55 protein-coding genes, 1 other RNA gene and 2 pseudogenes (1 of these 58 cut by a window edge) are annotated in these 57,127 nt (G+C 62.2%); 24 read left to right on the forward strand and 34 right to left on the reverse strand.

Features of this window, described 5'->3' with window-relative positions; all coding sequences use genetic code 11:
- Positions 1-112 (forward strand): annotated as a pseudogene (locus RQH62_RS19135) (IS630 family transposase); the annotation flags it as partial.
- Here RQH62_RS19135 and RQH62_RS19140 read toward each other — a convergent pair.
- Complete coding sequence (locus RQH62_RS19140) at positions 84-302, reverse strand: transposase (RefSeq protein WP_311270257.1); 219 nt, start codon at positions 300-302, stop codon at positions 84-86. The pseudogene RQH62_RS19135 and the gene RQH62_RS19140 overlap by 29 nt on opposite strands.
- An 863-nt stretch (positions 303-1,165) precedes the next feature.
- On the opposite strand from RQH62_RS19140, the gene RQH62_RS19145 reads away from it, so the two are divergent.
- The 3 genes from RQH62_RS19145 (at position 1,166) to RQH62_RS19155 (ending at position 2,927) form a co-directional block, all read left to right on the forward strand.
- Positions 1,166-1,771 (forward strand): recombinase family protein, encoded by a 606-nt coding sequence (locus tag RQH62_RS19145; protein ID WP_311270258.1) that lies wholly within the window; start codon positions 1,166-1,168, stop codon positions 1,769-1,771.
- Between the two features lie 163 nt (positions 1,772-1,934).
- Entirely contained in the window at positions 1,935-2,414 is a 480-nt protein-coding gene (locus tag RQH62_RS19150) for a MucR family transcriptional regulator (protein ID WP_311270259.1), read from the forward strand.
- A 336-nt stretch (positions 2,415-2,750) separates the two neighbouring features.
- Complete coding sequence (locus RQH62_RS19155; RefSeq protein ID WP_311270260.1) at positions 2,751-2,927, forward strand: hypothetical protein; 177 nt, start codon at positions 2,751-2,753, stop codon at positions 2,925-2,927.
- Between the two features lie 291 nt (positions 2,928-3,218).
- On the opposite strand, the gene RQH62_RS19160 is transcribed toward RQH62_RS19155, so the two are convergent.
- On the reverse strand, positions 3,219-3,608 hold the full coding sequence (locus RQH62_RS19160) for a response regulator (protein ID WP_311270261.1): 390 nt from the start codon (positions 3,606-3,608) through the stop codon (positions 3,219-3,221).
- A 189-nt stretch (positions 3,609-3,797) separates the two neighbouring features.
- On the opposite strand from RQH62_RS19160, the gene RQH62_RS19165 reads away from it, so the two are divergent.
- Entirely contained in the window at positions 3,798-3,968 is a 171-nt protein-coding gene (locus tag RQH62_RS19165) for a hypothetical protein (protein WP_311270262.1), read from the forward strand.
- A gap of 690 nt (positions 3,969-4,658) precedes the next feature.
- On the opposite strand, the gene RQH62_RS19170 is transcribed toward RQH62_RS19165, so the two are convergent.
- Positions 4,659-5,003 (reverse strand): hypothetical protein, encoded by a 345-nt coding sequence (locus tag RQH62_RS19170; RefSeq protein WP_311270263.1) that lies wholly within the window; start codon positions 5,001-5,003, stop codon positions 4,659-4,661.
- A gap of 413 nt (positions 5,004-5,416) precedes the next feature.
- On the opposite strand from RQH62_RS19170, the gene RQH62_RS19175 reads away from it, so the two are divergent.
- From RQH62_RS19175 to RQH62_RS19190, 4 genes are read left to right on the forward strand one after another with little or no spacing between them, the layout of a single operon-like run.
- On the forward strand, positions 5,417-5,809 hold the full coding sequence (locus tag RQH62_RS19175; protein ID WP_311270264.1) for a hypothetical protein: 393 nt from the start codon (positions 5,417-5,419) through the stop codon (positions 5,807-5,809).
- Positions 5,810-5,816: 7 nt separating this feature from the next.
- Complete coding sequence (locus RQH62_RS19180; protein ID WP_311270265.1) at positions 5,817-6,329, forward strand: hypothetical protein; 513 nt, start codon at positions 5,817-5,819, stop codon at positions 6,327-6,329.
- A gap of 14 nt (positions 6,330-6,343) precedes the next feature.
- Positions 6,344-6,688 (forward strand): hypothetical protein, encoded by a 345-nt coding sequence (locus RQH62_RS19185; protein ID WP_311270266.1) that lies wholly within the window; start codon positions 6,344-6,346, stop codon positions 6,686-6,688.
- Positions 6,685-7,005: a hypothetical protein gene (locus tag RQH62_RS19190; RefSeq protein ID WP_311270267.1), complete on the forward strand. Its 321-nt coding sequence runs from the start codon at positions 6,685-6,687 to the stop codon at positions 7,003-7,005. The genes RQH62_RS19185 and RQH62_RS19190 overlap by 4 nt, the downstream gene beginning before the upstream one ends.
- Positions 7,006-7,043: 38 nt before the next feature.
- On the opposite strand, the gene RQH62_RS19195 is transcribed toward RQH62_RS19190, so the two are convergent.
- Positions 7,044-8,372: a hypothetical protein gene (locus RQH62_RS19195; protein WP_311270268.1), complete on the reverse strand. Its 1,329-nt coding sequence runs from the start codon at positions 8,370-8,372 to the stop codon at positions 7,044-7,046.
- 724 nt (positions 8,373-9,096) lie between these two features.
- On the opposite strand from RQH62_RS19195, the gene RQH62_RS19200 reads away from it, so the two are divergent.
- The gene (locus tag RQH62_RS19200; RefSeq protein ID WP_311270269.1) at positions 9,097-9,456 is read left to right on the forward strand and encodes a hypothetical protein; all 360 of its coding nucleotides are present in this window, start codon (positions 9,097-9,099) and stop codon (positions 9,454-9,456) included.
- Positions 9,457-9,735: 279 nt separating this feature from the next.
- Here RQH62_RS19200 and RQH62_RS19205 read toward each other — a convergent pair whose 3' ends face one another.
- From RQH62_RS19205 to RQH62_RS19270, 14 genes are all read right to left on the reverse strand, one after another.
- The gene (locus RQH62_RS19205; RefSeq protein WP_311270270.1) at positions 9,736-11,415 is read right to left on the reverse strand and encodes a site-specific integrase; all 1,680 of its coding nucleotides are present in this window, start codon (positions 11,413-11,415) and stop codon (positions 9,736-9,738) included.
- 208 nt (positions 11,416-11,623) lie between these two features.
- Positions 11,624-12,364: an A24 family peptidase gene (locus tag RQH62_RS19210; protein WP_311270271.1), complete on the reverse strand. Its 741-nt coding sequence runs from the start codon at positions 12,362-12,364 to the stop codon at positions 11,624-11,626.
- On the reverse strand, positions 12,361-13,083 hold the full coding sequence (gene gspN, locus RQH62_RS19215) for a type II secretion system protein N (protein WP_311270272.1): 723 nt from the start codon (positions 13,081-13,083) through the stop codon (positions 12,361-12,363). Before gspN ends, RQH62_RS19210 begins: the two co-directional genes overlap by 4 nt.
- Positions 13,080-13,568 carry a type II secretion system protein M gene (locus tag RQH62_RS19220; RefSeq protein ID WP_311270273.1) on the reverse strand — a complete coding sequence of 163 codons (489 nt, stop codon included), beginning with the start codon at positions 13,566-13,568 and terminating at the stop codon, positions 13,080-13,082. Before RQH62_RS19220 ends, gspN begins: the two co-directional genes overlap by 4 nt.
- Entirely contained in the window at positions 13,565-14,683 is a 1,119-nt protein-coding gene (gene gspL / locus RQH62_RS19225; RefSeq protein ID WP_311270274.1) for a type II secretion system protein GspL, read from the reverse strand. Before gspL ends, RQH62_RS19220 begins: the two co-directional genes overlap by 4 nt.
- Complete coding sequence (gene gspK / locus RQH62_RS19230) at positions 14,680-15,669, reverse strand: type II secretion system minor pseudopilin GspK (protein WP_311270275.1); 990 nt, start codon at positions 15,667-15,669, stop codon at positions 14,680-14,682. Before gspK ends, gspL begins: the two co-directional genes overlap by 4 nt.
- Positions 15,662-16,378 carry a type II secretion system minor pseudopilin GspJ gene (gene gspJ / locus RQH62_RS19235; RefSeq protein WP_311270276.1) on the reverse strand — a complete coding sequence of 239 codons (717 nt, stop codon included), beginning with the start codon at positions 16,376-16,378 and terminating at the stop codon, positions 15,662-15,664. The genes gspK and gspJ overlap by 8 nt, the downstream gene beginning before the upstream one ends.
- On the reverse strand, positions 16,375-16,740 hold the full coding sequence (gspI, locus tag RQH62_RS19240; RefSeq protein WP_311270277.1) for a type II secretion system minor pseudopilin GspI: 366 nt from the start codon (positions 16,738-16,740) through the stop codon (positions 16,375-16,377). The genes gspJ and gspI overlap by 4 nt, the downstream gene beginning before the upstream one ends.
- A gap of 61 nt (positions 16,741-16,801) precedes the next feature.
- Positions 16,802-17,266, reverse strand: a complete 465-nt coding sequence (locus RQH62_RS19245) for a GspH/FimT family pseudopilin (protein WP_311270278.1) — start codon at positions 17,264-17,266, stop codon at positions 16,802-16,804.
- A complete protein-coding gene (gene gspG / locus RQH62_RS19250; protein WP_311270279.1) occupies positions 17,238-17,726 on the reverse strand; it encodes a type II secretion system major pseudopilin GspG in 489 nt (162 codons plus the stop codon). Before gspG ends, RQH62_RS19245 begins: the two co-directional genes overlap by 29 nt.
- Before the next feature lie 10 nt (positions 17,727-17,736).
- A complete protein-coding gene (gene gspF / locus RQH62_RS19255) occupies positions 17,737-18,954 on the reverse strand; it encodes a type II secretion system inner membrane protein GspF (RefSeq protein ID WP_311270280.1) in 1,218 nt (405 codons plus the stop codon).
- Entirely contained in the window at positions 18,947-20,491 is a 1,545-nt protein-coding gene (gene gspE / locus RQH62_RS19260) for a type II secretion system ATPase GspE (RefSeq protein WP_311270281.1), read from the reverse strand. Before gspE ends, gspF begins: the two co-directional genes overlap by 8 nt.
- A complete protein-coding gene (gene gspD, locus RQH62_RS19265; protein WP_311270282.1) occupies positions 20,488-22,710 on the reverse strand; it encodes a type II secretion system secretin GspD in 2,223 nt (740 codons plus the stop codon). The genes gspE and gspD overlap by 4 nt, the downstream gene beginning before the upstream one ends.
- A complete protein-coding gene (locus RQH62_RS19270; protein WP_311270283.1) occupies positions 22,707-23,564 on the reverse strand; it encodes a type II secretion system protein N in 858 nt (285 codons plus the stop codon). Before RQH62_RS19270 ends, gspD begins: the two co-directional genes overlap by 4 nt.
- Before the next feature lie 185 nt (positions 23,565-23,749).
- Here RQH62_RS19270 and RQH62_RS19275 point away from each other — a divergent pair, with 185 nt between their 5' ends.
- The gene (locus tag RQH62_RS19275; RefSeq protein ID WP_311270284.1) at positions 23,750-24,403 is read left to right on the forward strand and encodes a 2OG-Fe(II) oxygenase; all 654 of its coding nucleotides are present in this window, start codon (positions 23,750-23,752) and stop codon (positions 24,401-24,403) included.
- Between the two features lie 3 nt (positions 24,404-24,406).
- Here the strand turns inward: RQH62_RS19275 and RQH62_RS19280 are convergent, their stop codons facing one another.
- Complete coding sequence (locus RQH62_RS19280; protein WP_311270285.1) at positions 24,407-25,828, reverse strand: CHAD domain-containing protein; 1,422 nt, start codon at positions 25,826-25,828, stop codon at positions 24,407-24,409.
- A gap of 245 nt (positions 25,829-26,073) precedes the next feature.
- Here RQH62_RS19280 and RQH62_RS19285 point away from each other — a divergent pair, with 245 nt between their 5' ends.
- Both RQH62_RS19285 and RQH62_RS19290 read left to right on the forward strand, forming a co-directional pair.
- A complete protein-coding gene (locus RQH62_RS19285) occupies positions 26,074-27,666 on the forward strand; it encodes a hypothetical protein (protein ID WP_311270286.1) in 1,593 nt (530 codons plus the stop codon).
- A gap of 105 nt (positions 27,667-27,771) precedes the next feature.
- Positions 27,772-30,462 carry a TonB-dependent receptor domain-containing protein gene (locus RQH62_RS19290; protein WP_311270287.1) on the forward strand — a complete coding sequence of 897 codons (2,691 nt, stop codon included), beginning with the start codon at positions 27,772-27,774 and terminating at the stop codon, positions 30,460-30,462.
- 123 nt (positions 30,463-30,585) lie between these two features.
- Here the strand turns inward: RQH62_RS19290 and RQH62_RS19295 are convergent, their stop codons facing one another.
- Together RQH62_RS19295 and ssrA are read right to left on the reverse strand one after the other, a co-directional pair.
- Entirely contained in the window at positions 30,586-30,969 is a 384-nt protein-coding gene (locus RQH62_RS19295) for a tetratricopeptide repeat protein (RefSeq protein WP_311270288.1), read from the reverse strand.
- A gap of 296 nt (positions 30,970-31,265) precedes the next feature.
- Positions 31,266-31,620, reverse strand: a transfer-messenger RNA (tmRNA) gene (ssrA, locus tag RQH62_RS19300).
- Positions 31,621-31,668: 48 nt separating this feature from the next.
- Between ssrA and RQH62_RS19305 the strand changes: the two genes are divergently transcribed.
- From RQH62_RS19305 to lexA, 8 genes are all read left to right on the forward strand, one after another.
- A complete protein-coding gene (locus RQH62_RS19305) occupies positions 31,669-32,445 on the forward strand; it encodes an NRDE family protein (protein ID WP_311270289.1) in 777 nt (258 codons plus the stop codon).
- Positions 32,446-32,638: 193 nt separating this feature from the next.
- Entirely contained in the window at positions 32,639-33,058 is a 420-nt protein-coding gene (locus tag RQH62_RS19310; RefSeq protein WP_311270290.1) for a hypothetical protein, read from the forward strand.
- Between the two features lie 65 nt (positions 33,059-33,123).
- Positions 33,124-33,714, forward strand: coding sequence for an aminodeoxychorismate/anthranilate synthase component II (locus RQH62_RS19315; RefSeq protein WP_311270291.1), 591 nt, complete (start codon positions 33,124-33,126; stop codon positions 33,712-33,714).
- A 158-nt stretch (positions 33,715-33,872) separates the two neighbouring features.
- Complete coding sequence (trpD, locus tag RQH62_RS19320; RefSeq protein ID WP_311270292.1) at positions 33,873-34,865, forward strand: anthranilate phosphoribosyltransferase; 993 nt, start codon at positions 33,873-33,875, stop codon at positions 34,863-34,865.
- The gene (gene trpC, locus RQH62_RS19325) at positions 34,862-35,653 is read left to right on the forward strand and encodes an indole-3-glycerol phosphate synthase TrpC (protein ID WP_311270293.1); all 792 of its coding nucleotides are present in this window, start codon (positions 34,862-34,864) and stop codon (positions 35,651-35,653) included. Before trpD ends, trpC begins: the two co-directional genes overlap by 4 nt.
- Positions 35,650-36,123 (forward strand): cyclic pyranopterin monophosphate synthase MoaC, encoded by a 474-nt coding sequence (moaC, locus tag RQH62_RS19330; RefSeq protein ID WP_311270294.1) that lies wholly within the window; start codon positions 35,650-35,652, stop codon positions 36,121-36,123. Before trpC ends, moaC begins: the two co-directional genes overlap by 4 nt.
- A complete protein-coding gene (glp, locus tag RQH62_RS19335) occupies positions 36,120-37,298 on the forward strand; it encodes a gephyrin-like molybdotransferase Glp (protein WP_311270295.1) in 1,179 nt (392 codons plus the stop codon). The genes moaC and glp overlap by 4 nt, the downstream gene beginning before the upstream one ends.
- Positions 37,299-37,367: 69 nt before the next feature.
- The gene (gene lexA, locus RQH62_RS19340) at positions 37,368-38,048 is read left to right on the forward strand and encodes a transcriptional repressor LexA (protein WP_311270296.1); all 681 of its coding nucleotides are present in this window, start codon (positions 37,368-37,370) and stop codon (positions 38,046-38,048) included.
- Here the strand turns inward: lexA and RQH62_RS19345 are convergent.
- Positions 38,045-40,180, reverse strand: a complete 2,136-nt coding sequence (locus tag RQH62_RS19345; RefSeq protein WP_311270297.1) for a ComEC/Rec2 family competence protein — start codon at positions 40,178-40,180, stop codon at positions 38,045-38,047. The genes lexA and RQH62_RS19345 overlap by 4 nt on opposite strands.
- Positions 40,181-40,229: 49 nt before the next feature.
- Between RQH62_RS19345 and gltX the strand changes: the two genes are divergently transcribed.
- Positions 40,230-41,672 carry a glutamate--tRNA ligase gene (gene gltX, locus RQH62_RS19350; protein WP_311270298.1) on the forward strand — a complete coding sequence of 481 codons (1,443 nt, stop codon included), beginning with the start codon at positions 40,230-40,232 and terminating at the stop codon, positions 41,670-41,672.
- Between the two features lie 20 nt (positions 41,673-41,692).
- Entirely contained in the window at positions 41,693-42,979 is a 1,287-nt protein-coding gene (gene gltA / locus RQH62_RS19355) for a citrate synthase (RefSeq protein ID WP_311270299.1), read from the forward strand.
- Between the two features lie 62 nt (positions 42,980-43,041).
- Here the strand turns inward: gltA and RQH62_RS19360 are convergent, their stop codons facing one another.
- The 4 genes from RQH62_RS19360 to RQH62_RS19375 all read right to left on the reverse strand — a co-directional run bounded on the left by RQH62_RS19360 (position 43,042) and on the right by RQH62_RS19375 (position 47,110).
- Positions 43,042-44,418, reverse strand: coding sequence for a HAMP domain-containing sensor histidine kinase (locus RQH62_RS19360; protein ID WP_311270300.1), 1,377 nt, complete (start codon positions 44,416-44,418; stop codon positions 43,042-43,044).
- Positions 44,415-45,497, reverse strand: coding sequence for a DUF2336 domain-containing protein (locus RQH62_RS19365; protein ID WP_311270301.1), 1,083 nt, complete (start codon positions 45,495-45,497; stop codon positions 44,415-44,417). The genes RQH62_RS19360 and RQH62_RS19365 overlap by 4 nt, the downstream gene beginning before the upstream one ends.
- A gap of 56 nt (positions 45,498-45,553) precedes the next feature.
- Positions 45,554-46,720 (reverse strand): hypothetical protein, encoded by a 1,167-nt coding sequence (locus RQH62_RS19370; protein WP_311270302.1) that lies wholly within the window; start codon positions 46,718-46,720, stop codon positions 45,554-45,556.
- Between the two features lie 87 nt (positions 46,721-46,807).
- Entirely contained in the window at positions 46,808-47,110 is a 303-nt protein-coding gene (locus RQH62_RS19375; RefSeq protein ID WP_311270303.1) for an Hpt domain-containing protein, read from the reverse strand.
- Between the two features lie 79 nt (positions 47,111-47,189).
- On the opposite strand from RQH62_RS19375, the gene RQH62_RS19380 reads away from it, so the two are divergent.
- Entirely contained in the window at positions 47,190-49,862 is a 2,673-nt protein-coding gene (locus tag RQH62_RS19380) for a hypothetical protein (RefSeq protein WP_311270304.1), read from the forward strand.
- Positions 49,863-49,893: 31 nt separating this feature from the next.
- Here the strand turns inward: RQH62_RS19380 and aac(6') are convergent.
- The 8 genes and pseudogenes from aac(6') to nuoL form a co-directional block, all read right to left on the reverse strand.
- Positions 49,894-50,344: pseudogene (gene aac(6'), locus RQH62_RS24965) on the reverse strand (aminoglycoside 6'-N-acetyltransferase).
- Positions 50,341-50,610: a DUF1467 family protein gene (locus RQH62_RS19390; protein ID WP_184265079.1), complete on the reverse strand. Its 270-nt coding sequence runs from the start codon at positions 50,608-50,610 to the stop codon at positions 50,341-50,343. The pseudogene aac(6') and the gene RQH62_RS19390 overlap by 4 nt, the downstream one beginning before the upstream one ends.
- Before the next feature lie 9 nt (positions 50,611-50,619).
- Complete coding sequence (locus RQH62_RS19395) at positions 50,620-52,257, reverse strand: ribonuclease J (protein ID WP_311270305.1); 1,638 nt, start codon at positions 52,255-52,257, stop codon at positions 50,620-50,622.
- Positions 52,257-53,036: a type III pantothenate kinase gene (locus RQH62_RS19400; protein WP_311270306.1), complete on the reverse strand. Its 780-nt coding sequence runs from the start codon at positions 53,034-53,036 to the stop codon at positions 52,257-52,259. The genes RQH62_RS19395 and RQH62_RS19400 overlap by 1 nt, the downstream gene beginning before the upstream one ends.
- A gap of 10 nt (positions 53,037-53,046) precedes the next feature.
- Positions 53,047-53,748 carry a biotin--[acetyl-CoA-carboxylase] ligase gene (locus tag RQH62_RS19405; protein ID WP_311270340.1) on the reverse strand — a complete coding sequence of 234 codons (702 nt, stop codon included), beginning with the start codon at positions 53,746-53,748 and terminating at the stop codon, positions 53,047-53,049.
- Between the two features lie 2 nt (positions 53,749-53,750).
- Positions 53,751-55,187: an NADH-quinone oxidoreductase subunit NuoN gene (gene nuoN, locus RQH62_RS19410; protein WP_311270307.1), complete on the reverse strand. Its 1,437-nt coding sequence runs from the start codon at positions 55,185-55,187 to the stop codon at positions 53,751-53,753.
- On the reverse strand, positions 55,187-56,734 hold the full coding sequence (locus RQH62_RS19415) for an NADH-quinone oxidoreductase subunit M (protein WP_311270308.1): 1,548 nt from the start codon (positions 56,732-56,734) through the stop codon (positions 55,187-55,189). Before RQH62_RS19415 ends, nuoN begins: the two co-directional genes overlap by 1 nt.
- Positions 56,734-57,127: the 3' portion of an NADH-quinone oxidoreductase subunit L gene (gene nuoL, locus RQH62_RS19420; RefSeq protein WP_311270309.1), read on the reverse strand. It continues 1,694 nt past the right edge of the window; the window shows 394 of its 2,088 coding nt (coding positions 1,695-2,088); the start codon falls outside the window, past its right edge; it ends in the stop codon at positions 56,734-56,736. The genes RQH62_RS19415 and nuoL overlap by 1 nt, the downstream gene beginning before the upstream one ends.

Genomic DNA, 57,127 nt, shown 5'->3' on the forward strand with positions numbered 1-57,127 from the left:
GGAAGAAAGAACCGTCAGCGGACTGTGGGGCCTGATCGGCAAACTCGTCGATATCTTCCAGCCAATGGAATGTGCCAACTACTTCAGTTCGTGCGGGTATGATCTGGAATGATCGAAAAACGCTCTAATACAAACGGATTACTCCTATCGTAGGCATTGGGTGAAGGCCGCAGATCAGCACGGCGGGCAATCTCCGCCACATTCGCACCGGGCGCCGAAACTGCCGCGACCAACTCGCGCTTCTGCTGATCGGTCCATACGCCCCGCCGCTCCGGCCCCGAAATTACTGTGATCTGGCTCATCGCACCATCCTTAGTATCGGTGCAAACACCGGCGCTTGCACCGGTGCCATCTCGAAATATCAGCCCATCACCGCAAGGCGGCCCTCACCGTAGCGATACCTCCTATCGCGGGAGGCGCAGCGTGAGGCCAGAGTTGGGGCCGGGTGGTAGGCCAAGCGCTGGCTCGACTCCTTGGGTGCTTCGAAGGTCATTCAGTATATCACCGGGATTGACCATCTGACCAATCTTTGCCTGAGAGGCTGCGCGAGGTTCGGCGACCTGCTTCGCCCTATAAACTTCAAGCAACGCAATGTCCTCAGCCATCGCTCGGCGGCACAAACCGCGAGCGAAATATCTATTAAACTCGCCTTCTCCTAATGTTTCATGAGCGGTGTAAGGAACTGCCACAGTGCTAAAGCCACCCTTGGGCTTTCTTCTCTCAACGTGCGACTTAAGATAATTGTTTTGTCGAAGCGTTGTTGCAAGAGTATCATCGTTCCCTTGGTTCGCAGCAGCCTTAAGAATGTCTATCCAGCATTCTACACCGCGATCGTTCAGGTAATTGCTTACGTATACACTTCCTCTTTCAACATCGAAATCAATTTTTCGATCATGAACCGTCGTGTTGCCTCATCGAGGTTTTCATAAGCTAAGCCCATGCTCAACTCCTAATGCCCAATTCCAACTGATGCCTCAGACCAGCATGGATCATTTCGGCACCGTGACAAATTAGCGCGATCAAGGTTGAAGGCACCACACAAAGGTTGTTAGATTCGTTCGCTATCTCGGACGCTGACAATATCGAAATCGTTCCTATTCGTTACACGCGACAAAGGTGTAACGTATAATAGCCCTTGCAGCACTTCCGATGCGATGTTATTAAGATGCACGTATTAGATACAGGAAGTGATGAGATGAGCCGTACCTTTGCCTACTGCCGGGTTTCGACCAGCGATCAGACTACCGACAATCAGGTGCAGGAGATAGTATCGGCGGGCTTTAACGTCGAACCGAAGCGCGTCGTTACAGAGACGGTATCGGGATCGGTCGCTGCTATGGAGCGCAAGGGCTTCGCTAAGCTGGTGGATCGACTGGAAGCAGGCGACATACTGATAGTGACCAAGCTGGACCGTCTAGGTAGAAATGCGATGGACCTACGCGCTACGGTCGAACGGCTGGCCGATGAAGGTGTCCGCGTACATTGCCTTGCCCTTGGAGGCGTGGATCTCACCAGTGCAGCAGGGAAGATGACCATGGCTGTCATTGCCGCTGTAGCTGAGTTTGAACGCGACCTGTTGATAGAGCGGACACAGGCAGGGCTTAGCAGGGCCAAGGCGGCAGGTAAGGTTCTAGGGCGCCCGCAAGCCCTAACAGATGACCAGCAGCGGCTTATTAAAGAGAAGCGGGCGCAAGGCGTATCGCTAGGGGCATTGGCAAAAGAATATGCTGTAAGTCGTGCGGCGATTCAAAGGGTAGAGAAGCGGGTATGATGATCGGGTAAGAATATATGGTAGGTCGAAGTCTTAGAAAATCGGCCTACTAACCATGCCAGACCATTCACAGTTTTATGCCTGAATATAATGATCCTCACAGGGGGATGATTTAAGATCAGATGCCGCTATAAGTGCGATACCAATCATATAAGGATCGCAGATGGACGCCCCTGATAACAACAATGCCAATGAACTGCTGGTTACGCTGACCGCCGATATCGTCGCCGCCCATGTTTCTAATAACAGCGTCGGGGTCAATGACGTCGCCACCCTGATCGCTAACGTCCACAGCGCCCTGACTGGTCTTTCCGCACCTGCTGCGGCTCCTGTAGAGAAGCAAGAGCCTGCTGTGTCGGTTCGGTCGTCGGTGAAGCCGGATTTTATCATCTGCCTTGAAGACGGTAAAAAGCTTAAGATGCTCAAGCGCCATCTGATGACGCATTATCAGATGACCCCTGATGAATATCGGGCAAAATGGGGCTTGGCCGCTGATTACCCTATGACTGCCCCTAGCTATGCGCAGCAGCGCAAGGAACTGGCGGTTAAGAGTGGCCTTGGTCGTAAGCCAGGACAAGGCAGAAAGGCTGCTGCTGCAAAGGCACCGGCAAAGAAAGCTTCTGCGAAGCCGGCTGTAGATTAACAATTAAGAAATTGCCCCGGCAACGGGGGTATGCTGCCGGGGCTTATCGAAGGGTCAAATCGAACAACCTTCGGGGGGGGGTAGGTTGTCCGACATGCTGTTGAACCATGTTTCGCAATGGCAGTTCCAAGAAAATGATCGTTACCGGCTTTATAACCGTAAAAAGACGTTGCGATGGCGGAACCAAGCATCTCTTCGAACGTCTGGCTTGAAGTCCCTTTATGAGATTTCCTTACCCCGCCCGGATACGGCGGGGTAATTTTTTACGAGTTGAACTTGTCTTTCGCTAAACGTGGAGCAAAAATGAGCTTCCCTTTGGCTGTAAGGAGGTTTGCTATGCACGATCACCTTAAGGCTGCTGCGATTGCTGCTGCCATGTCAGATGACGAGTTGCATGAAGCCTATAGGCGGATTGATAGCAGTGTAGAACTGCCTAGCGAAGAGCAGGCAGTTTTGGACGAATTGCAAAGGAGAGGCTTGATTGCAAATGAAACGGCAAAAACAACAGTATGACCGTGACCGGTCCAGCGTCTTTCTAAAGATCGAAGCCTTTGCTCTTGCACTGCTTATGATAGGTGCGGCAGCGAGCGGCATTTACGGGATGCTGTGACCGCATCTATCATATGTACGGCCCGCGCATAAAGAAAGCCCCGCCATTCGGGTCGGAACGGCAGGGCAAGTTTTCTTCAATCGCGGGAACGGCATATGCCATCCAGATCGCTCTACGATTTAGCAGCGCACTGGTTCCATGATTGAAGCCTGCGGCCACTGTATGCTTCTAAACCCGCTGCTTAAGGCCAAGCCTCATACCCGCGCCATATCGTAGATCGAGCGAATCTGTTTCGATAGGCTGACGGGATCGAAGGGCTTAGCGATATAACCATGAAGCCCAGAGCGCTTGTACGCCGCTACTTCGGCATCACGAACAGAGGCCGTAATGAGCGCGCCGATGATATTATCCATGCCCGGCAGCAGGCGGACCCGTTCGAAGAACTCGATGCCGCTCATGTAGGGCAGGCGGAGATTTACCAGAGCGAAATCAAATATGAGTCCGTCCGTCTCTATGGCACCCAGTGCTTCAACGCCGCTGCCGTAGGTTGTCATGATTATATCTGGATCAAGTTCAACCGCCTTACGAACGATCAGCCTTATATCCGCTTCATCCTCAACGAAGAGTAGCTTGATCGTCGCCATGGCAGTGCAGTCCTCCATGATTAACCTAATCATGCGTTAAGGTAATACACCTGTAATTTGTTCCGCTTTTCCGACCCGCATTGCCTGCAGGAGGCACTTTACCCGCTCCCATGCGTATAACCCATTTTAATGCCTTGCATTAAGATCGGGGATACTAGTCGGCATTCTGCGGTAGCCGAAAGGAAGCATATGGCGAAACCACCAGAATATGGTGAGTACCTGCGCAAGGCAGCGGAAGCCCAACATGCCGCCGAGAATGCAGAGCGGGCGGGTGATGATCCATCCCTGATCGCTGAACTCCTTCAACGGGCCGCATATTATCGGGAGTTGGCGCAGACGAAGGGCAAGGCGCGTTCATAGGGCCGTCTATTAACCACCCAAAGCCAGCCTTTACCATCCGGCATCTCCCAAATGGATCATGTCGTCACCTAGGACGTTGATGTTGCATTCATAGGAGCAAAGATGCCAATGCCGCACCATATTGAAAAGACGCCTAAAACTGCCACCCGGTCGCTGGGGATATATATGATCGTGGCCTTTGTCCTCGCGATGGCACTGGCGGCAGCGTGGGTGGTGATGCACGGATAGAATGCTGATGCCGCGCCTCTGTAACGCTCATCGCGGTCCCGATAGGACTAAGTGAGCCTTCGGAGGCCAGAGCAAAAAAATTAACCCCCGCCCATTTCTGAGCAGGGGTCAGGAATGAATGTCTCTGGTAAGAAGAGCCATTCGGGTCGCGCCGTCTCCCTACGCGAATAGGTCGCAGCCCCATAACCGTATTAGCGCTACAAGAATGACATTTGCTGTTAGATTTGAAGCAGGCGAGCGCGAATAAGGTCAGCAATCAGTCGCGACCGCCACCTGCATTAAGACTATCGCTCAATAAATGCCGTTTAAAGGCCCGTAGAGGCATCATACAGCGCAAAAACATAAATCCAGGTCAATGACTGCCATATTAATATAACGGCTCTGTACGAGCTTTAAATCGCCTATATCCAGATAAGAACTTTGTAGACATCCGCTCTAACAGCGGATTACTACCATCTCTCCTTAGTTTAATCTACCTTCTATTTCTATCCCGGCGAACAGGGGCATTGGTTCCGGGTCGGACGGTTCAACTACATTTGCATCGTAGGGCGAGACTGCCGCCCACTCTATCCCTCGCCAGTCAATAAACGCTGCCCCCTGTTCAAACCGGACGAACCCAGCGCCATCGCGGGCTATATCGAATTGGCAGCGCATGGCCCGATCTAGCGTGCCGACCAGCAGGGTGCCTTCGCTGGTCCCTATCATGAACCGTTCGTCGTAATCGAAGGGGACGCGCAGTACCGTTTCGACGTCTCCTGATACCCGGATGCGACAAGACTCCGGGATTGCTTCGATCTTTATGCCCATGTCGTTCGCGCCCTTTCCTACAAGCACAGTGAGAACATATAGCGAACATATAAACGGAGCATCGGGAGAGTCGCAATGGAGAATATCGATAGCGCCACCCTAATGGGCATAGCCGCGATCTTGAACGCAGTAGCGGCGATCATCGGGGCCGTTCGGGGTTGGAGGCGGTAGAACGCTGATAAACTGAGACATAGACTCCCGGCCGTGCATCGCATACGAGCAGAACTGCCTTTTCGACTTTGATCGGAAGAGAAGGCCCGCAATCGGCGGCGAACACAGGCTCTCGGCCAATACGGTCGGGCGGCCTGCGGAATATAATACCTTCGGGAAATACGCGGGAGGCGTGTTCCTGTGTTCGCGTCGATCAACCGTCCCGGCTGGCGGGGTGGTGCGGAGGGGCACAGGATGAACACATGCGTTCGAGCTTTGTTGTAGCCGCTGCATTGACGATGGCTTGTTCCGGTCATGCACTGGCTAGACCGATGACGCTTGCAGAGCAGCGAGCAGTAGAGGCCGCTGTTAAGCAGAGGCTAAAAGACCCGGAATCTGCCCGGTTTCGGCACCCTAAGATCAATGTTCCCGCAGATGAGGCAGGGGTCTTCTACTGCGGGTTCGTCAATTCCAAAAACAGTTATGGCGGGTACGCTGGGGATGCTGAGTTCGCTGTAGGGTTCGCGACTGAGATTAAGAACGGCAAGCCGGACACGTTGGCGAATGTCATCGAAATTGGTGATGCTGACCCTGCCAGTGAGGACTCGCAGGTGATGAGGAAGCTCTGCGCGCAATTCCCTAACCTGCATTCGTGAGGTCAGGATGAAAACTATCATACTTGCGGCAGGGGCGACGATCCTTCCGTTAGGGCTGTCCGCCTGCTCTAGCCCAGCCCCACAGCCAAAGCAGGAAGATGCCCGACCGTCCGAAGCGGACCTTGCGAAGGCCGATGCTGATCTAGGCGTCAAGGCGGTAAAGGCGGAACCTGTAGCACCTATCGACGCCAAGACCGGCATATCGGTGTGCAGGGCTGGCATCGCGGAACTATTCGGTCATTCCCCAAAGATCATGAAGGCCGTGCCACAAGGCGGCGGTATCGTTCGTATCTCCTACAAGCGCCCGGACGACGGCAAGCTGTTCAAGAACGACTGCCAGCTACAGGGCGACCGTATCATGTGGCGCGGGGTCGATATCAGCCCCGGTTCCGGCCCCGGTCGCTGGCGGACTCATCCTGACGACGAGATTCTAACGTTCAAGGTCAAGGGTAAGTCGGTCGAACTGACCACAACCTATTCGGACGGCTCTAGCGCCGCCGAAACGCAACCCTTGCTATGACCGGAGTTGCAATCATGACAACCGCAATATGGATAATGGCAGGTGTGGCCCTATCTTCTCCCGCTGCCGCCCAAGTCACTTTCATGGATAAGCAGAAGGTCTTCGCAGACTGCATGACCACACGGTTTCCGCGTGTCGCTCCAACCTTTCAGGAGGCGATGGCAGAACGCGACGTTTGCAACCGCGTGGTGGATGAAAGGTTTGCAGGGATGCTCGAAGCCCCGAGAACACCGGCCCCTGTCGCGTCTGGTAGGCACGATTATGAAATTGAAGCCTTCCTGTTGCAGGAGCGGCTAAACCGGGAGTTGGAGGCTGTAGACCGCGAATACCGGCTGCGTCGTTCGGGGCTTCTGCCATGATCCGCCTGCCCGTGCTTGCTTTCACCATGGCAAGCGTTGCACTGACAGCGCCCGCCATAGCAGCCCCGACCATCAACGTCCCGGCAGATGGAAAGAAGCATAAGATCGCCTACAATGGGGAATCCTACAAGGTCCGCATTACCGGTAACAAGATATCCGTTTACCACATACCTACTATGATGGGCCGCAAGCGTGGTGCAATTATCCGAGATTGGAACAGGGAAGTAGCCCGCGCTGCAACGGGCTGCGACCTTCGTGATGAGTTTGTCGATCCGGGTAGTCTTACCTTGGAGGCTGATCTGGTGTGCCCTGAATGATTGAAGGGTAGACTAGCCGTCGCTTTGCAGGGCGATTGTTAGTCTTTCACCTTCAACATGGGCAGGCATCCGGTATGCTCTTGGAAGCAAGACGATAGAACTTCCCTTGCTATTTCAATGTCTTTTGTCGGCACAATGATGCTATCGTGGACCGGAAGAGCCGGAACGTCATAATCATAAGCTAGGATTTCGATAGTATCGAGAATAATAGAGCTTTCGATGTATTGTAGGCTATCCCAGCGATACGGGCTGCTATCCCAATCTGCTAACAGAGGAATGGCTTCAAAGACTGCTGCCTTAACCTCTTCGATGGGGTATTGGTTGAGGTCGATCTTCTTCTTTTTCCATAATGCCACCTTGGTCTTATCGGCCCAATCGCCATTTGTGGTCTTCCGGCCCATCAGCATGGCCGCATATGCTTTGGCCACATCACGCGGGAAGCGCGTGAGGCTGTACGGGTCAACGGCCGGGTCTATCGGCTGGCCCATCAGTGCGCAGAACATACGAGTATGGCATGAGGTAATATCAAGCTCAGAGGTGGACCAGCCATTGATCTTGATATCTGCCCTGCTCTTCTCCGACATGCTCTGATAGCCGCCGCCTTCGGAGCAGATGCGTCCGCCCTTGTCGAAATAGAAGTCATTGGCGTCACCGTTGGCGAATGCCCTATAGAACGCATGGTGGTTATCGGGCGTGATGACCTGTTTCGACCAATAGAGGTTCAGTCTGTTTATCCTTCCGGCTTCAAGCAGGAGTCCAGGATGATGTGGATCGACCTTGATATAGACCTTTGGGGTCTTCTTATCGCCTTTCCATGTCCGCGCTCTTGCCACCCTAACCGGGTTCCATATCGCAGCCGGACGAGAATGCTTTGCAAAGTGCATCGATCTGTTAGCCGGTGTAATGCCATAGCCTAGGGCAAATTCTAGCAGCTTGGGCGTAGGCTGAATCGTCGTCACCTTTCCTACCCCATCATTGGCAACCCGCCACCATATCCCGGTATCGACGGCGATGTAGCCCGCCCTCTCCATCTTGGCCCTGATGCCATTGAAGGCTTTATAGCCCACAGGTAGGTGGGAAAAGCTGTTAGGCGACATATATCGTCCACAAGGCTTTGACGGGCTGTAGGAATGGCCTTTCAATAGGTCGCGAGCCATAGCAGCCAATGCAGCACATGCCTTCTCGGTTGGCTTTCGCTTATTCCCAACGCTCTGATAAAGGTCCAAGGCTAAGGCTTGGGTCATGGCTTCCGCCTGTTCAGAAGAGCAATGCCAGTTGAGCTTCATATGGTAGAAGCCAACCTCTTCCTCTTCTAATTCAACTTCTATATCTAATGCTTCTTGTTCAATCTGTGTATTAATCAACATAACCTATATCTATATCTTATAACTAAAAAGGGAGGGGAAAGGAGGGGCATTAGAGTAACCTTTTTGATTACATATAAATGGGCATTGGTATGCCCGCCCTAACCATGCTTGAAATGAGAAGGGTATCTACTCATTCATCAAGTGAGGAAGATGCGATGAGCATGGGGGCGCTACAGAGACGCACAGAGGCTTTGCCGGTTGATCGGGAGCCTGATCCTCATCGGAGGGGAAGTTGTCGTTACAGGGGATCGGAGGAGGCTCGACCTCATCCATAAAGGGAAACTGTAGCTGTAGATTTTTCATGCTTAATCCTCATTTCTGAATGAATGAGGAAGCCCTAATAGGCACGAATCGCAGCTATGCAACAGCCAGTAGGTCAGCTATTAAAGATCATACTAGCCATCGATCTTAGACAGGTTGTAGACTGACCTTGATGGGTATCGAAGTTTTCATTAAATCTGAGATTATTTATTCAAGTTAAGCCAAGTTTGGCGTATATTTAGGAGTAGCGTTGATATCCGGGTTAAGTTGGACACGATGGTCGTCAAGTGTATTGCTAATTTAACACACGCCGATGATAGCAGGCCCGTAATCGCTGGCTTAAGATATCCGATAGGTCGGTTGGAACGGCTGGTGAATCAGCAATCCAGCTATCAAATCCCAAAGCTCACCCGGCTATGAACAATCGGTAGGCTGGTCGGTTAGGGTGGCAGGAGAGAATGCCATGGATGCCACCTACACAGTAACGCCGGATAAGAGCCGGAACCTTGCCCGCGTTAAGATGGCGGGCTTCTTCGATCAGAAGGAGGTTCAGGAGTTCGCCGCCACATACAGGCAGGTTCTAGCCCATCTAAAGGCGCCCGGTCATCTGACGCTGGTAGATATCGTCGGCATGAAAATTCAGGCACAGGATATCGTAGGGAGCTTTGCGGCCCTCCTTGCCTCCCCCGATGTTCGGTCAAAGAAGCTGGCTTTCGTTTGCAGTTCGTCGCTGTCCCGGTTGCAGGCGCAGCGGTTGACGGATCGGCAAGGGGTAGAGTTCTTTGACCGGGTAGATGATGCGGAGGCTTGGCTGTTCGATTGATGGTGGTTCGGGGGGTGGAATGAGCAGGTGCGCCCGATTTACAGCGCACCGCTCATTGCCTTTATGGGGTAGGTATCGCCGATATACATGTCGGGGCGGTAAAACCGATGAAGGCTATGAGATATCCTCGATTTAAGGGTTTGGGATGTCGGTCGGGATGCCGTTGTGGACATGCACCAATACAATGGCCGTTATTTTGGCCGCAGAGGGGTCGTGAAGCACGATTCAGGAATTTAGCTTGCTTAACAGCCGAACGCGCAAAACCCTCTCAAATGCCCCCTATGACGCTGGAATCAGATGGCTAAAATCGACACCCTCGAATTGAGCGCGCTCTATGATTTCCGACAACCGCGACACAGTGCCTTGACGCAACTTTCCATAGCCCGAAGTGATTGTCTTCTGGCTGTGTCCGAGGACCACTCCAATATCCAGATCGAAGTAGCCCGCCATTCGCAACTGATCTGCTAAACCATGGCGAAATGAGTGCGAGCCAAATCCGTCCCCAGCAGCCTTCAACCCGATACGTTCCAGATACACCCGCCAGAACCGCGACGCTTTACCGGCCTGCCCTCGCTCATTCTTCGATAATTCAGGAAACAGGCGATGGTCGCCATCGGATGCCGCACGATCCCTTTGCATCTGCACGTAGTTCACAAACCCGATGGCCTTTAGCGTCGAGTGGATCGGCGCAACCCGGTTTTTACCCGACTTGGTGGCCTGCCCCTTTGTAGGTTCGTTCTTAATATCTATGACGTCAATGCCAGTCTCTTCGCGAACGTCTTCCAGCCTCAGTTGAGCAATCTCACCAAGTCGAGCGCCGGTGAACAGGCAAACCAAAGGTAGCCAGAAACGCCAGTCTCTGGACCGCACATTGCCTGCTTTGAACTCTTTTCCATCGCACAAAAAGCCCGTAAAAAGGGGCGACCGCAGAATGAAATTGAGTTGGTCGATGGTAAACGGAGGGCGAGCGTTCTTTTGTTTATCGACCTGATAGAACAGTCCGACTACGGGGTTCTCTTCGACATACCCTTCGCGCTTGGCCCACGAAAACAGCGCAGAAACAGCAGACAGCTTTTTGTTAACAGTCACCGGATCGAGCGTCTTGATGCCCTTTTCTTTGGCAATTGCTGCGATCTGCCGCAGAGGCATCCCGTTAAACTCATTTCGCTTTCTGTAGCTGATAGGGAGAGAAGTTTGCAGGTTCCGCCATTCCCGAACGTCTGATGGCTGGATCGACCGCAGGCTGCGATCAACACCAACGAACAGCGCAAATTCGTTAACGATCTTGCCGTCTTGATCCAGACTGTCAGCGCGCTTTTTCCCTTCTGCTATGCGCTGCGCCTGATAGATTTCATATAGCTGGGCAATCCGTTCGCCATCACGCGCACGTTCGCTTTTCCTTCTAATAGCCGCTTGAACCGGCGCAGATGGGACGAATGTATGTTCGGCATCGTTGATGGTTGCTACAGCCTTTGCGAACGTGTCAGTCCCTGCCCGCGCCAACTGATGCACGAACTCATCGAATTGCGGACTGTCGTGCGGCAAATCCCATCCGCGCATTTCGACCTGACGAACCGCACGGCTACGCCAGTACGAATAATCTTCGCCTTTCAACCGCCGAACGGCATCGACATGCCGACGCTCAAATTCGGATCGCAGGGCTTGATAGCTGGCCTCCCCAAGGCGAGCCTTTACCTTGATGAGTTGCCCGACACGTTCGCCTGCGCGTTCGTAACCGACAATAAGGGCCGCCTCTTCCAGTTCCACGTCTGTTGGACGGATCAGCAACCTTGAAGCCTTTTCGGCTTTGTCTGATAGCAGCGCAGCCTCTACCCTAGCCTTCCATGCCATCAAAATCGGCAGCGCAGTTTCCTCCGCGCGCCGTCGATCAGAGACACCCAAAGACTTGGTGAATTCGCGCTTGCCTATGACAGGACGAGCAGCAGCGGGGACCATCATCCGAAGCTGCCAGTGTTGGGATCGAGGACGTTTGCGAAGGTAGTGATTCAGCATGAATATTTGTTCCGGTGGCGAAATAATGTAGCACTCGCACGTAGCACTGCCACACCCGGAACCCGATGAAAACGCCCAGTCCATTGGCTTCTAGGCGTCAACCTACCTCGGTTAGTAGCCGACTTAGCCCTCCTGTCTCCCCGACCACTCAGCTTCAGAACAAGCGTAGGGCGATGATCCATGCGGGCAGCGCGGCCAGCGCCAGGAAGGTGCCCAGCGGCACGCGCGCGGTACGCTGCCTTGCGCCGCCGGTGACAAGCATCCCCATAAGACCCAGCAGCGATGCGATCAGCAGGATGAAGGGCAGCGTCTGCCAGCCGAACCAGGCGCCGAGCGCGCCGAGCAGCTTTGCGTCGCCCAGTCCCAGCCCCTCTCGGCCGCGCAGCGCCTTGTAGCCGAGCGCGATAACCAGCAACGCGCCATAACCGATCACAGCGCCAACGATCCGGTCGGACATGCTGACATCCGTTGCCCACATCCCCGCCGTGAACCCCAGGAAGGCGAGCGGCAGAGTCAGTGCATCGGGCAACCAGAAATGGCGCCAGTCCAAGATCGCCAGCGTCAGCAGCAGCCAGCCGAGCAAGGCCCAGGCCAGACCACCCAGATTTGGCAGACCGCCGATCGCCAGCGCGCCGATAATGGCGCAGGCAGCCTCCACCCGACCATGCAGCGGGTCGATTCGGGCGCCACAACTGCGGCAACTGCCGAGCTGGAGCATGGCGCTGAGCAGGGGAATGAGATCGCACGCGCCCAACGTCCGGCCACACCCATCGCAGGCCGAACGCCCCCGCATGACGCTGCGCCCCTCGGGCCAGCGCAGGATGATGGTGCTGAGGAAACTACCCGCAATCGCGCCGGCCAGCGCACCGATGAGCGCCGCGAGCGGCTGGATCACAAGCGCCCTTCCACCTTCAGCAATTGCGCTCCGCCGACATTGGCGAAGCCCACTTGCCCCAGCGTCGCAGAGAGTGCCGGATCAGCGGTTTCGACCCGCATCTCGGCCGTATAGCGACCCGACCGCCAGATACGCAGGCTGATCTTTTCCATGCCCGACTGGCTGACGAGCGGCAGCAGCAACGCGTCACCATCGCAGGCGACCACGCCCGACAAGCCCTGGCTGAGGTTCAGACCCGGCATCTGGCCGGACATCCGCGCGCGCACCCGTCCTTCGGCATGGCCGCAACGATCGCCGCTATAATAAGCGCTGACGTCGTCCAACATCAGGCTGCCGACCGGCAAGGGCGCAAAGGTGCGGCCGAGCGGCACCACGCCAGTCACATCGTCCACGCCGATCCGCCCGAACCCGACGGTCAGTGCGCCGCCGATATCATCGGCCAGCCCCTTCCTGCGGGCGATATCGAAACGGGCCCGGCCCATGAGCAGCGACACGGGCGAAAGGCCCGCGCGTACGCTGCCCAGCGGCATATCGCCCAGCATCAACTGGTCGATCCGCCCGCTCCACACGCTGCCGCGCACCTCGCGGGCAGCCACGCCCAGCCGCTCCAGTCCGGCAAGGCCGAGAGCCACGCGCATCGGCAGGAACAGCAACAGGCCAAGCAGCAATGCCGATATCAGTATGATCCGCATCCGCCGCGACAGGGAAAGTCCCATCATTGCGCGCCTCCCCGGACCAGCAAGGCCTGGACCGACACGCTCCCCGCCGTCGCGGATGGCCGCGCGCTCATTATATCGACCCGCACCCCCTGCGCCTCCAGCGTGGCCAGCCAGGAGAAGAGCGCGACCGGCCGGACCGAGGCGATGGCGATCTCCATCCGGTCATTGCCCTGCGCTTGCGCCCGTTCTAGCGTCAGCCCCGCCTCACCCGCGCTTTGGCCGACAAACTGGTCGACCGGCGTGGTCGGACCGGTGGCGGCGGCATCGCGCGGCAATGTCTTCAACTGCTTCACTGCGGCGCGGACGGCGGCATTGCGATCCGTTGCGGCCAGCAGGGTTTCACGCGCCGAGCGCTGCGCCCGGTCGAGCGGCATCGCCACGCCGAACCACAGGATCACCCCGCCCAGCAGCGCGAACATCACGCCCAGCATCCATTGTTCGCGGGTCGATCGTTCCGACCAGTAAGTCGCTATCCGTTCCATCATGACCGCACCGTGATATCCGCCAGCGTCCGCCCGCCCGGCTCCTGAGAGGGCGTGGCCGTGATCGTGAAGCCGGCCGCCTGCAACGCCAGCAGCACGACATTGATGTCTTCCGCCCTGGCTGCCGCCAGCGTGGCCCGCACCATGCCGTCAGGATCGCGCGATAGGCCCGTCAGCGCCACGCCCGGCGCATCCTGCATCGCACTCAGCAGGCCTGCGACCGGCGCGGTAAAGGCACGGCCGCCCGCGCCCCGTGCTGCCAGCCTGCCTTCCATCTCGGTAAGCGCCTGTATGGCATCGGTTGCACCCGGCAGCACCTGCTGTGCGCGGGCCAGACTGTCATCGTCCAGTCGGCTGGCTTCCATATGCTGCTTCGCGACACCGACCAGCGACAGGATCAGGCTGAGCAGCAATATCAGCCCGCTCCACAGGGCGATCCGGCCCAGCGCACGACCATCGATCGACCGCCGCACGCGCTTGGCAAAATCGCCCTGACGCAGGTCGAGCGGCGGATTGTCGAGCGCCACGATCGCCCGTCCCTCGATCAGGCCGGCCGTGACGTCCGCAATCGGCGCATCCGCCACCAGTTCCGGCAGCGCCATGTCGGCGGTCAGCGCCATATCATTGCCGCGCAGCACCGCCTCGCCGCCAATCAGGCCACGGGTGAAACCATGCCCCGGCTCGGGCAACAACAGCGGGGCCGGCACGATGCTATCGGGGTCCAGCCCATGATGCTGGGCCCAGAGCAGCCAATGCTGCATGTCGGCGCGGCTCGCCACCGCCATGATATGCGGCCGCGCCGGGTCTTCATTGGCATCGGCGACGGCAAACAACTGGTCGGCCGGTAACAGCCCGCCTGCCAGCGCTGCCAGTCGCGCCGCTGCCCGACCCTGTCGCACGGGCAGATCGGGATGAACCATCCAGTGCAGCGTCACCAGCGCGGCCGGCGGCACCAGCATCACCCGCGCCTGATCCGGCAGCGCGGCAAGGCCACAGGCGGCCAGCCAGTTGGCGCCCTCGCCCGATTGGGTCAGCGCACCATCCATGACCCGCATCCAGCGCGGGGGCGCCTCTGCCGCCTCAGGCAGACAGACGATCAACGCGTCGCGACTGTTCATGACCCCGCGCCCCAGCTGCGCCGCACCAGCCGCGCCGGGCTTTCCCGCGCGTCGATCAGCGCCCGCTCCACCACCTGCGTTCCCCCGACATTCACCGAAACGTCCACTCCGAAAAATCCAGTCGTCAATTTCACCTGTTCCTGCACCTCGGTCATCGGCGACAAGCCGGCGAGTGAAGGCATGGCCCAGAATTGCACCGTGCTGCCGTAGCCATCCGCAGGCCGCTGCGCCAGCAATTGCCGCGCCTGTGCGACACTCAATTGCCCCGGCAGCAGCATCGCGAACAAAGGCGCCTGATCGGGCAGCAGCGTATTGATGTTGATCGGCGACAGCGTCGTGACCGGCAGCGCACAAATCCACGGTTTCGCCAGATCATAGATGGCCGGGCTGATACCGCTGACCGCCCGCAATTCGCTGGCGTCCACCATCATGCGGTTGGGCGCACGATAGGGCCGCTCCATCGCCGCATAGGTTTCATCCTCCGCGCCGCCGGGCTGCGGCACGCTGTCGGTGTCGATCCAATCGGCGAGGCTCGCGGCGGCGACCTGCGCCTGCCGCGCGTCGACGCCCAGCGCCTCCAGCAAGCCCTGAAACTGCTGCACGCCGATCGGCCTGACCTTCAGGCTTGTCTCATTCTCGCCGCTGACGACGCTGTTGAGGTTGAAGCAATTGCCACCATCCGTGACCCGTGCCGTCGCTACGCCGCCGGGGACGGGCAGGCTTTGCGGCGTGCCCATCCATCCGCCCGCCAGCGTGATCCGCGCCGGGTTGGATGCGGTCAGGTCGGCGATACGCAGCCGCGCCATCGCCATGCCCGCGTCGGCATAGGCCCGCCCCTGATCGACCGCCCCGCCATTGCCGGTCATCCGCGTGGCCAGCGCCAGCCGCTCCAGCGCGGTTGCGGCCACCACCGCCATCACCGCCACCAGCAGCAATACGGTCAGCAAGGCGGCGCCCCGCTCGCTATCTTTACGAGGGTCAGGCACCGGATGTCTCCTCTCCCGCCATCAGCTTCTCCGGTGGGCCGGGCGCGACCAGAAAGCGCAGCATGACCGGCGGTTCGCCCGTGCGCGTGACCATCATCTCGACCGCGCGGGGCATCAGATCCGGCTGGCTCGGCGTCCATGCCTCCTGCCATTTGCCCTGTGCATCGCGAAAGCGCAGCACGACCGTTTCGACATTATCGAGCAGAGCGGCAGGATCGTCGCCGGCCGCACCGTCCAGTTGGGCATAGGTGCGCCGCTCCAGCCGGCCCTGCCGCACCCAATATTCGACCTTTTGAAGGGAGGGGCGCGGCAGATCGCCCAGATTGTCCCACCCGCCCCGCACGAACTGCATCACCGGCTGCGCTTCGCCATCATCATGCGCCCAGAAGGCCGGCGCGTTGGTGCCCGCTTCGGTCCGGGTGATGCGCGGCACCGCCTGCCCCAGATCGGCCGCCAGCGCACCGCCGGCCCGCTGCACCGCCGCCATATCGTCCAGCCGCGCCTTGACCTGCGCCTGCGCCGACACGCTATTGCCCAGCAGCAGCACACCCGCGCTGGCCAGCATCGCGAAGATCATCAGCGCCACCAGCAATTCGATCAGCGTGAAGCCCTGTTGGGCGGAACGCTCTGGGAATGTGAAGCCCTGTTGGGCGGAACGCTCTGGGAACGTGAAGCCCTGTTCACCTGCATGTTTGGAGCGCGCCATCATTCGACCACCCGCACGAAGCTGAGCGCGACCGGCGATGCGCCCGGCTGGCCATCGACGGTCAGGTCGACCTGCAACAGCCTCTGGTCGTCGGTCGGCTTGACGGTGCGGCTCCAGTGCCAGCGGCGCCCGCCATTGTCGACTTCGCCATCCTCATCGCCGATCGACGGGGGAACAGGATCGCTCTGGACATCGACCATCAGGTTGCGCGCGACGATCTGCCCCAGAGCCTTGCTGTCGAGATCAGCGGCGGTGCGCAAGGTCACCCCCTGCAACCGCACCAGCGCCAGCGCGGCAAGGCTGAACACCGCCAGCGCGACCAGCATTTCGAGCAGCGTGAAGCCCTGTTCGGATCGTTTCAACATGATATCCGTTCGCCCTGAGCCTGTCGAAGGGCGCGCGGAGAAGGGGCGAGATGCGCCTATTTTACCCACCGACCATGACCTTCCCCGCCATGTCGACGGTCACGGACACGCGCTCGCCTTCGCGGGCCAGCGTCACGGTCAGCGGATCGGTCGGCAGGCCGGTGCCATCAAAAGCAATCTGCTGGCGGCCATCCTTGCCCACCAGCGCGCGGGTGCCACCCTTCCAGTTGGCGGTCACGAAGGGCTTGTCCTCCAGCGGCGCCCACTGGCCACCCTCGCGGCGCTGGAAACCATAGCCGGAGGCCGACACCCACAGGCCCATGGGGCGTGCGGTGACGACCGCTTCGTCGCGCGCGGCGGCGACGCGCGCGGCGAAGCGGTCGGCATCCTCGATCACGCGGCCGCGCGGATCGGGGATGGCGAGCACGACGGCAGCCGAAATGAAGCCGATGATCGTCAGCACGACCATCAGCTCCAAGAGGGTGAAGCCAGTCTCGTTAGAGTTCGCTTGAATAGATATCCGCATTTTCGCTCTCGCCGCCCGGCTGGCCGTCCGCGCCCAGCGAACTGATGTCGAACGCGCCCTTGCGGCCCGGCACGGTGTAAAGATAGGCGCGACCCCACGGATCGTCGGGCAGCTTTTTGATATAGCCGCCACGGCGATAGCGCTGCGGTTGCGCCAGCGAGGCAGGCGGATTGAGCAGCGCCTGAAGCCCGTCCGATCTGGCGGGATAGGTCAAATTGTCGAGCCGATACTGCTCCAACGCCTGTTCGATCGTCGCGATATCGGCTTTCGCCTTCTCGATCCGCGCCGTGTCGGTCGCGGGGATGACGTTGATCGCCACGATCGTCGCCAACAGGCCGATGATGACGATCACGACCATCAGTTCGACAAGCGTGAAGCCGTCTTCGGCGGAACGCCTCAAGGACGTGAAGCCGTCTTCGCCTTCAATCGCTGCTGTGCGAACATTCTTCCATTTAAACATATTCACTCCTTCAAGCCCCGGTGAGGCTTTGCAGCTGCAAAATCGGCAGCAGGATGGACAGGATGATGACGGCGACGATGCCGCCCATCAGTATGATGATGACCGGCTCCAACATCGCCAGCGCGGCCGAAGTGAAGCTGTCGAATTCGCGTTCCAGATAGTCGGCGGCGCGCTCCAGCATGGTGTCGAGCCGCCCGGCGCTCTCGCCGCTCGCCGCCAGGTAGACGAGCAGGGGCGGAAACACGCCGGCCCGGCGCAGCGCGGCCGACAGGCTACCGCCGCCCCGGATCGCCTCGACAATCTCGTCCGACGCCTTGCGCAGCACCCGGTTGTGAACCGTGTTCGCGGTGAGCGACAAGCCCTCCATCAGCGGCAGGCGGCTGGCGATCATGGTCGACAGGGTGCGCGCCATTCGCGCCGCGTGCAGATCGCGGATCAGGCGGCCCAACAAGGGCAGGCCGAGCAGCGTCGCGTCGAACCGATAGCGGAAGCGATCCACCTTCATCGCCCGCCAGAAACCCACGCCGCCCAGCGCCATCAGGATCAGTAGCAGCCACCAATAAGCAGCCAGGAAGGCGGACACGCCCATCACCATCCGCGTCAGCAGCGGCAATTCCTGCCCCACCGTGTCGAATTGCTCCACCACCTTGGGCACGACGAAGATCATCAGCGCCGCGACCACGAACACGGCGAAACTCGCCAGCACGGATGGATAGGCGATGGCGGTCAGCACCTTGGAGCGCATCACCGCCTGCCGCTCCATCAGGTCGGACAGCCGTTCCATGATGGTAGGCAGGCTGCCGGAACTTTCGCCGGCGGAAATCATCGCGCGATAGAGCGGCGGGAAGCTTTTCGGCTCCGCGCCCAGCGCATCGGCCAGCCGCCGCCCTTCCAGCACGCCGCCATGCACCTTGCCCACGATGGCGCGGACATGATCCTGCTCGCTCTGCTTGCCGATGGTGCGCAGCGACTCCTCCAGCGGACTGACCTGGATCAGCGTCGACAACTGGCGGGTGAAGAGCGTCAATTCCTTGGCCGACAGGCGCGGCGTGCGCAGCGACAGGCCCGCCCGTTTGCGCGCCGTTTCGACCGCGCCCGGCTCGATCCGCACGATGAACAGCTTGCGCGCATCCAGTTTGGCGCGCGCATCCTCGATCGTGGCGGCCTTCATGCTGCCGCTGCGTTCACGTCCAGCCGGATCGATGACGCTATAATCGAAATCAGCCATCGGCGATGGTTTCCGCTTCGACCGCGTCGCGGCGCGACACGCGGATGGCTTCCTCCGCCGTGGTCTGCCCATCGCGCACCAGCGCCCGCGCGGCGGACCCCAGGTTCGGCGCATTCAGGAAGGCGTGACGCGCGATCAGCGATTCGTCGCCGCCGTCGTTGATGAGGCGGCGGATGGTATCGTCCACCCGGATTGCCTCGAACACGCCGATCCGGCCCTTATAGCCGGTGCCGTTGCACTCGTCGCAACCGCGCGCCCGATAGATGATCGTGCCCGGATCGAAACCCAGCAGCGCACTGGCCGACTTGTCCGCCTGTACCGGCTCACGGCAGCTCTGGCAGAGGCGTCGAACGAGGCGCTGGGCGATCACCGCCCGCAGCGTAGAGGCGAGCAGGAACGGCTCGACCCGCATGTCGCGCATACGGGTGATTGCCCCCACGGCATCGTTGGTGTGGACCGTCGACAGGACGAGGTGCCCGGTCAGCGACGCCTGCACCGCAATTTCCGCCGTCTCGCGATCGCGGATTTCGCCGACCATGACGACGTCGGGATCCTGCCGCAGGATCGCGCGCAGGCCAGCGGCAAAGGTCAGCCCGACCTTGGCATTGACCTGCGTCTGGCCGACGCCCTCCATCGCATATTCGACCGGATCTTCGACCGTCAGGATATTGCGCGACCCGTCGTTCAACTGGCGCAGACCGGCATAGAGGGTCGTGGTCTTGCCCGAACCGGTCGGCCCGGTGACCAGGATGATGCCGTTGGGTTCGCCCAGCCCTTCGCGGAAGATGCGATCGGGCGTCCCCGTCATGCCCAGCAGGTCGAGCGTGATGCCGGCATTCTCCTTGTCCAGGATGCGCAGCACCACCCGCTCGCCCGCCCGGCTCGGCAGGGTGGACACACGCACGTCGAGCAGCTTGCCACCCAGCGTCAGGCCGATGCGCCCGTCCTGCGGCACGCGCCGTTCGGCAATGTCCAGGCGCGCCATCACCTTGATGCGGCTGACCACCACGGGCGCGACATGCGGCGGCATGCGCAGCGTTTCGCGCAAAACGCCATCCACGCGCATGCGCACGATCAGGCCGGTTTCATAGGGTTCGATATGGATATCGGACACGCCCTGCCGCGCCGCTTCGGCGATGATGCCGTTGATCAGGCGGATCGCCGGCGCATCGTCCGCGCTGTCGAGCAGATCGTCGGCGGTCGGAATATCGGCCGCGAGGATGTCCAGTTCGTCCGCGCCGACCTCCAGCGATCCCGCCATGGCCGCCGCGCTGCCCTCCATCGCATAATGATTGGACAGATGCCGGTCGAACTCGCCCGGCGCGACGAAGATGACGTCGAAGCTGCGCGCCAGATGCCGCCGCACTTCCAGCAGGATGCGCGGATCGCTGCCCTCGCGCACGGCAATGGTCAGCCGGTCGCCCTCAACCGGCAGCATGACCACGCCATGTTTGCGGGCGAAGACATAGGGAATGTCGATCGGCCGCGATGGCAGCGGGATTGCGGGGATATCCGTATCCTGCGGCTGGTCGCTCACTTCTGCTCTCCGCTTGCGGGAATTTCAACCGGTCGCACCACGCCGCTCGACTGACGGACGCTCGGCTCGATCACCTGTGCCGGCACGGCGCTCGCCTCCGGCTGGACCACCGCGTCATTGGGTTGGACCGCGACCGGCGGCTGCGCGCCCATATAGTCGCGCACCAGTTCGTCGATGGTCGGCTCCATGTCGGGATTGCGCTGCAACTGCATGCCGCGCACATAGCCGTAGCGCTGCTGCGTCAGACGCTGCGCATCTTCCTTGGTCCGCAGGATGGTCGGGCGGATGAAGACCATCAAATTGGTCTTGGACCGGCTGCGGCTGCGCGACTTGAACAATTCGCCCAGCCCCGGAATGTCGGACAGCAAGGGGATGCGCTCGATCGTCTTGCGCTCATTATCGTCCAGCAGGCCGCCCAGCGCGAGGATTTCGCCATCGTCCACGGTAACGGTCGTCTCGATCTCCCGCTTGTTGATGATGAGGTCGCTGCTGGAGTTGCTGACCGGCCCGGCCACGCTCGACACTTCCTGCTTCAGGAACAGCTTGATCGCGCCGCCGGTATTGATCTGCGGCTTCACCTCCAGCTTGATGCCGACATCCTGCCGCTGGACGGTGCGGAACTGATTGTCGAAATTCTGACTCAGGGCTTCGCCGGTCGTGACGGGCACCTGCTGCCCGACCAGGATCGACGCCTTCTGATTGTCCAGCGTCATGACCGACGGCGTGGACAGCAGATTGCTCTCCGTGTCGGACTTTACCGCATTGATGATCGCGCCGAAGATACCGTTCTTGCCGATGCTACCGCCCAGGCCAGCGATCGCGCCGGTCGCGCTGGTCAGGCTGTTGAGCGCGGCCTGCTGCAATGTGCTGGCCAGATCGCTGTTGGTCTGCGTCTCGGTCGTCGTGGTCGTACCGTCGGCCGCGACGATCGTCGTCTTCGTCGTGCCCAACTGGTTCGCGCCATAGGCCCCGGCCAGTGTCAGCAGATTGGGCGAGGCGTTGCTGTAATTGGTCGCGGCAAAGCCGGTCGATGTGCTGCCCAGCAGGAATTGCACGCCCAGCTTCTTGGCCGCCGCGTCGCTGATCTCCACGATGATCGCTTCGACCAGCACCTGTTCGCGGCGCGTATCCACCTGACGGATGGTTTCCCCAAGCATGCGCTGCACATCGCTGTTGGCGGCGACGATGATGGCATTGGCGCCTTCATAGCGGGTGACGATCGCCGGGCCACGCGTGGATATCCCGCCACCGCTGGACGACGAAGAGGAGGACGCGGCCGCGACCGGTGCCGCCGCCTGAGACGCAGGCGCCGCGCCGCCGGCCGCCGGAGTGGAGGCCGTCACCGGCTGGCTGGTCGACTGGCCCACCAGTTGCTGCAACACCGGCAACAGCTTTTCGGCATCGGCATGTTCCAGCCAGTAGACGCGGATTTCCGTGCCGCTCGCTGCCTGCTGGTCCAGTTGGCGCGCCATCGCCACCAAACGGGCGACGGTATTGGCATCGCCCCGGATCGCGACCGCATTGCTGCTGTCGATCGGCACCACGGTCGCGGCCGAGGGCGCGGCATTTTCGCCGCCGCCACTGGCTACCAATGCCTGAAGCGAAGTCGCAATTTCGCGTGCGCCGGCATTTTTCAGCATCACCATCTGCGTCGCCGCCGTGTCGCGATCGATACGGGCGATCACCTGCCGGATGCGGGCAATATTGTCCGCATAATCGGCCACGACCACGCTGTTGCCGGCGCGGTTGGCGGTGACGGAGCCTTCCTTGCTCACCAGCGGGCGCAGCGTTTCGAGTGCGCTCGCGGCGTCGATCGAACGCAAGCGGAAGACTTCGGTGACGAAGCTGTTGCGGTTGGCCGCCCGGCCCACGCTGCTGGGCTGACCCGCCGCGCCATCGGCCGGCTGGATGCGATAGGCGCCACCCGGTGCTGGCACCGCGACCAGCCCGTTTGCGCGCAGGGTCGATAGCACGATCTCGAAATATTCGGATCGGCTGAGCGGCCGGTCGGTTACGACCGACACCTTCCCCTGCACCTTATTGTCGATGATGAAGGTGCGGCCGGTGACACGCGCCGCATCCTGAATGAAGGCGCGGATATCGGCATCGCGCACGTTCAGCGTCTGCTGCGCCATCAACGGCGCGGCGATCGGCGTGGCCAGGGCCAGAATGCAGACAATCGGGGCGGTGGCTGCGGAGAGGAGGAGTTTGCGGGTCATTGGCCTTGCACTATGATGTTGACCGATGCGACGGCGGCGCCGCGCTCTACGGTCAGGGAAAGGCGCGCACCGGGCGCGATCTGGTTCTGAAGGGTCTGGAGATCGCCGGCCGATCCGATCGGCTGGCCATTGACCTGCGTCACGATGTCGCCGGCCTTGAAACCGACGCCGGCGAAGCCCGGTCCCTTGGACAGGACAGCAAGGCCGGTGACCCGCCCATTCTGCATACGCGGGGCAAAGCCGATGTCGCGCTTCAGGCTGTCGACGGTGGGACCGGCGCCGGGCGGCGCGGGCGGCGGCGGCGCGGCACTCTGCCAGCCAGCGCCTGCTGCGGGAGCGGGTTCGGCTTCGGGCGCGGGCGTGGATTGATCAAGGAAAATCTGCTCCTCCGCCCCACCGCGGTCGATCGTCACATGGTCGAACGCGACTGCCTTGAGCACCACGCCCGGCATGACCTCGTCACCCACGGAAAAGCTGTTCTGCACCCCGTCCGGCGAAGCGATGATGGCAGAGCCCAGCCCCGACCCCTCGTTCAACCGCACACCATACAGAGTGAGCGCCAGCGACGTGACGACGCCGCTGCCGGCCTGCTGCGGGGCACCGGTGCGAAAGAAGGGATCGAAGCTGGCGAACAGCGCCTGCCGCGCGCTCGGTGACAGCAATTGGGCCTGTCGCCCTTCCCATGGTCCGAAGCTGCCGACGGGCGCCATCACAGCCCAGACCAGCCGCACCAGTTGCAGCGCCAGCACCACCAGCAGCGCCTTTTCCAGCAGCGCCAGCCAGTCGATCGCCGGAATGGAAAGCAACCGGTTCCGCCTGAAACCGCCTATCCTATCGCCAAATGGCACACGCATGATGGTGAAGCACGCCCCCGATTAGTCCCAGGGCGTCAGCTAGGCGGACGATCTTACTCCAGAATGACAGTTATATGACCGATATATGACATGGCGTAACAGGGCTGCCGCGCGACTTGCATTTTCAAGGATGGAAGATAGGCGTGGCGACGTCTTTCTCTAAACTTCGCCTTTTCGGATCGCCCATGACGGACCAGATCGACCTGCCCCCCACAGCTTCGGATGCCGATCCGGCATGGATCGCGGCCCATCCCCGCATCCAGCGTGTGCCGAGCAAGGAATTGACGCTGTTCATCCAGCGCGATTTCCTGAACGGACAGGAATGCGCCGCGCTGGTCGAGCGAATCGATGCGAAGCGCCGGCCGTCTACCATCGCCGACGCCAATGGCGACGGCTATTTCCGCACCAGTGAGACGTGCGACCTCGACCATGGCGATCCGTTCGTTGCGGCGATCAATGCCCGGCTGGATGCCTTCGCCGGCATCGCCATGCCCCACGGCGAACCGATTCAGGGGCAGCGCTATGATGTAGGGCAGGAATTCAAAGCGCATACCGACTATTTCGACCCCAAGGGTGCGGACTATCCACGCTATTGCTCGGTCGCGGGCAACCGCACCTGGACGCTGATGATCTATCTGAACGAACCGGCGGCCGGCGGGGCGACCCGCTTCACGAAAATCGGTAAGACCGTGCAGCCCGAGACGGGCAAGCTGCTGATATGGAACAACCGCCTGCCGTCGGGCGAACCCAACCCCGCCAGCATCCATCATGGCATGAAGGTGCGCGCCGGGGTGAAGCATGTCATCACCAAATGGTATCGCGAACGCCCCTGGGGCTGAGCCTCAGGCCCAGAAGCGGCGGGCCTCCGCCAGCTTGCCATGCGCCTTTGCGGCGGCGGCGAGAAGTTCCGACCTGTCCGCGCTGGCTGTTTCCGCCTTCAGGCCAATCCGCGCCATTGTCGCCGGGGCCGTCACCAGATCGTTGAGCGCACCCAGCACCGACTGCGTCGCTTCCAGTTTGCGAATGAACCGCTTATATCGCCGCCGCGCTCCCTTTCGCTGATAAAGGTTACGAAAATATTCAGCGGCATAGCGCAGTTTCTTCGCATCCTTTCGTACAGTGTGGCGCGCTTCGTCGCTCAGCCGCTTCATATGCTTTCCGCTCTTGACGATGCGCTTGCGGCGCTTGCGCAACCGCTCCGTGGCGAAGGGCGCAACCGGCTGCCCCGCCTCATCGCTGAGGCCCGCCCCATCCGCCAGCCATTGCGTCAGGTCGATCACCAGCATCCGCACCCGCGCCGACGCCAGCCATTGCAGCACCCGTGCATGCACTTCACTCCGCGCCACCTCCAGCCTTTCACGCCCGGTCGCGTCCTTTATGTCCAGCACATCCAGATCGCGCGCTTCGCCCAGCACATGCGCCAGCCAGCGCAATTCGCCCTGAAAGCCGGCAACATCCTCCGCTCGCAACACCGGCTTGAACAGGGTCAAGGCGGTGCGCAATCGACGGATGGCGACCCGTGCCTGATGCAGCGCGGCCGGGGCATAATTCTCCAGCAGCAGCGCTTCGTTCAGCCGATATTGGCGCAGGCACAGCGCCGCTATCCGCCCGAAAGCATCACCGATCGTCATGCCAGGATCAAGCAGAACCGCCTCCGCCTTATGCGCATCCGGCAATGCCTCGGTCAGTCGATAGCCGCGCTCCGACTTGCTCAGCACCCCGGTCCGCACCGCCACATCGGCGTCGATCCGCCGTGCCAGCGCAAACAGCGCGGCCGGTTCGCCGCTCTTCAACTCCAATTCGATCTCGCAGATCGGCTCTTCCCGCTCACCCGCCCGCACCACGCCACGGTCGAGCACCAGTTCGATCATTGCGTCATCCTGCGGCACCAGCCAGGTCCGCCGCTCCACAACGACTTCAAACGCGGGAACGACGTCAACCACAGCCTCGCCCAACAGCGCCGCCACCGGATTGCCCTCATCCAGCACCGGCGCATTGCCCCGCACCGGCCGCTCCCACTCGTCGCGCGCAAACAGGCCAGCCCCCCCGCGCCCGTTGGCCTTGACCGTCTGGATGCGCCGCCGCCCGGAACGACGGATACGCAGGCTCATCCCTTGCCGCGCCAACCGATGATCGGGCGTATCGAAATAGGTGGCGTGCAACGTCGCCGTCTCGCCGTCCAGCGCCTGCAAAGGCGGCCATTGTGCGAAGATTTCCGCCGCTTGTGCAGACAGTTCCAGCTTGAGTTCGATTTCCGGTTGCAAAGCCTGCTCCCTGTCGACGCCCCCGCGATCGTTACGCCCTTAGCATGGCACAGCCTTTCATGGAAACGCCACGGAAGTCGTTAAACTGTCATATGACAGTCCCTTAACTGTCACAGAACCAGCATCACCATGTCATCTGGCGCGCCTAACTGCCCGATCCGAGGGCGACAGGGGGCGTTGTCCGAATCGAAATTCCCCTGCGCTCCGCACTTCAACCATCCCGGCAAGACCGGAGCGGAGACGACATGGCCAAGATTAACCGTATCCACACGATCCTGATGGCGGGCTGCGCCTGCGTGGGCCTGAGCGCCTGCGGTGCGGACGACATCGCTTCGCCCGGCGAAGGCACGATCGTCCTCCCGACGCCGACCCCCACCCCGACGCCGACCCCCACGCCCACCCCGACGCCCACCCCCACTGCGGTGACCCCGGCGGCCGATTGCCCCAGCATTTCGGGTTCGGCCCAGCTGACCAATGCCGGTACCATCACGGACGGCACCAACACCTGGCGCAACTGCGCCTTCCCGGCGCGCTTCACCAGCTCGACCGCCATTTCCAAGCAGGCCGGCGTGATCTACTCGATGCCGGGCCGCGTTGATGTCGGCACCGACCAGGGCGCGTCCAGCACCGGCAACAATGTCACGCTGACGATCGATCCGGGCGTCACCATCTTCGCCGGCACCGGCAACACCTTCCTGGCCGTCAACCGCGGCAACCGCATCAACGCGGTCGGCACCGCCAGCCAGCCGATCATCTTCACCAGCCGTGAAAACGTGCTGGGCACGAACACCGACCAGTCGTCGGGCCAGTGGGGCGGCGTCGTGCTGCTCGGCCGCGCCAAGATCACCGACTGCTTGGCTCCGGCCGCTGCCGCCGGCACCACCGCCTGCGAACGCGACACCGAAGGCGCCAGCGGCGCCCTCTATGGCGGCGACAATGACGCCGACAATTCGGGCCGCATGTCCTATGTCCAGATCCGCTATTCGGGCTTCGTCCTGTCGGGTTCGAGCGAATTGCAGGGCCTGACCCCCTCGGGCGTCGGCACCGGCACGCAGCTCGACCATATCCAGGTCCACAACAGCTCGGACGACGGCATCGAAATCTTCGGCGGCTCGGTCCACCCGCGCTATCTGGTCCTGACCGGCAACGAAGACGATAACCTCGACACCGACATCGGCTATCGCGGCACCGTCCAGTTCCTGTTGAGCATCCAGCGCGCGAACAACGACATCGGTGACGGCTTCCTCGAAACCGACTCGAACGGTGGTACCGCGTCGAACAATGGCGAAGACGCCCTGCCGCGCCAGTATCTGAAGGTCGCCAACTTCACCGCCATCAACCGCTCGACCACCGGTTCGAACGGTTCTGCCATGCTGCTGCGCGGTGGCGCCGACCTGACGCTGGCCAACGGCATCATCGTCAGCCCGACCCAGAGCTGCCTGCGCATCGACAGCACCACCACCGTCCGCGACGCCGACACGGCGCTCCAGGACGCCGGCAAGCCGAAATATATCTCGGTCGTGATGCAGTGCAGCAGCACCCCGTATAAGGGCAGCCGTGGCGTCGACGCCGCCACCGTCCAGTCGATCTTCGAAGCCGGTGCGAACAGCACCATCAGCTACACCCCGTCGCTGACCAGCCTGTTCATCAACGGTGCGACCGAAACCGCCCGCCCGGCGGCCGATCTGACCGCGATCGACAGCAACTTCACCGCCACCACCTATATCGGCGCAGTGAAGGACAGCAGCGACACCTGGTATGCCGGCTGGACCTGCAACTCGGCGACCGCCAGCTTCGGCAGCACCAGCGGTAACTGCACCGCCATCCCGACGACCTGATCGGCACCTGACCTCAACAGGGGCGGGGGAGCGTAGATTTGCGCTTCCCCGCCTTCTTTTGCCCAAATTCTTTGGCTCTGAATTTTCCCAAGGGGGACGAATAGCATGTCGAAGCCGCTCAGCCTGGCGCGCCTGCTCCTGATTTCCACCGCGCTGGTCACGCCGATGGCGATGGCGCAGACCAATCCGACCCAAGCCGGTGACGCCGGCATGTCGACCACGCCCAGCGCCGCCGACGAAGCCGATGCGCAGTCGGGCAATGTCGATGTGTCGATCCCCGGCGCCGACATCGTCGTCACCGGCCGCCGCACCGCCAACATCTCGCAGGCCGCGCCGCAGGTCGTCAACGTCCTGTCCGCCGCCGACATCAAGCGCACGGGCGAAGGCGACATCGCCGGTTCGCTCCAGCGCGTGACCGGCCTGTCGGTCGTATCGGGCGGCTATGTCTATGTCCGTGGCCTTGGCGATCGCTACTCGCTCGCCCTGCTCAACGGCTCCCCCCTGCCCAGCCCGGAACCGCTCAAGCGCGTCGTTCCGCTCGACATCTTCCCGACCAGCGTGATCGCCTCGACTCTGGTGCAGAAGAGCTTCTCCGCCAACTTCCCCGGTGAATTCGGTGGCGGCGTCATCAACCTGACGACGAAGGCAATCCCGACCGAATCCTATCTGGAACTCGGCTTCGGCAGCTCGGCCAACACCGAAACCTCCGGCCAGATGGGCTACACCCATTATGGCGCCAAGTCCGACTGGACCGGCTTCGACGACAGTTCGCGCGACGTTCCGCCGCTGCTTGCAGACGCAATCAAGAGCGGCACGCCCTTCCCGAACATGCCGCGCGCGGACCTGCGCGCCATCGCGATGCAGTTCCTGAACGCGGACACCACCCTGCTCCAGCGCACCAACAGCGTGCCGTTCAACTTCTCCGCCTCGCTCAATGCGGGCACGGCGATGGATGTCGGCAGCGACGGCCGCCTCGGCATCATCGCCACCGGCTCCTACAGCAACAAGTGGCGCACCCGCGACACGCTGCAACAGGCGTCGCTCGATCCCGCCGCAGGCGCGGGCAAGAACACGCAGCAGATCAGTACCGACAATGAGATCACGGTCAACGCGCTGCTGGGCATCGGGCTGGAACTGGGCGAGCAGAAGCTGCGCTGGACCAACCTCTATATCCGCGACACGCTGAAGCGCAGCGCGCTCTCGGTCGGCCAGAATGACGGCCAGATCCAGGGCGCCGACTATATGACGCAAAATACCGCCTGGTATGAGCGCCAGTTGATCGACACCCAGTTCGTCGGCGAATTCAAGTTCAGCGATGCGCTGAGCCTCGACGTGCGCGGTGGCTATGCCAATTCGCAGCGTGAAGCGCCCTATGAGCGCGAATTCGTCTATGTCCGCACCAACCGCGCGCTGACCGAAGATCCGGTCGGCGATCGCTTCATCAACGCGCTGAACCGCCAGCGCGGCGACGCTTCGGTCACCTTCAGCGATCTCAACGAAGATCTCTGGTCGGCCGGTGCGGACCTCAGCTACAAATTCTCGCCGGCCATTACGCTGACGGCGGGTTATGCCTTCACCGACACGAAGCGCACCTCGTCGCGCTACGAACTGCACTATGACGCCACCAACCTGCCGCTCGGTGTGCAGCAGTTGCGCCCCGACTATCTGACGTCGGACGCGATCATCCAGTTGTACGACATCAGCCTGCTCGAATTTTCGGGCAATTATCCGGTCTATGACGCCGCCATGCGCGTCCATGCCGGCTATGGCCAGGTGCAGGCGGAAATCATTCCGGGTGTCAGCATCAATGCCGGCGTCCGCTATGAAAAGGGCGACCAGTCGGTGACCGGCGTCGATGTCTACAACACTGGCCTGACCCCGTTCAACCAGATCAAGAAGGATTATTGGTTGCCGGCCGTCACGCTGACGGTCGAAGCTGCCAAGGGCCTGCAATTCCGGGCGAGCGGGTCCAAGACCATCGCGCGTCCGCAGTTCCGCGAACTGATCGCCCAGCCTTATCTCGACACCGAATCCAACCGCTTCTTCCGCGGCAATCCCTTCCTGAAGGACAGCCAGTTGTGGAATGCGGATATTCGCGCCGAATGGTATATGGGGCGTGACGAGCGGCTTATCGCGGCGGCCTTCTACAAGAAGATCGACAATCCGATCGAAACCTTCACCACGATCAACGATACCTATGCGGTGACGACCAGCTTCGCCAACGCACCGGAAGCGTCGCTCTATGGTTTCGAACTGGAAGCGCAGAAATATGTCCCGCTGGGCAATATCTCCAACTCGGACTTCTTCGCCAACCGTCGCATCGCGCTGATCGGCAACTATACCTACACCCAGTCGAAGCTGAAGGTGAAGGAAGGGGATACGACCATCCCTTACACCTACACCACCGGCGATCTGCCTGCGGCGTCCGACTATTTCCTGAACGGCGTCCCGCTGACGGGGCAGTCGGACCATCTGGTCAACCTGCAACTCGGTCTGGAGGATACGGAAAAGCTGTCGCAGCAGACGCTGTTGCTGACTTATGCCAGCCCGCGCGTCACCAGCCGTGGTCCCAACCTGCAACCCGACATCAAGGAAAAGCCGGGCGTGCAGCTGGACTTCGTCGCCCGTCAGGGCCTGACCCTGCCCGGCGGCATCAGCAGCGAGTTGAAGCTGGAAGCCCGCAATATCCTGGGCCGCAAGTTCCAGGAATATCAGCAGGCTGAAGGCAACAAGGTCTATTATAACCGCTACAAGATCGGCACCACGGTCGCGGCGTCGCTCACCGTCGCCTTCTGATCGTCCGCCACAGGCAGATAAGCGAACGGCCGGGGTGACCCGGCCGTTTTGCTTTTGCCCCAAAAGCGAAGGGCGCCGCCCTTGCCGGACGGCGCCCCACTCCCTGCACTTTAAGGGTGAATGTCAATTCATCGCATAGCTGGGGTTGAGACGGCCGAGCGCCCGCACCGCCACCGATCGCGACGATTCTTCGGTCCCGTTGGCCAGCACCAGCGTCACTTCCGGCGCGAAACGAGCGGAGCGATAGGCTTCGCGGGCCTGCGCCATCTTGCCCATGCCGGCATAGGCATTGCCGAGGTTGATGAGGCGGGCGGGATCATTCTCGCCATAGACCGGCATCGCCGCCAGCTTGCGCTGCGCGTCCACGAAGCGGCCGGCCTGGAGCGCGGTCGCCGCCAGCGTGCCATCCGGCGCGCCGACCACGACCATCTCCTCGGGCGCCGCCTGAGCCATGCCCGGCATCATCGCTGCCAGCGCCAGACCCATCATCATAGCGGCCTTTTTCATATCCCGATCTCCTCGAAAAAACTTTCCAACATAGCCAGAAGTATTTCATTTAGATGACATCAGGACAAGATAGCGCGAACGTTGCAAAAACAAGTTTCTTCTTTTTAATATCAATGAGTTATGAATTTTACTTCATACTGTCATAAAAGCGTAATCGAAAAGACAGGTGGAAATCCAGCGATTCGAATCACCCCGCCCGCGGACGAACGACGCCATCGCCCAGCGGACGACCTGAACGCATGACGATGATGGAGGAAGGTCCAGGGACTTCTGTTGCCCGGCGCCCTGGAGACCGCTGAATTCCCTTCTGTTGCCCGGTGGGTTCAACCGCGCTATTTTAGAGTAACGTCAGGCCGTGAGGCCCTCAGTTACGCTGCAATGGCGAGTGCTTCGTTATCGTTGGCACTTGTGAGTTTTGCACAGTTTAACGGCTTACACGGGCCGGGTAAAAATATCGCCTTTGAACACACGTCGATCCTAGTTCGGCCCCATCAGACACCCCGTTTCGGCTGGGCCGTCACGGGACATGTGGTGGAACCGCCGGGTACTGCCCCCGGGTCCGCTGCGTCTATTATACGACACACTTTATCACCATAGCCGGGCGAACCCGGCCCGACCCATATGGGCGCAAATGAAGGCTTTTTCAAGCCATGGTCTTGGCCATGGACTTGAGCGACCTGCGGCGCGATAGATCGGGCCATGTGCATCATGGCCATGGCTTTTGCCGCGCACCCGCGCTGGCGCCTCATCCTGATCGGCAATCGCGACGAATATCATGCGCGTCCCGCCGCCCCGCTCGCCCGCTGGGATGATCGCCCCGGCCTGATCGCCGGGCGCGACCTGCAATCGGGCGGCACCTGGCTCGGCGTGTCGCAGGCCGGTCGCGCCGCGATCGTCACCAATTTGCGCGGCCATGGCGGCCCACAGCCCGATCGCGCCTCACGCGGGGCACTGGTGACGGACCTGCTGGCCGGCGACGGCGCCTATGACAATGCGGCGCAGGCGCGGCTGGCAGATTTCAACCCCTTCAACCTCATCCTGATCGAGCAGGACCGCGCCCATTTCCTCACCAACCGGCCGCAACCGCTGCGCACGGGGCTGACGCCCGGCCTCTATGGTCTGTCCAACGGTACGCTCGACGCGCCATGGCCCAAGACGCTGGCGCTCAAGGCCGCGTTGCTGAACTGGCTGACCGACGGCGCGCAGGAACCCGCCCGCCTGTTCGACGCGCTGCGCCGCGAAAGCCTGCCCGAAGCCGGCATCGCCCCTGCCACACCCTCCGACGCCCCGGACGAAGCCGCCGCCTCCCCCATCTTCATCCGCAACCCCGTCTACGGCACCAGATGCAGCAGCATCGTCGCGATCGACCAAGAAGGGCGCGGCACGATCATGGAGCGACGGTTCGACGCGGAAGGCCGGGACGGTGGGGAAACGATCATGGCGTTTGATTGGCCGCAGGGTAGCACAAGCTCTTAACCGTCACCCCGGACTTGATCCGGGGTCCAGCTTCTTCATCCACTCCACCCGATGTAAAGCGGGATGCCGGGTCAAGCCCGGCATGACGAGATAAGATAAGCTGGTTAATGACCGAGCTTGACCACCGGAAGCCATGATCCCACGCGCCTGAAGTGGACATTGCGAAACCGGAAGCGACATGTAGTCTGGGTGAATGAAACCTCGCAATCTTCCGGCCAAGCGTGACGCCCTTTGGGAGCGGTACTGGTCCATCAAGTACGATCATAGATGTGGTCTTTGCGGGCCGATTCTATGGCACCTGGCTTTAGGCAAAGATTTCTCCGCAATGACGACCTTGGCTGACACCTTCTCCAAGGAAGGTCGAATTGCCGATCCGTTCAGTCGGGCAGGACTATATTATCGTGCGCACAAAGGCGGCTATGAGTATGCCGCCCAGCATCTCGCTATGGATGCTTTCAATCGAGGCGACCTTATATCCTATAGATATTGGTTGCGGCGTGCCGTTCCCTTCGATCCTGAATACCTAAAGCAAATCAAACGGTTTGAAACGCGGCTGCCGCATCAAATTGCTAGAGAAAGAGGACGAGGCCGCCCTTATCGGAAATATGACTAGGCGGTTCTACTCAAGCCCCCTCTCCCCACTTCCCCCCGCGCCCATCCCGCGCTAAGGCTCTGCCCATGATCCTCGTCATCGACAATTATGACAGCTTCACCTGGAACCTGGTCCATTATCTGATGGAGTTGGGCGCGCAGGTGGAGGTCGTCCGCAACGACGCCATTTCGGCGGGCCAGGCCCTGTCCAGCGGCGCGAAGGCGTTCCTGCTCTCGCCCGGCCCCTGCACCCCCAATGAGGCGGGCGTCAGTCTGGACCTCGTCGCCGCCTGTGCGGATGCCGGCGCGCCGCTGCTCGGCGTGTGCCTCGGCCATCAGTCGATCGGCCAGCATTTCGGTGGCAAGGTGGTGCGCGGCGGCCTGATGCACGGCAAGACTTCGCCCGTCACTCATGACGGCACCGGCCTGTTCGCGGGCCTGCCCTCGCCCTTCACCGCGACCCGCTATCACTCGCTGATCGTGGAGGATATTCCCGCCGATCTGGTCGTCAACGCCACCAGTGCGGACGGCTCCGTCATGGGCTTCCGCCATGCGACCCTGCCGATCCATTCGGTGCAGTTCCACCCGGAAAGCATCGCCACCGAATATGGCCATGACATGCTGGCCAATTTCCTCCGCATCGCCGGCCTGCCGGTGCTGGAGCGCGAAGCGGCCTGATCCTGTCCTATTCGGCGCAACCGGGCTATGATGGCCCGGCCGCTTTGCGAATATGTCCGCAATAGGAAATCTAATTACGGAATCAGCGGGAAAAGTGCGAAGTTAACGCATAACGCCCCCTCGACTCATCGCCCCCGCGCCGACTAAGGCCGATGGCGATGACCAGCCTGCCCGATCCTTCCACGCCGCTGTCGGCCGATGCCGCTGCCATGGCCTTCGACCTGCTGTTCGACGCGGACCTGAGCGACGACGCCATCGCCGATTTCCTCGTCACCATGGCCCGGCGCGGCGAGACGGCGACCGAAATCGCCGCCGCCGCCCGCGCCATGCGCGCCCGGATGATATCGGTCAGCGCCCCCGCCGGCGCGATCGACGTCTGCGGCACCGGGGGCGACGGCCATCACACGCTCAACGTCTCCACCGCCGTATCCCTCGTCGTCGCAGCCGCCGGTGTGCCGGTCGCCAAACATGGCAACCGCGCCGCCTCCTCCAAGGCCGGCGCCGCCGACACGCTCGAAGCCCTCGGCCTCAACCTCGACAAGGCCGCCGCCACAGCCGAAGCTACCCTTGCCGATCTCGGCATCTGCTTCCTCTTCGCGCAGAATTATCACCCGGCGCTCAAGCGACTCGGCCCGATCCGCAAGGCGATCGGTGAACGCACCATCTTCAACCTGATGGGGCCGCTCGCCAATCCGGCTGGCGTCCGCCGCCAGTTGGTCGGCATCGCCCGCCCCGCCTATGTTCCGATCTATGCCGAGGCGCTGGCCGAACTGGGCGTCGACCGGGCGATGATCATCTCTGGCGACGAAGGGCTGGACGAACTGTCCCTCGCTGGCGGTAACGACATGGCCGAAGTGAAGGGCCATGACCTCATCGCCATGCACCGCCTGACCGCCGCAGATCTCGGCCTCTCCACCCATCCGGTCGAGGCGATCCGCGGTGGCGACGCCTCCCATAATGCCGCCGCCCTGCGCGCCCTGCTTCAGGGCGAAGCCGGTCCCTACCGCGACGCCGTGCTGCTCAACGCCGCCGCCGCCCTTGTCGTGGCCGACGCCGTATCCGACCTTCGTGAGGGTGTGGAGGAAGCCGCCGAAACCATCGACCGTGGCCTTGCCAACGCCCTGCTCAATTGCTGGATTGCCTACCAATGACCAACAAGCTGATCGAAATCTGCGATTTCAAGCGTGAGGATGTCGTCCGCCGCAAGGCCGCGACCAGCATCGCCACACTCCACGCCCGCGCCAGCGAGCAGACCCCGCCGCGCGGCTTTCGCAAAGCGCTGGACGATGCTGCCCGCGCCGGCTTCGGCCTGATCGCGGAGGTGAAGAAGGCCAGCCCGTCCAAGGGGCTGATCCGCGCCGATTTCGATCCCCCCGCCCATGCGCAGGCCTATGCCGCCGGCGGCGCGGCCTGCCTGTCGGTGCTGACCGATGAACCTTATTTTCAGGGCCATGACGATTATCTGATGGCCGCCCGCTCCGCCTGCGCTCTGCCGGTATTGCGCAAGGATTTCCTTGTCGATCCCTGGCAGGTGCTGGAAAGCCGCGCGCTGGGCGCCGACGCCATCCTCATCATCGTCGCAGCGCTGGACGACGGCCAGATGCAGGAAATCGAGGACGCCGCGCTTGGCCTCGGCATGGACGCCCTGATCGAGGTGCATGACGAAGCCGAACTGGAGCGCGCGCTCAAACTCCGCTCGCGCCTGATCGGCGTCAACAATCGCGACCTGCGCGACTTCTCGGTCGACTTCGCCCGCACCTATGAACTGGTGGGCAAGGCCCCCGAAGGCTGCACCTTCGTTGCCGAAAGCGGCCTTGGCAGCCATGCCGACCTCACCGCCATGGCCGACCATGGCGTGCGCTGTTTCCTGGTCGGCGAAACGCTGATGCGACAGGCCGATGTGGAGGCCGCCACTCGCAACCTGCTGACCGGGGCATGACCGGCCTCACCCATCTGGACGAAGACGGCGCAGCGCGCATGGTCGATGTCGGGACCAAGGCGGTGACAGCGCGCGAAGCCGTCGCCTCCGGTCGCATCGACATGAGCATCGAAGCCGCCAAGGCGATCGCCGATGGATTGATCAAGAAAGGCGATGTCCTTGCGGTGGCGCGGGTCGCGGGCATCATGGCGGCCAAGAAGACCGCCGATCTCATCCCGCTCTGCCACCCGATCGCGCTCAGCGCCGTGACGGTCGATTTCGATTTGGATCCCAGCGGCGTCACCGTGACCGCCACCGCCCGCACCGCCGGCCAGACTGGCGTGGAGATGGAAGCGCTGACCGCTGCTTCGGTGGCGCTGCTCACCATCTACGACATGGCCAAGGCGCTGGACAAGGCGATGGTCATCGGCGCGGTCCAGTTGGAAGCCAAGAGTGGCGGCAAATCCGGCGACTGGCGCCGCCTCCCATGAGCCTGCTGCCGGTCGCAGAGGCGCAGGCCCGCCTGTTCGCGCTGGCCGACCGGCTGCCGGTTGAAACCGTGCCCATTGCTAACGCCGTCGGCCGCTGGCTGGCGCAGGATCTGACCGCGCAGCGGGACCAGCCTTGGGCGGACCTTTCGGCCATGGACGGCTATGCCGTGTGCGCCGCCGAAATGCCCGGCCCCTGGCGCGTCACCGCCGAAAGCGCGGCCGGCACCGGCATCCAGCGGCCGCTTGCCCCCGGCGAGGCCAGCCGCATCTTCACCGGCGCCCCGCTCCCCCCCGGCACCGACGCGATACTGATCCAGGAAAATGCGACCCGCGACGGCGATCATCTGACCGCCAGCGCCGATCCGCTGACGCCCGGCCGTCATGTCCGCCCGACCGCGTCAGACTTTGCGAAGGACGCGATCCTGCTGGAGGCAGGCAGCCGCCTCGGCCCCGCCCAGATCGCGCTGGCCGTGCTGGGCGGCCATGGCACCGTGCCGGTCGCCCGTCGCCCCCGAATTGCGATCCTGTCCACCGGCAATGAACTGGTCGCGCCGGGTGCACCGACGCCGGCGGGCCTGCTGCCCTCCTCCAATGCGCCGATGCTGGCGGCCCTGCTCGCCGCGCTGCCCTGCGACATCATCGACCTCGGCATCGTACCGGACGACCTCGACGCCATGGTCGCCGCTCTGGAGCGCGCCGGGGATGCCGACATCATCGTTTCGACCGGCGGCGCTTCGGTGGGCGATCACGACCTTGTTCGCCCCGCTTTCGTGAAGGCCGGCGGCACGCTCGATTTCTGGAAGATCCGGATGCGACCGGGCAAGCCGTTGATGGCCGGACGGCTCGGCGACAGCCTGTTCCTCGGCCTGCCCGGCAATCCCGTCTCCGCCTTCGTCACGGCGACTCTCTTCCTGCTCCCCCTCGTCCGTCATATCAGCGGCGCGCGCGATCCCTTGCCGCTGACGACCGACGCGCCACTCTCCTCCCCCCTGCCGCAGACCGGCGATCGCGACGATTATCTGCGGGCCTGGCGGGCGCCTGACGGGATCGTCTCCGTCACCTCGCAGGACAGCGCCGCAACCGCCGCCATGGCCAGGGCTGACTGCCTGATCCTGCGCCCGGCCGGATCGCTGCCAGCCGAACCCGGAACACGGGTCACCATCCTGCCGCTATGACATGCAGGACGCTTGACTAAGCCCGATCTGTTTCCTATGCGTTCCTCATACGTTCCACGGAGGACCGCGATGTTGACGCCCAAGCAGCAGGAATTGCTGAGCTTCATTCAGACCCGATTGGACGAGGGCGGCGTGTCGCCTTCGTTCGAGGAAATGAAGGACGCACTCGACCTGCGCTCCAAGTCGGGCATCCATCGCCTGATCAATGCGCTGGAAGAACGCGGCTTCATCCGCCGCCTGCCCAATCGCGCCCGCGCATTGGAAGTGCTCAAATTACCCGACGCCATGCATCGCGCGCCCACGCCGATCGTGCCGGCCAAGCCTAAGCTGGTGACGTCCGCGCCCATCCTGCCGATCGCGGCCAATGACGTGATCGAAATCCCGATGCACGGCCGGATCGCCGCCGGCGTCCCGATCGAGGCGATGGAAGGGCAAACGATGCTCTCCGTGCCTGCCGCGCTGCTCGGCGCAGGCGATCATTATGCGCTGGAAGTGTCGGGCGATTCGATGATGGAGGCCGGCATTCTCGACGGCGACTTCGCGCTGATCCAGCGCACCGATGTCGCCCGCGAAGGCCAGATCGTCGTCGCCCTGATCGACGAGGCGGAAGCCACGCTCAAATATTTCCGCCGGGAAGGCAGCCGGGTACGACTGGACCCGGCCAACAGCGCCTATGAGCCGCAAATCTACGATCCCCGGCAGGTCCGCATTCAGGGCAAGCTGGCCGGGCTGCTGCGCCGCTACAATTAAGGTGCAGTCGCTCGCGGTCGGGGCCGTGGGCGACTGATCCACGGGTGAGCATCGCCGGGCTGATGGACGGTGTGAACTTCGCCCTGTTCCAGACCGATCGACAGACCGCCGGTGCGCGCCAGCAGCCGGCGGTCGATCTTCATCCAGCGCGGACGGCACCAGCGTGGCAGGCCGCGATCGCTGACGACGATATCCGCCGCGGCGCAATCTCGCGCAAAGTCATGCCGGGCGATCAGCACATCACTGCGCGTGAACAGCAACCGCCAGTTGCGTCCTTTGCCATCCTTCAAGCGGACAGCGCAGAGATCCACGGAGCAGCGCGCCGCCGGCAAGTCGGCAATCGCCGCCAGTTCGCCATCATAGCCCGCACTTTCGGACAGGACATCGCGCACATAATCGCCCGCCCGATCGCGCAATATCGCCATCCCCTTTTCCGTCCGCACCGCCACATGGCGCCCGTCTCCGGTCACCAAAATGTCGGGTGGCGATGCAGCAAAGGTCACCGCCACAGCCATCAGGACGGGTGGCAGCCCCAGCCAGCGCCAACGCGTTCGCCACAGCAGGCACCAAAGCAGGCCGATCATCGCAATACCGAACAAGCCCATCCCCATGGTCGGCGCCAGCAGGCTAGCCATCGGACTGGCCGCGACTCCATGGGCCAACAACAGCAGGAGGTTCAGCGCCTGCTCGGTCAGCCACCAGGCCGGTGCTCCCAGCCCCACCAAGTCCAGCAATAACGCCAGCGCCTCCAGCGGCATCACGACGAAGGTCGTCAGCGGAATGGCTATCAGATTGGCGAAGGCACCCAGCAGTCCCGCCTTATGAAAATGGAACAAAGCTATCGGCATCAAAACCAGTTCGACCGCGATCCCCGTCGCGAGCATCACCGTCAGATTGCGGCCCAGCTTGCGCGCCCATGCTTCATCCCGCGCGGCAGCAAAGGTCCGGAAACGGTGATGTTCCGCCAACGCCACCAGTGCGGTCACCGCCGCGAAACTCATCTGGAAGCTTGGCCCCGCCAGCGCCTCGGGCCAAAATAATAGCACGACCAGAGCCCCGGTCGCCACCAATCGAAGCGTCACCGCGTCCCGCCCCATCGCCAGTCCGCCCAGCACCAGCAGCGCCGCGACGCAGGACCGCACGGTCGGCACCTCCGCCCCGGTCAGCAATGTATAACCGATCCCGGCCATCGCGCCGCCCGCCGCCGCGATCAGCATCAACGGCCAGCCCAGCGCTGCCCGCTGGCTGAGCGCCATCACCCGCATCAACAGGAAAATCACTGCACCGATCAGCGCCGTCACATGCAACCCGCTGATCGACAACAGATGCGCCAGCCCGCTGCGCCGCATCGCCTCGGCATCCGCTTCGGGAATCGCGCCCTGATCTCCGGTGGCGAGCGCCGCTGCGATCCCCTCCGCCGGGCCATCGACCTGCGCCAATATATGGCCAAATAATCGTGCGCGCAGCGGTGGCCCCGCCGTCGATGGCGTAAGCATTTCGATTGGCTTCAATGCCTTTCCGGTCGCGCCGATGCCCTGAAAATAGGCGCGCGCGGCAAAATCATAGCCACCCGGCACGCTCGGCGGCGCAGGCGGCATCAACCGCACCCTAAAGCGAATCCGCGCGCCCTCCCCCAAGCCCACCGGCATATCCGCATCGGCGATATTGATCCGGACCACCGCCGGCAGGTCCGGCGCGTCCACCGGCCGCAGCATGACCCGCACCATCGCCTGCGCCGGCACCGGCCGCACCGCCCTCACATCGCCCGTCATCTGCACGAAGCGCGCCCGCGCCAATGGTGGTTGCCCCACCAATACCGCCTTACCCCACACCAAAAGGCATCCCATGCAAGCCAATATTGCGCCAACAACAAGCATGCGCCACAGTCGCCCGCCATCTGGCAGCATCACGCCCAGACAGGCCAGCGCCAGCGCACCACAGCAAAAGGCCAGCCACGCCATGGCATGGGGCAGGATGAACCAGGCCGTAATCCCGCCGCCCAGCGCGATCGGCACCCAAAGGCCGATCTGTTCGCGCTCCCATTCCAGCCAGCTTTCAATCGCTTCCAGCCCGCTTCGGGACAGCGCCGCCAGCCTCCAACCAAGGGAGGTTTGTCGTGGCTCAAAAGCCATGCTAGGGGGCGTCGCATCCATGGGTCAGCTAAGGCGAATGTCGAAGAATATGACGGTAAGTGCAACGGGAATGAACAAGCAGGTGGTGACCCGTTTCGCCCCGTCTCCGACAGGATTCCTGCATATCGGCGGCGCCCGCACCGCGCTCTTCAACTGGCTGTTCGCCCGCCATCATGGCGGCAAGTTCCTGCTCCGCGTCGAGGATACCGATCGCGCCCGCTCCACTGAGGAAGCCGTGGCCGCCATTTTCGATGGTCTGGAATGGCTGGGCCTGGGCGGCGACGAGCCTGCTATGTTCCAGTTCGAGCGCACCCCGCGCCATGCCGAAGTCGCCGACCAGCTGCTCACGGCTGGCCATGCCTATCGCTGCTACGCCACGCCCGAAGAACTGGCGGAACTGCGCGAGCAGCAGCGCGCCGCCAAGCAGCCAATGCGCTATGACGGCCGCTGGCGCGATCGCGCGCCCGAAGAGGCGCCCGCAGGCGCCCCCTTCGTCATCCGCATCAAGGCACCCCGCGAGGGCGAGACGGTGATCGAGGATGCCGTGCAGGGCCGCGTGGTCGTGCAGAATGCTGAACTGGACGACATGATCCTGCTCCGGTCCGACGGCACGCCCACCTATATGCTGGCCGTGGTGGTCGACGATCATGACATGGGCGTCACCCATGTCATTCGCGGCGACGACCATCTCAACAACGCTTTTCGCCAACTCAGCATCATCAAGGCGATGAACTGGGAAGAGCCGATCTACGCCCATATCCCGCTGATCCATGGCTCTGACGGCGCGAAGCTGTCGAAGCGCCACGGTGCGCTCGGCGTCGATGCCTATCGCGACGAGATGGGGATGCTGCCCGAAGCGGTGCTGAACTATCTGCTGCGTCTGGGCTGGGGCCATGGCGACGAGGAAATCATCGCAATCGACCGTGCGATCGAACTGTTCGACATCGCTGGCGTAGGCCGTTCACCCTCCCGCTTCGATATCAAGAAGCTGGAAAATCTGAACGGCCATTATATCCGCGAGACCGACGATGCGCGGCTCGCGGCGCTGGTCGCGCCACGGGTCGAACAGCGTCTTGAAATCGCTATATCGGATACCAATCTTGCGCTCCTGATCCAGGCGATGGCATCGCTGAAGCCTCGGGCCAAGAACCTTAATGAAATTGCCGAGGGAGCAGAATTTCTGTTCAAAAGTTGCCCGCTCGATTTTGACGAGAAGGCTACTGCTCTGCTAGACGACTCCGCGCGCGCGCTGCTCGACAAGACAGCCGACGCTCTCCAACCCGTCCAGTCCTGGACGGTAGAAGCGATCGAAGACGTGATACGCCGCGTGGCAGAGGATGCCGGCCTGGGACTGGGCAAGGTGGCGCAGCCGCTCCGTGCGGCGCTCACCGGTCGCACGACCTCGCCAGGCATTTTTGATGTCCTCTTCCTTCTGGGGAAAGAGGAGAGCTTGGAACGACTGGCCGCCGCAGGGCACGCAACGGCCGGTTGATGACGTACAAGGAGAAAAATATGTCGGATAACACAGCCAACCTGACCGTTGGGGGAGATAGCAAGGACTATGCCATCATGGATGGCACCGTTGGTCCGCAGGTCATCGACGTTCGCAAGCTCTACGCCAATACCGGCATGTTCACCTACGATCCGGGTTTCACCTCGACCGCCAGCTGTGAATCGGGCCTGACCTATATCGACGGTGACGAAGGCGTCCTGCTGCACCGCGGTTATCCGATCGGCCAGCTGGCCGAAGAATCCAGCTTCATGGAAGTCTGCTACCTGCTGCTGAACGGCGAACTGCCGTCGAAGAAGGAACTGGCCGACTTCACGACCACCATCACGCGCCATACCATGGTGCATGAACAGCTGACCGCCTTCTTCCGTGGTTTCCGCCGCGACGCACACCCGATGGCCATCATGGTCGGCGTGGTCGGCGCCCTGTCGGCCTTCTATCACGACTCGACCGACATCAACGATCCGGAACAGCGCCGCATCGCGAGCCACCGCCTGATCGCCAAGATGCCGACGATCGCGGCCATGGCATACAAGTACAGCGTCGGTCAGCCCTTCGTCTATCCGCGCAACGACCTGTCCTACACCGCCAACTTCCTGCGCATGACCTTCTCGGTCCCGGCGGAAGATTATATCCCCGATCCGGTGATCGTGGACGCGATGGACAAGATCTTCATCCTCCACGCCGACCATGAACAGAACGCTTCGACCTCGACCGTGCGTCTGGCCGGTTCGTCGGGCGCCAATCCGTTCGCCTGCATCGCGGCCGGGATCGCCTGTCTGTGGGGTCCGGCGCATGGCGGCGCGAACGAAGCCGCACTCAACATGCTGCGCGAAATCGGTACCGTCGATCGCATCCCGGAATATATCGCCCGCGCCAAGAACAAGGACGATCCGTTCCGCCTGATGGGCTTTGGCCATCGCGTGTACAAGAATTACGATCCGCGCGCGACCGTGATGCAGAAGACCGCCAAGGATGTGCTGGAGAAGCTGGGCGTCAACGATCCCGTCTTCGACGTGGCCAAGGAACTGGAGCAGATCGCGCTCAACGATCCCTACTTCGTCGAAAAGAAGCTCTACCCGAATGTCGACTTCTATTCGGGCGTCATCCTGTCGGCCATCGGCTTCCCGACCGAAATGTTTACCGTGCTCTTCGCCCTTGCCCGCACAGTTGGCTGGGTCGCGCAGTGGAACGAAATGATTTCGGACCCAGCGCAGAAGATCGGCCGCCCGCGTCAGCTGTACACCGGTCCGGCGCAGCGGGACTATGTCTCGGTCGACAAGCGCTAACAAAGCGCGACCATCATAATAGAAAAAACGGCGCCTCAATCGGGCGCCGTTTTTTTATCGTATTAGTCGCCCACAGGGAGGGAGAGAATGAAACGGGCCCCCTCGCCTGGTGCGCCGCCGATGCGGATGTCGCCCTTCATCGCGCGGGCAAGACGACGGGAAATATAAAGGCCAAGGCCGCTGCCGCTGGCGTCATCCCGTCCCAGCCGCTCGAACTTCTCGAAGATGCGTTCCCGGTCCGCCTGGGCCACGCCCGCGCCCTGGTCGATCACGGCTATACGGGCCTGACCACTTTCCCACTCCGTCGCGACGCGCACTTCAGTCCCTTCGGGCGAATAGCGGACGGCGTTGCCGATCAGGTTCACCAGGATTTGCAGGATGCGCCGAAACTCGCCAATCGCAGGCAGGCTCGCATCGGGCGCAGGTGCGATGATGGTGATCCGCCGATCGAGCGCCTTGACCGTCAGCAAGCCCGCCGCGCGTCGGCCCAGATCGGCCAGGTCCACCTCTTCGGCAATCACGCTGAAATCGGGGCGGTCAATGGCTTGCAAGTCGGCCAGATCGTCCACCAATGCCATCAGATGCCGCCCCGCCGCCGCGATATCATTGGCATAACCGGCATAGTCAGGTCGCAACGGCCCTTCCAGTTGTGCACTGATCGTATCCGCGTTGGCGATGATCCGGCCCAAAGGCTGGCGCAGCGAACGATCCAGCCGACGCCCAAACTCTGCCGGATATATGGAAAGCGGTGCTTCTTCCACCAAAGGTGCGACCACAGCCTTTTCCAGTGGGAAGGCCGTACCACGATAGCCGGTCAACTGGCCGGCATGATCGAACATGGGAAAGGCCGACAGACGAAAGCGACTGTTACTGTCGCTCGCCAATATCGCTTGCTGGTCGCGAAAGGCGCGGCGCTGGGCAAAGCCGCGCAACATCGCCATATCGCCATCGCTATCGGCCTCCAGTTGAAAATAGCTGGAGAAACGCGCACCCGGCACGGGCGGAACCGTCGGCAGCGCTCCGCTATCGCCACCGCCGGCCAGCACCATCTGGAACCGCAACTGCGTGTCGATCTGCCAGGTCCAGCCATCGGCCAGCGCCGCGATATCCGCGTCGCGCCGGCCGTCATCGGGCGGCACCGGCGCAGACGGACGCTCGCGCCAGTCCACGATCGACAGGCTGACACCCTGATCGTCGGGCCTGGCCCGCACCCACATGTCGATATCGCCGCGCTGCGCCGCCGCAACTACCGGCCGTGACACCAGAACACCAAGGCGGGCCGCCAACCGGGCGATCGCCACCAGTTGCGGCACCGCGAAGGCCTGGCCGATATCCGCACCCGCCTCCTGCTGGAGCGCAAGCAACAGCGCATCCGCGCTCAACAGGCGGCCATCGGCGGACAGGGTGGCCCGGACGATCGCCGGCGAAGGCATAGTCATGTGCCGGACACCGCACGCAAATGGTCGAGTTTGGCACGCAGGATCGGCGATGTGCGCAAAGCGTTGATCGCAACGTCGGCCTGATCTTCGCTCACGCTTTGATAGCGCTCGGCTTCCGCCACAATGGCAGCATCCGACAGTTGTGGACGCACCGGACGCAGCGCCAGCAGCAAAATGCGATAATCGGCGGCCGAACCACCCAGCGCACGGCACAGGCTGGCCAGTTGCGCCACCGGTCCCATGACCAGCATATCGACCAGTTGGCGGCTTTCCATCCGCAACCGCCGCGCCGCGACCGCAGCGAAGAAGAGGAAATGCCGCTTACCCAGCAGGGCGCCGAGCAACTCCGGCACATCCGCCCGCTCGCCCATGCGCCGCACCAGCTTGTCGGCCTGCGCGATCGGGCAGGCCGCTTCATCATGATCGCGCAGCAACGCCCAACCCGACCGGTCGAAAGCCGCCAGCGATTGGTCGCCACCCTCCGCCATGGTCCGTCGCGCCACAACATGCAGGCAGGCTGCAACGGTCCAGAGCAAGTCGGCAAAATGCTCGGCCGGAAGGTCTGGCTTCATCGGCGCGTCCTCGCCCGCCAGGGCAAGCCAGCGCCCTTCGGACAGAGCCAGCGCCGATAGCGCATCCCCCAGTTCGGGATCGTCGGTGGTTGGGATCAGGTCACCCTGCCCTTCATCCAACTGCTCAACATCCCCCTGCCCGAATTGTCGGAGCAACAGCGTCACACCGGCACGCATCTGCATATGCGCCAGCAGATCGGGACCGAGCAAGCTGGGCTGCGCCCGCACCATCGGCCAGGCCAGCGCCGTCGGCCAGCGATCAAGCGCCGCAGCGACATCAGGCGCATGCTCCAGCGACAGGCGCAGGGCCATCTCGATCGCCGCGACGCAGCCGCCCAGATGACGGCGCGTCTCGACGATCAAGGCGTCGGGCCGCGCCTGTGCCTCGTCCGGAAAGAAAAACGCCAGATCAATGGCATGTCCGACCGGAACGGTGGACAAACCCGACAGGGCACGCGCCATCGGCCGGTCGCTGGCAATGCCGGTGGGGGACGAATGGGCGCTCATGCCGGTCAGCATAATCGCACGTCGTTAAAATGCACTAAACCCTGCGGGCAAAATCGTCATTCCGGCTTGCGCAACAGCATCGCGCCTAGCGAGGCGATGGCCAGCAATATGGCAGTGCGGAAGCCCTGTGCCATCAAGCCAACGAAGCCGGTAAGAATCAGCAGCAGCAGCGCCGAACCGGGGGTGAAGATCATCCACGGCCGCGCCGCGCCAGTCCGCCCCCAGCGATCGGCGACCATCACGATGCCAAGCAGCAACGCCAGATCGGCCGCCATGGTCGTGCCGCCGGCAAAGACCATGCCGGCCAGCACCAGTGTGGGCGCGCAAAAGGCCAGCCAGTTCAACAACGGTGCACGCAAGGCCAGATCGCCCAGCCGGTCGCTGATTTCCGACAGCAGCAAAGCCCCCATCAGCAGGAAGAAGCCGGTCAGCGGCCAGCCCAGTTCGATCGGCACCAGCGCCACGGCGCCCAGCGCGATCGCCGCGATCCGCACCTGTATCGCGGGCACCTGCATTCGCATCAAGGGCGGGCTGACGATCCGTGCCAGCGGAGCGAGCAGATAATGTTCGATACCACCGCGCGCCTGTGCCTGTGCCGCGCCAACGGCGGTTACCGCCTGCGCTACCAGATCGGCCTGCGCCTGCGTCTCGACCAGCGCGACGCGCCCTTCCAGCAGGTCGTCCTGCGGCACCGTGATCCGCCGCGCGCCCTTCTGCACTGCCGTGCGCACCAGCGTCAGCGCCAGATCCCAGTCGCCGATCATGTCGAGCGTGCCGAACAGCAAGTCCGGGCTGATCCGCGCCAGCCCCGCCCAGCGCTGCCCCGCGTCGATCCGCTCGAAGGGCGTGCTCGCGCGGCTGTCGTCGGTCACCAGCATGACATTGCCGTCAGCCCCGCCCATGCCGTCGAAATGGGCCTGTGATACGATTGCGCCATCGGCCACCAACAACACATCGCTGTTCCGCGGCGCATCGCGCACCATCGACACCATGTCACGCACCAGCGCCACAGCGATGCCGTCCGCGCTCAGCCGGTCGACGGCCTGCGACAGGGCCGGGGTGATGACGCTGACCAATATCATGATACGGTCGGCGCCGGCCTGCGCCGCTTGCCGTGCCTGATATTCCACCAGCGTCTGACCAGCGAAATAGAGGCTTGCGCGCAAACCCGGCGGCGAATCGCCCGATGCGCGGCTGGCGCTGAGAATAGCGGCGAAACTCATATTGTTACGCTTGTGACCCGATTGTTGTGCCGCGACCTTTTCGCAAGGCCGCGCGCTTCGCGCAAGCGGCGCGATGCGCCGAACCGGTCAGGTCTGGTCCAGTCCCTGTAACGCGGCCTGCAACTTGCGCAGCACGCGCGGATCGCCCGGCGCGGCCGCAGCCGCCTCATCGGCCAATGTCATCAGCGCGGTCAGGCCGAAGCTGGCAGCCAACCCTTTCAGTCGCCACGCCGCCAATTCCCAATTGGCGTCGCACCGCGCTCGCCCCAACAGATCGACCTGCCGCGTGGCGCTTTCCAGAAAGGCGACGCGCAGATCGGCGATCAATGCGCTATCGTCGCCGACGGCGGCTGCCAGAGCGGCATGAAGGGCGCCAGGATCATAAGACATGGGACGGACGCTATCGGGCTTGCGTTAAGTTTTGGTAACAGGGCATTTCCGCAGCCGGAAAAGATGCTAGGATGCGCGCATGACAGGGGGCAGCACCATCGTCGAGTTCTGGCGAGACGAACAAACCGCGACCGGCAACGAGTCGCAGATGGACGACATCTTGCTTTTGAAACAGGCGGTTCTCGACATAGACGAGAGTGAAGTGGCAGGCGGCGCCGATGAGGCGACGGTGAAGCGGATACGTTGGGCCCTGGCCGTACTGGCGATTGGCTGGATCGGCTTTGCCGGCTGGGCCATAGCGACATCGGGCGATCTGGCCGCCGGTCCGTTCGCCTGGGCCAATGCCGTCGTCACCATCACCATCCCGCTGATCCTGCTGACCGTCGCCTATCTCGTGCTGGTGCGCAACAGTCGCACCGAATCGCGCCGCTATCTCGACACCGCTCGCGCGCTGCGGACGGAGGCGGATCTGCTGGAGTTACGGCTCGGCCGGATCAGCACGCAACTGGAAGCGGCCCGGCAGTCGATGCAGGACCAGGCCGAACTGCTCGACAGCTATGGCGCCGCCGCCAGCAGCAATATGGAGGCATCCGCAGAACTGATCGCGGGCCGTGCCCAGACTACAGCCGACAAGGCCGAATCCGCTGAGAAAGCCGCCATGGCGCTCGTCTCGCGGATGGATCAGTTGATCGGGTCCATCCCCGAACTGGAAGATCGCACCGGTCGCATGACCGCGCAGATGATGGACAATGGCCATGCGCTGGCGGAGCGGATCGACACGCTGGAGGCGCGCTTGCATGCGCTGGGCGAACTGTCCGACGACGCGCGCGCGCGCACTATGGCTGCGACCAAGAGCCTGGCGAGCCAGTTGACGCAGATGCAGGAGGCTACGCGGTCGGCCTCCGCAGAAGTGACCGGCATGGCCGATATCGCATCGGGCCGGATTGACGCGACGGCTCAGGGCGCCCGGCAGGCGATGGAGCATAGTCGGCAGGATATCGAAGCGCACGCCGCTGCGCTGACATCCATGATTGAAACGGTTCAGGGCAATATGGCAGACAGCGGCCAGCAGGTGCGCCGCACTCTGGCCGAAGAGCTTGACGCCACCGAAGCCGCCGTGCGTTCGCGTTTCGAAGGCGTCCAACGCACCGTACAAACGCTGCTGACGACCACCGACGATGCGCTCACCCGCCGGGCTGAAGCGCTGGAAACGCTCGTCACCGCCGCTGAAAAGGGCATCGGTCAGGCCAGCGAAGATGCGCTGACCATCCTGGAACGCGACATGGAAGCGATGGAGACCGACCTGCGTCGTCGCCTCGACGCGGCGCTACAGCGTGCGCAGGAAACGCTGGCCATCACCGATGGCGGCCTGAACAGCCAGACGGCAACGCTCGATGCGCTGATCGCCCGGTCACGCGAAAGCCTGACCGCAATCGGCGACGAGACGGTCAACGGCCTCAGCGACACGATCGGCGATGTGGAAAGTCGCCTGCACCAGATCAACGATGTGATCGAAGGCCAGCGCAGCCTGATGACCAGCCTGCACGGGAGCCTGCTGGAAACCATCACGACCACCGAAGACCGTTTCGCGGCGCTGGAAGACAGCGCCCTGGCGCGGGGCGAGCGGCTGACCGGGGCGTTGACGCGCATGACGCTGGAAACCCAGCGGATCGATGCAGCACTGGCGGCGGGCGGCATGACGGCTGAAAAGCTGATCGGATGCGCGGAGACGCTGCTGGTTGCGCTGGATTCCAGCGTACGCGAACTGGACGAGACCTATCCGCAGGCACTGGAGCGCTTCGACGCACGCTTGCAACAGAGCCGCGCTCTGCTTGGTAGCACGACCCCGGAAATGGAGCGTCTGGAGGCGATTTCGGAAGCGCTCGTCGGGCGCACCGAAGAAGCGGAGGAAATGCTGCGCGGTCAGGGCAGTCGCCTGACCGAATGGCTGGAAAGCACGCAAGGCGGGCTGGAAGCCAATCGCGAACTGGTGGAACGGCTGCGCACGACGCTGGACGGCGCGCATCAGGATGCGACCCGCATCACCGAAGGCGCCGGACCACTGCTGGTCACGGCGCTCCTGCGCGTCAAGGATACGGCCGATCAGGCCGCCGAGCGCGCACGCCAGGCTTTGGGCCGCGCCATCCCCGACGCGGCGCAGAAGCTGGCGGAGGCCAGCGACGAAGCGTTGCAGGGCGTAGTTGGTGAAAAGGTGACAGCGCAGATCGAACAGGTTGCGCGTGTGGCGGAGGAAGCGGTCAAGGCAGCGCATCAGGCGTCGGAGCGGCTGACTCGTCAATTGCTGACGATCGCCGACACCAGCGCCAGTGTAGAACAGCGGATCGAGGAGGCGGAACGCGCCTCCGAAACCCGCGATCGCGATCATTTCGCGCGGCGTTCCGCTCTGCTCATCGAATCGCTCAACAGCACGGCGATCGACGTCGCCAAACTGCTATCCAACGACGTGACCGATTCGGCCTGGTCCGCTTATCTGAAGGGCGACCGGGGCGTGTTCACCCGCCGCGCGGTGAAGTTGCTGGATGCCGGCGAATCTCGTGAAATTGCGCTTCACTATGACAATGACGCGGAATTCCGCGATCATGTGAACCGCTATATCCACGATTTCGAAGCGATGCTGCGGATCATCCTGGCGGCGCGCGACGGCAATGCGCTGGGTGTCGCCATCCTCTCGTCCGACATGGGCAAGCTTTATGTCGCGCTGGCACAGGCGATCGAGCGGCTGCGGCAGTAAGGCGGCAGTAAGGCGGCAGTAAGGCGGCAGTTCAGCCGATCATTTTGCGAAAATAAACCACCCGCTCGGTTTCTGCGAATCCGGCAGCCTGGTGGAAGGCATGGCTGGACAGGTTGGCGATGTCAGCATCGGACGCCATTTCCGTACAGCCCTGTTCCTGTCCCCATGCCGCCAAGACCTGAATCAAGGCGCACCCTACCCCTGCCCGCCTCATATCCGGCGCGACATACAGCCCCTCGACGAACAGGACCGGGCTGGTGTCGCAGCCGTTGACATAACGCCGCCTCGACAAAGGCGACGGCGTTGCCCTGTCCGTCCAACGCGACGAAGGCCACGAAGCCTTCGTCTGTTGCCAACATTGCTACAATCTCTTCCCGATGTTCGGATATATCGGCGTCAGGCCAAAGCGCGCTGCGCATATGTGCCCATGCTCCCACATGGACAGCGGCAGCGCGAACGATCCGCACCGCCGCCCCGTTCATCGCGCGACGCGATAGCCGGGCAGCATGTCCAGCGTCACCCAGCCCTGCACATAATTGGCATAATAGAGGCCGAACAGGATCGTCGCCAATATGGTGGCACGCAGCATCACGACCGCCGGCCGAAAATTGCTGGGTGCGCTGTCCGCCTGCCCCTTCAGCAGCACCTCGCCCGTTTCATTGGGCGTGCGGATGCCGAAGGGGAGCATGATGAAGGCACTGATGACCCACATCAGGAAATAGATGGCGAAGATGGCGTACCAGTTCATCGCGCCTGTTTAGGCACGAATGATCAATACGTCCACTATCGGCTTCTTGCCGGTCCAGCGCGTAGCGGTACGACGCACGGCGAGGCGCAGGCGCTCCCGCAAAGCCTCTTCTTCCTGCGATCCCTTGGGAATGGCGGCGGCTGCTTCCTCGGCCGCTTCCGTCAGGAAAGCCGCCTTATCTTCCTCCACGGGCACGCCCTGCGTGCGCAACATCGGATCACCGATCAGCTTGCCCTTGCGGTCGATGGCCACGGCCACGCTGATCTGACCATGCAGGCCCAGCTTGCGCCGCTCGTTCATGGTCGAACCGTCGGCGGGCAGGATGACGTCCCCGTCCAGAACCAGTCGGCCCGTTTCCTGCCGGCCGATAATCTCCGGTGCGCCCGGCGCCAGACGCAGCAAGTCGCCATTGGACTGGACCACAGCATGACGGATGCCACTCGCGATACCAAGCCGCGCCTGCTCCGCCATATGGCGACGCTCGCCATGAACAGGCAACAGGATGTCGGGCCGGATCCAGCGATACATCGCCTCCAGTTCAGGACGGCCAGGATGACCCGATACATGGACTTCGGCCTGACGATCAGTGATCATCAGGATATTCTTCTGCGCCAGCGCATTCTGGATACGGCCGATGGCGATTTCATTGCCGGGAATCTGCTTGGACGAGAAGACGACCGTGTCACCTTCCGACAGCTTGATCGGATGGCTGTCAAATGCGATGCGCGACAGAGCCGCGCGCGCCTCGCCCTGCCCGCCGGTGGCAATGATCATCACTTCGTTGCGCGGCAAGTCCATGACATCGTCCCAGTCGACGGTCGGCGGAAAATCCTTGAGGTAGCCGGCGGCCTTGGCGGTACCGATGATGCGGTCGAGCGAACGGCCTGCCACGCATAGCTTACGCCCGGTGGCAGCGGCGACTTCGCCCAGTGTCTGCACCCGCGCCGCGTTGGACGCAAAGGTCGTGACCAGCACGCGCCCCTTGGCGCCTGCGACGGCCTGCATCAGTCCTTCACGCACATCGCCTTCGGACCCGCTGGCCTTGTCGTTGAAGACATTGGTGCTGTCGCAGACCAATGCCAGCACGCCTTCATCACCGATCGCGGTCAGTTCCTCCGGAGTCGACGGCTGGCCCAGCAAGGGCTGTTCGTCCAGTTTCCAGTCGCCGGTATGAAAGATGCGACCATAGGGCGTGTCGATCAGCACCGCATTGCCCTCCGGAATGGAGTGGGCGAGCGGCACATAGCGGAAGCCGAACGGGCCGAGGTTGAAGCTGCCTTCATTTTCGATCACATGCAGCTTGACGTCCTTGCTGAGCCCCTCCTCCTCCAACTTCAGCCGGATCAGGCCGGCGGTGAAGGGTGTGGCATAGAGCGGCACGCCCAGATCGGCAGCGAGATAGGGAATGGCGCCGATATGATCTTCATGCCCGTGGGTGAGGACGATGCCGAGCAGGTCGTCGCGACGCTCTTCGATGAAGCTCAGGTCCGGCAGGACCAGTTCCACGCCGGGGTAATTGGGGTCGGCAAAAGTCAGGCCGAGATCGACCATGATCCACTTGCCCTGGCAGCCGTAAAGATTGACGTTCATGCCGATCTCGCCGGACCCACCGAGGGCCAGAAAGATCAGTTCATCCTTGGGTGTCATTATGTTTTCAAACTCCGTTCGTACAACAGCGCCAGCCCCAAGATGGTGAGGTCCGGTGCGATCGCATCGAAAATATCGCTATTGTCATTGAAGAGGACGGCCAGTCCTCCGGTCGAAATCACCTTGGCGGGACGGCCGATCTCAGCGCGGATACGCGCGACCAGCCCTTCCATCATCGCCACATAGCCCCAGAAGACACCGATCTGCATCGCGTCCACTGTGCTCCGCCCGATCACCGACCGATTTTCCGGCGGCTCGATCGCAATTTTGGGCAGCTTGGCCGCCGCGGCAACCAGTGCATCCAGCGACAGGTTGATGCCAGGCGCGATCACGCCGCCTTTGTAGGCACCGCTATAATCGACCACATCAAAGGTCGTCGCCGTACCGAAATCGATCACGATCATGTCGTCATGATAGAGATGGTGGGCGGCAATGGCGTTTACAACCCGGTCCGCGCCGACCGAACTAGGCTCGGCCACATCCAGTTCGATGCCCCATTCGACCGGCGCCTGTCCGGCGACCAGCGCTGTGGTGTTGAAATATTTCTCCGCCAGCACCTGAAGATTATGGAGCGCGCGCGGCACGACGGTGGCGATGATGACCGCCTCCACGTCGGCGATCGCATAGCCTTCCAGTTGCAACAGCTGGTTCAGCCAGACGACATATTCGTCAGCCGTGCGCCGGGGGTCCGTGGCTATCCGCCAGCGTGTCTTGATCTCGCGCCCTTCGAGCAACGCGAAAACGACATTGGTGTTGCCCGCGTCGATCGCGAGAAGCATGGCCGGTCCCTCAGCTGAGAATGATATCGCCCGCGTGAATGGCACGGCTCTGGCCATTCGCCAAGCGCAGGATCAGCATGCCCTGACGATCGAGCGTATCGAAAGCCCCCTCCACTTCGCTGCCATCGGGCTGAATCACGCGCATTGGCGTGCCAAGGGGATGGGCGTTCAACAGCCAATGGGTGCGAATGGGGTCCAGCCCCTGCGCCCGCCAGATGGACAGCCAGTGGGAGAAAAGCTGCGCAAGCCGCTCATACAGGGCTTCCGCCGTAGCATCGGCCGCGCCCTGCGCCGTCAGGCTGGTGACGGGACGATCCAATCCGACCGGGTGGCCGACGACATTGATACCGATGCCGACAACGATTGCGTCGCCCGCCCGCTCCAACAATATGCCGGCGATCTTCGCGCCATCGATCAATATGTCATTGGGCCATTTGATCCGCGCCTGCCCCATACAGAGCGGTGCGACCAGCGCATGGACCGCATTGGCCGCAACCAGCGCCAGCGTGTGGGGCAGTGGATTGGTCGGCTGCAACCGGACCAGGGTAGAGCAATAGAGATTACCGTCCGGGCTTTCCCAGGCACGGCCCATACGCCCCTTGCCACCCAGTTGGCGCCCGGCGCGCAGCCAACTGCCATCAGCCCCGCCCTGCTCCGCCAACACCAGCATATCGGCGTTGGTGGAGCCGGTTTCCTCGACGAAGCGGAGCAGCGTCAGAAGAGCGACGCTGCCGCGGCAGCGCTCGCCTGATCCAGCGTGGGGTTGAGCAGATAACCCAGCACGATCACCACGGCACAGGCCGTCAGGATGATATTCTCGACCGGGCCACCCTTCGCCTCATAGGCGACGACCGGTTCGTCGAAATACATCGTCTTGATGATCTTGAGATAATAGAAGGCGCCGATCACCGACATGGCGATACCGAAGGCCGCCAGAGCCGTAAGGCCCGAAGCCACGGCGGCATCAAACACCAGGAACTTCGCCCAGAAGCCGAAGAGCGGCGGGATGCCAGCCATCGAGAACATGAAGATGGCGAGCGCAGCGGCCAGCCCCTTGCGCGACTGCGACAGGCCGGCCAGCTTGGCGATCTCTTCGACCGGCTTGCCGTTGGCATCGCGCAATTGCAGGATGCAGGCGAAACCACCGATGGTCATGATGACGTAGATCGCCATATAGCTCATCGTCGCGGCCGCACCGGCGGGCGTACCCGCAGCCAGACCGATCAGCGCGAAGCCGACATTGTTGATCGACGAATAGGCCATCAGGCGCTTGATGTTGGTCTGCCCAATCGCGGCAACGGCACCGAACAGGATGGATGCGAGCGCGACGAAGATCACGATCTGCTGCCAGTCCAGACCAGCCGGCCCCAACGCTTCGATCGCGACGCGGACGGTCAGGCCGATGGCTGCAACCTTGGGCGCGCTGGCGAAGAAGGTGGTGACGGGGGTGGGTGCGCCTTCATAGACGTCGGGCGTCCACATATGGAACGGCACGGCGCTGATCTTGAACGCCAGACCGGCCAGAACGAAGACCAGACCGAACAGTTCGCCCTTCGACACGCCGTCGCCCAGCGCGACGGAAATGCCGTCGAATGCGGTGCTGCCGGTGAAACCGTACAGCAGCGAGATGCCGTAGAGCAGGATACCGCTCGCCAGCGAACCGAGCACGAAATATTTCAGGCCCGCTTCGGAAGAGCGCACGTCCTGGCGCATGAAGCTGGCCAGCACGTAAGAGGCAAGGCTGTTCATTTCCAGGCCGACATAGAGCGTCAGCATGTCGCCCGCCGACACCATCATGCCCATGCCGATGGCGGCGAACAGGATCAGTACCGGATATTCGGGGCGCGGATTACCACCGACCGAGAAGAAGCGCGGAGCCAGCAGGATAGCCGCCGCCGCAGCACCGTAGATCAGCGCCTTGGCAAAGGCCGAAAAGGCGTCTGCGCGATAGAGGCCATCAAAGGCATCCGGACCATGGGCCAGCGAGCAGGAGAGCGAAACGCCTGCAATCGCCAGCACGATCACCGACAGCCAGTTGACCAGACGGGCGGAGCCGTCACCGCCAAAGGCAGCGACCAGCATCAGCGCTAGACCACCCACCGTCAGTATGAGTTCCGGCACGACCGCCAGAAGGGAAGCGGAGTCAATCATCAGTGCGCCTCCCCGTGCGCGGATGCTTCTTCATGGTGGCCCTCACTTTTAGGCTTGGGCGCACCCATCTTGATCTTGGAATCTCCTGCGGGAGCCGCAGGGGCGAGGCGCGCTTCAAGCGCTTGGATGTCGGACCGCATCGGGGCCAGGAAGCTTTCCGGATAGACACCCATCCACAGCACCACGGCTGCGATCGGCGCCATCAACCAGAATTCCCGGATCGACAGGTCGGGCATGGCCGCAGCATCGGCGTTCACCTGATCGCCGTAGCAGATGCGGCGATAGAGGTAGAGCATATAGGCTGCGCCCAGAATGATGCCTGTGGTGCAGACCAGAGCGACCCAGCTCGATGCCTGATAAACGCCCATCAGCGACAGGAATTCACCGACGAAGTTGGACGTGCCCGGCAGGCCGACCGATGCCATGGTGAAGAACAGGAACAGCACGGCATAGCGCGGCATGTTGATGCTCAGGCCGCCATAGCGGTTGATCTCGCGGGTATGAAGGCGATCATAGACCACGCCCACGCACAGGAACAATGCGCCGGCGACCAGACCATGGCCCAGCATGACCATCATCGCACCTTCGATGCCCGCCTGATTGAAGGCGAACAGGCCGATGGTGACGATCGCCATATGCGCGACCGACGAATAAGCGATCAGCTTCTTCATGTCCGACTGAACCAGCGCGACGAGGCTGGTGTAGACCACCGCGACCATCGACAGGCCCCAGACCAGCGGCGCAAGCTGCGCCGAGGCTTCCGGGAACATCGGCAGCGAGAAGCGGATGAAGCCATAGCCACCCATCTTCAGCAGCACGCCGGCCAGAATGACCGAACCGGCCGTCGGCGCCTGAACGTGCGCATCGGGCAGCCAGGTGTGGACCGGCCACATCGGCATCTTCACCGCGAAGCTGGCAAAGAAGGCCAGGAACAGCCAGGTCTGGACATGCGGATCGAAATTATAGGCCATCAGGACCGGAATTTCGGTCGAACCGGCTTCATGCACCATCCACATCATCGCGATCAGCATCAGAACCGAGCCGAGCAGCGTGTAGAGGAAGAATTTGTACGAAGCGTAGATGCGGTCCGCGCCACCCCAGATACCGATGATCAGATACATCGGGATCAGGCCGGCTTCGAACATGATGTAGAAGAGGTAGAGATCCTGCGCCGTGAAGACGCCGATCATCAGCACCTCCATGAACAGGAACGCCGCCATATATTCGCCGACGCGCTTGTTGATCGCATTCCAGCTGGCGCCGATGCAGATCGGCATCAGGAACACGGTCAGCGCGATCAGCATCAGGGCGATACCGTCGATACCCAGCGCCCAAGCGAAGCGACCGAAGATCGGCGCATATTCCTGGAACTGCCATTGCAGCCCGCCCTGGTCGAAATTCATCCACAGGACGATGCCCAGAACGAAATCGACCAGCGTCGCGATCAACGCGATCCAGCGCGCATTATTGGCGCCCGCGAACAGGCAGGCGATGGCCCCGGCCATCGGCACTGCCATCATCAGGGAAAGGATGGGGAAGCCGTCCATTATCGTGTCATCGCCCAGGTTGCTGCCGCGGCGAGCCCGATGAGCATCACCAGCGCGTAGGTGTAGAGGTAGCCGGACTGAAGCCGACGGGTGATCTTGTTGCCCTGCACGACCAGAGCAGCCAGCCCGTTGGGGCCGAAGCGGTCGATGAAGCCGACGTCACCGAACTTCCAGAAGAAGCGGCCGATGGCGAAGGCGGGCTTGACGAACAGGAAGTTGTACAGCTCGTCGAAGTACCACTTGTTCAGCAGGAACTGGTAGAGGCCACCGAAGGTCGCGACGAAACGGCGCGGCCAGTCGGTATTCTTGATGTAGCTCAGCCAGGCAATGACCAGACCGGTCAGCATCACCGTAAACGGAGAGAACTTGACCCAGGTCGGCACTTCATGGGCT

The organism is Sphingobium sp. WCS2017Hpa-17, from assembly GCF_031843765.1.
Lineage (GTDB): Bacteria > Pseudomonadota > Alphaproteobacteria > Sphingomonadales > Sphingomonadaceae > Sphingobium.

Coding starts and splice junctions, on each gene's coding strand:
- RQH62_RS19360 (WP_311270300.1), bottom strand. CDS start 44,418: ATGACTATGCCTTCGCCGGCGATCGTCCGGGCCACCCTGTCCGCCGAT.
- RQH62_RS19400 (WP_311270306.1), bottom strand. CDS start 53,036: ATGCTTCTCGCGATCGACGCGGGCAACACCAATGTCGTTTTCGCGTTG.
- gspG (WP_311270279.1), bottom strand. CDS start 17,726: ATGTTTAAATGGAAGAATGTTCGCACAGCAGCGATTGAAGGCGAAGAC.
- RQH62_RS19145 (WP_311270258.1), top strand. CDS start 1,166: ATGCACGTATTAGATACAGGAAGTGATGAGATGAGCCGTACCTTTGCC.
- RQH62_RS19290 (WP_311270287.1), top strand. CDS start 27,772: ATGTCGAAGCCGCTCAGCCTGGCGCGCCTGCTCCTGATTTCCACCGCG.
- gspI (WP_311270277.1), bottom strand. CDS start 16,740: ATGTTGAAACGATCCGAACAGGGCTTCACGCTGCTCGAAATGCTGGTC.
- RQH62_RS19190 (WP_311270267.1), top strand. CDS start 6,685: ATGATCCGCCTGCCCGTGCTTGCTTTCACCATGGCAAGCGTTGCACTG.
- RQH62_RS19275 (WP_311270284.1), top strand. CDS start 23,750: ATGACGGACCAGATCGACCTGCCCCCCACAGCTTCGGATGCCGATCCG.
- RQH62_RS19200 (WP_311270269.1), top strand. CDS start 9,097: ATGGATGCCACCTACACAGTAACGCCGGATAAGAGCCGGAACCTTGCC.
- RQH62_RS19380 (WP_311270304.1), top strand. CDS start 47,190: ATGACAGGGGGCAGCACCATCGTCGAGTTCTGGCGAGACGAACAAACC.
- nuoN (WP_311270307.1), bottom strand. CDS start 55,187: ATGATTGACTCCGCTTCCCTTCTGGCGGTCGTGCCGGAACTCATACTG.
- moaC (WP_311270294.1), top strand. CDS start 35,650: ATGACCGGCCTCACCCATCTGGACGAAGACGGCGCAGCGCGCATGGTC.
- RQH62_RS19415 (WP_311270308.1), bottom strand. CDS start 56,734: ATGGACGGCTTCCCCATCCTTTCCCTGATGATGGCAGTGCCGATGGCC.
- gspN (WP_311270272.1), bottom strand. CDS start 13,083: ATGATGGGACTTTCCCTGTCGCGGCGGATGCGGATCATACTGATATCG.
- RQH62_RS19140 (WP_311270257.1), bottom strand. CDS start 302: ATGAGCCAGATCACAGTAATTTCGGGGCCGGAGCGGCGGGGCGTATGG.
- gspL (WP_311270274.1), bottom strand. CDS start 14,683: ATGAACAGTCGCGACGCGTTGATCGTCTGTCTGCCTGAGGCGGCAGAG.
- gltX (WP_311270298.1), top strand. CDS start 40,230: ATGACGGTAAGTGCAACGGGAATGAACAAGCAGGTGGTGACCCGTTTC.
- gspD (WP_311270282.1), bottom strand. CDS start 22,710: ATGACCCGCAAACTCCTCCTCTCCGCAGCCACCGCCCCGATTGTCTGC.
- RQH62_RS19175 (WP_311270264.1), top strand. CDS start 5,417: ATGCGTTCGAGCTTTGTTGTAGCCGCTGCATTGACGATGGCTTGTTCC.
- gltA (WP_311270299.1), top strand. CDS start 41,693: ATGTCGGATAACACAGCCAACCTGACCGTTGGGGGAGATAGCAAGGAC.
- RQH62_RS19160 (WP_311270261.1), bottom strand. CDS start 3,608: ATGGCGACGATCAAGCTACTCTTCGTTGAGGATGAAGCGGATATAAGG.
- gspF (WP_311270280.1), bottom strand. CDS start 18,954: ATGGCTGATTTCGATTATAGCGTCATCGATCCGGCTGGACGTGAACGC.
- RQH62_RS19165 (WP_311270262.1), top strand. CDS start 3,798: ATGGCGAAACCACCAGAATATGGTGAGTACCTGCGCAAGGCAGCGGAA.
- RQH62_RS19155 (WP_311270260.1), top strand. CDS start 2,751: ATGCACGATCACCTTAAGGCTGCTGCGATTGCTGCTGCCATGTCAGAT.
- trpD (WP_311270292.1), top strand. CDS start 33,873: ATGACCAGCCTGCCCGATCCTTCCACGCCGCTGTCGGCCGATGCCGCT.
- RQH62_RS19185 (WP_311270266.1), top strand. CDS start 6,344: ATGACAACCGCAATATGGATAATGGCAGGTGTGGCCCTATCTTCTCCC.
- RQH62_RS19295 (WP_311270288.1), bottom strand. CDS start 30,969: ATGAAAAAGGCCGCTATGATGATGGGTCTGGCGCTGGCAGCGATGATG.
- RQH62_RS19195 (WP_311270268.1), bottom strand. CDS start 8,372: ATGTTGATTAATACACAGATTGAACAAGAAGCATTAGATATAGAAGTT.
- RQH62_RS19270 (WP_311270283.1), bottom strand. CDS start 23,564: ATGCGTGTGCCATTTGGCGATAGGATAGGCGGTTTCAGGCGGAACCGG.
- RQH62_RS19375 (WP_311270303.1), bottom strand. CDS start 47,110: ATGTCTTATGATCCTGGCGCCCTTCATGCCGCTCTGGCAGCCGCCGTC.
- RQH62_RS19285 (WP_311270286.1), top strand. CDS start 26,074: ATGGCCAAGATTAACCGTATCCACACGATCCTGATGGCGGGCTGCGCC.
- RQH62_RS19365 (WP_311270301.1), bottom strand. CDS start 45,497: ATGAGCGCCCATTCGTCCCCCACCGGCATTGCCAGCGACCGGCCGATG.
- RQH62_RS19345 (WP_311270297.1), bottom strand. CDS start 40,180: ATGGCTTTTGAGCCACGACAAACCTCCCTTGGTTGGAGGCTGGCGGCG.
- lexA (WP_311270296.1), top strand. CDS start 37,368: ATGTTGACGCCCAAGCAGCAGGAATTGCTGAGCTTCATTCAGACCCGA.
- RQH62_RS19205 (WP_311270270.1), bottom strand. CDS start 11,415: ATGATGGTCCCCGCTGCTGCTCGTCCTGTCATAGGCAAGCGCGAATTC.
- RQH62_RS19395 (WP_311270305.1), bottom strand. CDS start 52,257: ATGACACCCAAGGATGAACTGATCTTTCTGGCCCTCGGTGGGTCCGGC.
- RQH62_RS19390 (WP_184265079.1), bottom strand. CDS start 50,610: ATGAACTGGTACGCCATCTTCGCCATCTATTTCCTGATGTGGGTCATC.
- glp (WP_311270295.1), top strand. CDS start 36,120: ATGAGCCTGCTGCCGGTCGCAGAGGCGCAGGCCCGCCTGTTCGCGCTG.
- RQH62_RS19315 (WP_311270291.1), top strand. CDS start 33,124: ATGATCCTCGTCATCGACAATTATGACAGCTTCACCTGGAACCTGGTC.
- RQH62_RS19310 (WP_311270290.1), top strand. CDS start 32,639: ATGAAACCTCGCAATCTTCCGGCCAAGCGTGACGCCCTTTGGGAGCGG.
- gspJ (WP_311270276.1), bottom strand. CDS start 16,378: ATGATGGCGCGCTCCAAACATGCAGGTGAACAGGGCTTCACGTTCCCA.
- RQH62_RS19180 (WP_311270265.1), top strand. CDS start 5,817: ATGAAAACTATCATACTTGCGGCAGGGGCGACGATCCTTCCGTTAGGG.
- RQH62_RS19170 (WP_311270263.1), bottom strand. CDS start 5,003: ATGGGCATAAAGATCGAAGCAATCCCGGAGTCTTGTCGCATCCGGGTA.
- RQH62_RS19220 (WP_311270273.1), bottom strand. CDS start 13,568: ATGATGGAACGGATAGCGACTTACTGGTCGGAACGATCGACCCGCGAA.
- RQH62_RS19370 (WP_311270302.1), bottom strand. CDS start 46,720: ATGAGTTTCGCCGCTATTCTCAGCGCCAGCCGCGCATCGGGCGATTCG.
- RQH62_RS19245 (WP_311270278.1), bottom strand. CDS start 17,266: ATGCGGATATCTATTCAAGCGAACTCTAACGAGACTGGCTTCACCCTC.
- RQH62_RS19150 (WP_311270259.1), top strand. CDS start 1,935: ATGGACGCCCCTGATAACAACAATGCCAATGAACTGCTGGTTACGCTG.
- RQH62_RS19305 (WP_311270289.1), top strand. CDS start 31,669: ATGTGCATCATGGCCATGGCTTTTGCCGCGCACCCGCGCTGGCGCCTC.
- trpC (WP_311270293.1), top strand. CDS start 34,862: ATGACCAACAAGCTGATCGAAATCTGCGATTTCAAGCGTGAGGATGTC.